The organism is Nocardia crassostreae (assembly GCF_001613405.1).
GTDB classification, from domain to species: Bacteria; Actinomycetota; Actinomycetes; order Mycobacteriales; family Mycobacteriaceae; genus Nocardia; species Nocardia crassostreae.
The window spans coordinates 171,747-229,417 of record NZ_BDCH01000017.1 but is presented as its reverse complement, the minus strand read 5'-3'; the positions used below and the strand labels follow the sequence as shown (position 1 = coordinate 229,417).

Here is a 57,671-nt window from a genome sequence, read left to right as displayed (position 1 = left end):
TGAACATGCGCACCGCCAGGACGGTGCTCGCCACCAGGGACGCGCCGATATGCGCCAGCAGCACCTGAGGCCCGTGGAAGACGGTCACGTACGCGCCCATGGCGACCATCAGCACCAGCCCCAGCACGCCGATGACCGCATCGTGCACCACAATGCTGTTGACGATGGCGTCGAGATCGAACAGGGCGATCCAGATCAGCGATTCGAACCGTCGCGGCCAGGGCAGGAACCACCACCGGCAGGTCCAGACGCCCGCTACGGCCGCCTCCAGAAACCCTTGCGCGATGCCGCCCGGGCCGGTCAGCTCGTGCTGGCTGATCATGGCCAGCAATGCGATCACGAGCATGACGATGCCGCCAGCGCCGAGCATGAACTTGAATCTGCTCAGCGCCGCATGGGATTCGAAGGTCTTGACCAAGCCGCGGTAGTCGACGGGTTCTCGCCACCAGGCCCGGAACATGGATCGACCGTGTGTCATCGAGCGCCCCATGTCGGTTGGCGTTATTACTTGACGGTAGGACGCTGGCTACATTAAAGCTACTGTGATCCGGGCGACAGGGCGGGTCAGCTCTCCCGGGGGTAGACCTTCACGATGGTGCCGTCCAGGTCGGCGGCCAGATAGGCGGCCCCGCTGTAGGCGTCGATCCGGTAGACCATGATGGTCGGCTTGTCGTCGTTGAACGTCCACGCCGGGTCCACGATCACATAACGCATGGTCGCGTCCGGCACATTGAGCTGTTCGTCCGCGGCGCGCAGCAGGGCCGGAAGCACGCTCCAGGCGATCGAGCCCAGCCGCACCGTGGTCTCGTCTCCGGTCAGGGTGCCGCCCGGACCCTGTTTGCTCACGGTCCCGTCGCGGTAGGTGTAGCTGTCGTAGCGCTTGGATCCCGCCGAGATCGGCATACCGGCATTGGCGTAGGAGGGATAGAACGTCACCTCGCTGAATTCCTGTACCCCGGAGGCATTTTCGAAAGCCGCGATCACCTGTCGAATGCCATCGGGGGTGAGCAGGTCCACCGAATCGGCCGGTGCGCCAGCGGTGGTGGGGATCGACCCGGCCGGTTGCCCGACATCCGGCAGCCCACTGGTGCCGGGCGGCTGGCCCGGATTCGCCTGGGAGCCGGACCGATCCGGCCAGAACACAATCGCCGCCACCAGAGCCGCGACGAGCACCGCTGCCGCAGCCCCGATCGGCAGCCACCGTCTGCCCGCGCCCGGATGCGCAGTCTGGCCGGGATACGCGGTCTGGCCGGGATACGCGGTCTGGCCGGGATATGGGGACTGGCCGGGGTGCTGGGTCTGGCTGGGATGCGGGGCCTGGTTCGCCGGTGCAGCGGTCGATATCGGGGTCGATGCGGCTGCTGCCGGGGGCCAGGGCGCGGATACGGCTGGGGGTGGCGGGGCGAAGGGTGAGGAGGCACTCTCGTCGGCTGCGCGCGCGAGCATGAGGTCCACGTGCTCGAGCGGGGGCCGTCGATCCGGCTCGGTGATCAGGAGTGCGGCCAGGACGGGGGCCAGTGCTCCGGCCTGCCGCGGCGGCGGCACATCGCCGCGCACCACGGCCGCGAGGGTGGCGGCCGTCGTCTCGCGCCGCAGAGGGTGGTAGCCCTCCACCGCTACGTAGAGCAGCAGCCCGAGCGACCACAGATCGGAGGCGGGATGCCCCTCTCGCCCGTCGAGTCGTTCCGGCGCAACGTAATCCAGGGATCCCATGACATTGCCGGTCGAGGTGAGCCCGTGCAATCCTTCGACGGCGGCAATGCCGAAGTCGGTCAGCACCGGCGAACCGTCCTCGCGCTGCAGCACATTGGCGGGCTTGATATCCCGGTGCAGCACCCCGACGGCATGCGCCGCCCGCAGCGCGGACAGAATTCCGCGCCCGAGCCGCGCCGCCCGCGCCGGTGTCATCGGTCCGCGCGCGAGATGATCGTCGAGCCCGCGCCCGGCCACCAGCTCCATCACGATCCACGGATGCGCCGGTGCAGGGGAGTCCACGATGTGGTGAATGGCCACCACATTCGGATGCCGGATGCGCGCCAGCGCCCGCGCCTCGCGCAGCACGCGCTCCCGTTGCGCCACACTGTCTCCGCGGGTGCCGTCGGCCTCCGCCGCGAGCACTTCCTTCAGTGCGACCTCCCGGTGCAGGGCGAGATCGTATGCCCGCCACACCGTCCCCATACCGCCACTGCCGAGCGGCTCGAGCAACTCGAATCGCCCGTCGACCACTGTCCGCCCGGAACTCACCGCGACAGCCTATGGCCAACCCCACCGCCGCGCGAGACGGTCCCGCCGACCGCGCCCTTCGCTCACCAGGCCGCCGGTCGCACCCGCCCCGGCGTGACCACGCGCGCCAGCGAATTGCGCAGTGCCACCATCTGGTCGGGCCCGAGGACGCTTGCCCACCGGTCGGCGAATCGTGCGGCCGCCGCATCCGCCGCGCGCGTGCACGCCCACCCTCGCTCGGTGAGTGTGATCAAACGGGCCCGCGCATCGGTCGGATGTGGATTCCGTTGTGCGTAGCCCTTTTTCACGAGCTCGTCGACCAATTGGCTGGCCGCCTGTTTGGTCACCCCCAGGTGCTCGGCGATCTCGCCCACCGTCGCCCCGGCGGGCGCCATGCGCACGAAGGCGAACCCGTGCGTCGGCCGCACATCGGTGAAACCGGCCGCCGTCACTCCCTCGTGGATGCTGTCGGTGACCTCCGCGGCGGCCGCGAGCAGTAGCAGTGGCAGATCCCCAGCGAACGCGGTCATGTCCCAGATTTTGGCACTTGACAAGAAAGACAACAAGCTTGACTATATAGACAATCTACTTGACCAAAGGATCAGAACATGCCAGTGACCTACTCCGCCGACGCCCAAGTCTTCGATATGCACAATGCCCGCTTCACCTCCTTGATCCGCCCGTCCGTGGGCAGCAAGGAACTCAATGTCTGGACGGTCGAGGTGCAGCCCGGCTCCACCGGCGTCCCGCACCGCATTCACCGCGAGGAGGCCTTCGTGGTCCTCGAGGGTTCGGTCGTCATCACCATCGACGGCGAATCGGCCACCCTCGTCCCCGGCGACGCCGCCGTCGCCAATGCCGACTCCCGCATCGGCCTCGACAATCCCGGCGATCAGCCCGCCAAGGTTCTGGTCACCACCTCGGTCGGGTTCACCGGCGAACTCGCCGACGGCACCATCGTGAACCCGCCCTGGGTGAACTGAGAGCGGCGGTTACTTGCTGCCGGGCGTGTACGGAATGCCGTCGGCCGCCGGGGCCACGGCCCTGCCGATGAATCCGGCGACCACGACGAGGGTGACCGCGTAGGGGAGCATGCCCAGGAATTCGGTCGGGATCGGATTGCCGGGCATTGTGTTGAGAAACCGTTGCAGCGCACTGGAGAAACCGAAGAGCAGGGCCGCGGTGAGGACGCCGAAGGGGTGCCAGCGGCCGACGATCATGACCGCCAGGGCGACGAAGCCCAGGCCCGCGGTCATGTTCTTGCTGAAGGACACATTGTTGGCAATGGTGAAGAACGCGCCGCCGAAACCGGAGAGGGCCCCGGCGGCGGTGACATTCCAGAAGCGCAGCCGGTTGACATTGATACCCGCGGCGTCGGCGGCCGCCGGATGTTCGCCGACGGCGCGGGTGTGCAGCCCCCACCGGGTGCGGAACAACAGGTAGGAAACCACGAATACGCAGGCCAGGGCCACGTAGACGAAGATGTTCTGGTCGAACAGGACCGGCCCCAGAATCGGGATGCGCGCCAGGAAGCCCAGTGAATCGCCGACCTTCTGCACGGTGGCGGGCTGATTGAGCGACCCGTCGGCGCGCATGAGCCGCTCGTAGAGGAAGCCGGTCAGACCGAGCGCGAGCAGATTCAGGATGATGCCGGTGACGACCTGGTTGACCTCGAACCGGGTCGCCAGCCAGGCCAGCAGCAGTGTCGAGCAGACACCGCTGAGGGTCGCGGCCAGCATTCCGACATAGGCGTTGCCGGAAATGGACGCCAGCAGCGCCGCGGTGAACGCGCCGGTGAGGAATTGGCCCTCGATACCGAGGTTGATGACGCCGGAGCGTTCCGCGACGACACCGGAGAGCGCGCCGAAGATGAAGGGCAGCGCCAGGAAAAGCGTTGTCGCCAAGACGAATTCGACCGGGAACCCGACGTCTGGGGTGACCGTCCAGGACAGTGCGGCGAGCACCAGCGCGGCCACCCCGCCGCCGATCAGATAGCCGTCGAACCGCCGCAGGACGTGTTTCGGCAGCGCCAGGAGGGCGGCCCCGGCGAGGGCCGCGAGGACGCTCAGCACCGCGACGACCACGAGCGTATTGACCGTCCAGCTCGCATCGACGGTCTGGTCCAGCCGATAGGTGGTGGTCCGCCCGCCGTCGATGAGCAACAGACCCAGACCTCCCAGCACGATGCCGATGCCGATCAGGCCGTAGGCCGCCACGGTGTGCCGTCGCAGGACCTCGTCGGGCGCCACGACCTGATCTTCGGCGCCGGTCGATGCGTTCACCAGCCCCTCGCTTCCAGAGTGTTGAGCCCGCCGCGCGGTGTCCGCAGCCGCAGCAGGGTTTTGACCAGCTCGGGCGCCGCGATGAACAGCACGATGACGGCCTGCAACAGGGTGGACATCTCCACCGGGATGGCCGGTTGCATATGCAGCGTGCCGGATTTGAGCGCGCCGAAAACCAGTGCGGCGGCGACGATCCCGCCCGGATGCGCGCGCCCCAGCAGCGCCACGGTAATGCCGTCGAAGCCGTACTCCACGGCGGTGGTGGGATTGATCGTGTACGGGTTCAGGCCGAGCACCAGCGCCGCGCCGCCGAGCCCCGCGAGCGCACCGGCCACGCCCATGGTGGTCGTGAAGGTGCGCCCGTTATCCATGCCCGCGGTCTCGGAGGCGTGCGCGTTCGCGCCGACCGCGCGAATGCGGAATCCGAAGGTGGACTTGCTCAGCAGCCACCAGGTCGCGGCCGCCAGGGCGAGCCCGAGCAGCAGTCCGACGCTGACCCGCAGACCCGACCCGGCCCAGCCGAGCAGCTGCGGCAGCCGCGCCGATTCGGCCACCGGTTTGGAGACCAGCTCCTGGGAGGTGACCGAATGGATGAAGGTGGTGCCCAGCGCCCAGATCAGGAAGTAGGCGGCGATATTGTTCAGCATGATCGACGAGATGACCTCGTGCGCACCGGTTCTCGCCTTGAGATAGCCCGGTATCGCGCCGAGCAGCCCGCCCGCCAGTCCGCCCGCCAGCAGCGCCAGCGGAAGATGCAGCAGCAGTGGGAGTTTCATCCAGAAGCCGATGATCAGCGCGCCGAGCATGCCGAAGACGAGCTGCCCCTGCGCGCCGATATTGAACAGCCCCGCCCGGAATGCGAGCCCGACCGCCAGACCGGTGAACATGAGCGGGGTGGCATAGGTCAGGGTCTCCGAGAGCGGCCGCAGCACCTGGGCCAGGGTGGCATCGCCCGCGAAGAACTGTTGCAGGCGGCCGATATCGAGGATGGAGCCCTCGAACAGATCCTGGTAGGCCGTGGTGACGGCCCACCAGGACGAACTGATGGCATCGGAGGGGCGCGCGAACAGATAGCTCCAGGTCTCGCGCACATTCGGATCGGAGACGATGATGAGGATCGCGCCGATGGCGAAGGCCAGCAGCAGCGAGTAGATCGTCACCATGACGTTGTTCGCTTCGGTCAGATAGCGAACGAAGGTGGGGCCGAAGCCTTTTCGGCTCGGCTCGGTCTCGGGTTCGGTGGTTGTCGTATTCACGCGTCGCCTGGGGAGGTGTCGGGCCGGTGACCGGCCATGAGCTGGCCGATGACCGATCTCGGGCTGTCGGGCGCCACTTCGCCGACGATTCGGCCGTTGTAGATGACGGCCACCCGATCGGCCAGGGCGAGAATCTCGTCCAGCTCCGCGGAGATGAGCAATACGGCGGTGCCGGTGTCGCGTTCGGCCACCAGCCGGGCGTGGATGAACTCGATGGCGCCGATATCCACGCCGCGGGTGGGCTGTGCGGCCACGAGAACCCTACGCGGGCAGGAGAATTCGCGCGCGATGATCACCTTCTGCTGATTGCCTCCGGACAGCGCGGACACCCGTTCCTCGGGGCCCTGGGTGCGCACGTCGAACTCCGCGATGGACTTCGAGGCGACGGCCCGCACCGCCTTCTCGTCGACCACGCCGTGCCGGGACAGCGGCGCCTCCCGGTACTGATTGAGCACGATGTTCTCGGCCACGGTGAAATCGCCGACCAGGCCGTCGCGGGCGCGATCCTCGGGGATGTATCCCAGCCCGGCCGCAATGCGCCGATAGGGGTGCCAGCGGGTGACCTCGGACCCGGTCATCTCGATGGAGCCGCCGACCGGTGCGACGGTGCCGAGAATGGCGCGCGCCAATTCGGTCTGGCCATTGCCCTCCACACCGGCCAGGCCCACGATCTCACCCGCGCGCACGGTCAGGTTCAGGCCGTTCAGCACCGGGATGCCGCGATCGTCGAGCACCGTGAGATCCGTGATCTCCAACGCTTTTTCGCCCGGCTGGGCAGGGGGCTTGGCGACGGTGAGGGACACCTCGCGGCCCACCATGGCGGCCGCCAATGCCGCCTCGCCGTCCTCGGGTGAGGCTTCGGCGACCACCTTGCCGCGCCGGATGACGGTGATCGTGTCGGCCACCGCCTTCACCTCCTTCAACTTGTGGCTGATGAAGATGATCGACATGCCCGACTCGGCCAGGTTGCGCATGATGGCCAGCAGTTCGGCGACCTCCGAGGGCGTGAGCACCGCCGTGGGCTCGTCGAGAATCAGCAATTCGGTATGTCCCGACAGGGCTTTGACGATCTCCACCCGCTGCTGCACGCCGACCGGCAGGTTCTCGCAGATGGAATCCGGATCCAGCGCCAGCCCGTAGCGCTCGGACACCTCCCGCACCGCGCGGCGGGCCGCCGCGCGGTCGAGAATCCCGGCCTTGGCGTGCTCACGCCCGAGCTGGACATTGTCGGCGACGCTGAACGGGCCGACCAGCTTGAAATGCTGATGCACCATGCCGATTCCGGCCGCGATGGCATCGCCGGGCGATCGGAACCGCACCGGCGCGCCATCGATGAGGATCCGGCCGTCGGTGGGCTCCAGAATCCCGTACAGCATATTCATGAGCGTGGATTTGCCCGCGCCGTTCTCGCCGAGGATGGCGTGGATCTGTCCCGGTTCCACCACCAGGTCGATCGCGTCGTCCGCGACGAAATCGCCGAACTTCTTCGTGAGACCGCGTAGTTCGAGGCGCATACGCTACGGCTTCGGCGCGGCCGGTGAGGAGACCGTCACCGTGCCCGCGACGATATCGGCCTGCAGTTGCTTGATCTCCTGCTTCAACGCGTCGGGAACCTTGCTGTCGAAGTCGTAGAACGGGGCCAGCGCGACGCCGCTGTTGCTCAGCGTGCCCACGTACCGGCCGTCCTTGGCGCCCTCCTTGAAGGCATTGTCGATCGAGACCCGGATGGCCGAGGAGATGTCCTTCATGGAAGAGGACAGCATGATCTGCTTGTATTCCGGAACCGCCTGGTAGCCATCGGAATCCACCCAGATCATGCTGGCGTTCCCGGCATCCTTGATGGCCGAGGCGCCGCCCAGGCCGACCGGACCGGCGACGGGATGGATCACGTCGGCGCCCTGGGCGAGGAAGTTCTCGGTGAGCGAGCGCCCGGCGCTGGTGTCGTCGAAATTGCCGGTGAACGACCCCTTCTGGGCCGCGGTGTCCCAGCCGAGGACGGCGGTATTCGTATTGTGCGCCTGGTTGTACTTGGCGACACCGGCGGCGAACCCGTCCATGAAGATGGTGACGGCCGGAATCTGCATACCGCCCCAGATGGCGACCTTGCCGGTCTTGGTGGTGCCCGCCGCCAGGTAGCCCGCGAGGTAGGAGGACTGCGCGGCATTGAACTCCATGGAGTACACATTCGGCAGGTCGACATGGGAGTCGACGATGGCGAACCGCTTGTCCGGGTTCTCCTTGGCCACCGTCTCGACGGCATCGGCCATGAGCCCGCCGACCCCGATCACGAGACCGCACGCGGCATCGTCGGCCGAGGCCCGCAGGTTGGGCTCGTAGTCGGCGGTGCTGTTGGACTGCCGGTAACTGCCGGAGATGTCCTTGTTGGCGTCCACCGCGGCCTTCACGCCGTTCCACCCGGACTCGTTGAACGACTTGTCGTCCACACCGCCCGCATCGGTGACCATGCAGGCCCGGAACTTCGCATCCGCGGACCCGTAGGTGTTACCCGACCCCTTGGCGTCCTTGTCGGCCGGCGGGGATCCGCAGGCAGACACCAGCGCGAGCGCGACGGCGGCACCGCCGGCGACTACGGTCTTCAGGGCAGTGGCAAATTTCATCTGCTCACATTTACCCGATCTCCGGTTTGTTCGATTGAAATTGAAACATTGCTTTACATGGCGTCGGATTCCGCGCCGCCGCCCGCGGGCCGCCGGATCGGCCCGAGAGTAGCCGATGTCCTGGGGTTTATCGCAGCGCGGCGCGCGGTCGGCGACCAGGACAGGTGGGAGGCGGCCATATCGGCCGCGCCGTGGCCCGCGTCGGCGGCCCGCCGGAAGCGGTCCAGTCCGGCGGCGGTGACATCGACGGCGATCCCGGCGCGATCCGCCGCGGCGACGATGAGGCGGGCGTCCTTGACCGCATTGGTGATCGAGAAGGCCGGGGTGAGGTCGCCGGACAGGGTGGCGCCCGCTTTCGCCTGGAAGAAGCCGCTGTCCAGCGGACCGCCCGAGACCGCTTCGACGACCAGTCGCGGGTCGACGCCCAAAGCCTCTACCAGGGACAGGCTTTCGGCAATCCCGTGAGTGAGTGCGAAGACCAGGCTGTTCAGGGCGAGCTTGAGCCGGGTTGCGGCGCCGGGCTTCTCGTCGATCCACAGGGTGCGGCTGCCGATCGCGTCGAAGACCGCTGTGGCCGTGGCGCGTTCGCTCTCCGGCCCGGCCGCGAGCACGACCAGGCGGCCCAGTTCGGCGGGCTGCTTGGTGCCCTGAACGGGCGCGTCGTAGAACACCAGGCCGAGTTCGGCGGCCAGGTCGGCCAGCTCGGCGGTATCGGTGTCACCGACCGTGCTCAGCTGAATCCACACCGTGCCCGGTGCGGGTGCGGCGGCTTCCAGCACCTGACGTACCGCCGCCGCATCGGTGAGCACGGTGATCATGACCTCCGCGCCCGACACCGCCTCGGCGGCGGTCTCCGCGACGTGAATTCCCTCGGCGGCCAACGGTTCCACCGCGGACCGACTGCGATTCCAAGCGCGGACGGCGAAGGCCTTCCGCAGATTCCGGGCGACCGGCGCTCCGATGATTCCGGTGCCGAGCACGGCGGCGGTCCGGTGGTGTGCGGTCATGAGGACTCCTCACTGATTTTTACTGATCGTTACAATATGTGGCCACGACTCGGCCACTCAAGATGAAAGTTCGTTTCCCGAAAGGTGATTCGCCGCGTTTACAGCGATCGCAGATTGGCCTCGACAATATCGATCATGAGGTCGCGGCTCGCCGTCTTGCCGAGCACGCGCAACCCGTACATGGCGTTGAGCAGATAGGCGGCCAATGCGCGCGGGTCGCGATCCGCCGCGATCTCCCCCTCGCGGCGCGCCCGCCCGAGCGGCTCCTCGAAGGCGTCCTGCATCTGCTCGAAAATGCGCCGCACCCGCGTCGTCACCTCGGCGTCGCTACCACCGAGCTCGATGACCGCATTCACCGCCAAGCACCCGCGATTGGCCGATATCGCCCCGGATTCCTCGTCGACCACGGTCATCAGCACCGCTCGCACCCGGTCACGCACGGGCTCGGAACCCCTGAGCACCTCGATCTGCCGCGTCATCCACTCGGATTCGTAGCGCCGCAACGACTCCAGGAACAGCTGATGCTTCCCGCTGAACGCGTGGTACAGACTGCCCCGCCCCAGCCCGGTGGTGTCCACCAGATCCTGCGCGGACGTCGCCGCATAACCCTTGTTCCAGAAGGCCGTCATGGCGGCGTCGACCACGAGGTCCGGATCGAATCCCTTGGGGCGAGGCATGTCGGCACCCTAACACGTACTTGAACGACTGTTACAAAACGGCTGATGGCACATGATGATCAGATGGGGAAGCTGCTGGTTCTGATCAATGGTTTGCCAGGGTCGGGAAAAACAACCTTGGCCCGGTCGCTCGCGCCGGTCCTCGGCGCCAGCCTCCTGTCGAAGGACGACGTGAAACAGGCCCTGGCAGCATCCATCGACGAGCCCATTCGCGCGCGAGCACTCGGTGGCCTGGCCATGGACACCATCTGGGCAATGGCACGAGAGATCCCCGAGCCGGTCGTCATCGACTCCTGGTGGTTCAAACCCCGCGACCTGGAATTCGCCAGGACCGGCATCGCGAAAACCGAAGCCGACACCGTACTCGAGGTGTGGTGCGATCTCCCCGCGGAAATCGCCCGAACCCGGTACGCCAGGCGCCGCCGAGCACCTTGGTACCAGGATGACCGGCACCTGGCCGAAGACTGGGACCGATGGACCACCTGGGCCGCCCCACTGGCCCTGGGTACCGTCCTGGTCGTCGATACCGGCTGCCCGGTAGTGGTCATGGAACTGGCAAACCGAATCAACCACGCCGCCCAACCGAACCCGCAGAATTCCCCCCGCTGATCGAGAGTTTCGGTCAATTAGTCTGTGGTGCACAGATATTGGTGCTGGGTGAGAGGGGTTGGCGCATGTTGAACCACTACCGGATCGGTTCCGGGGAGCCACTGGTCCTGGTGCATGGCGTCGGGAGTCGGTGGCAGGTGTGGGAACCGATCATCGACATGCTCGCGGAGCGGTTCGAGGTGTTCGCCGTCGACCTGCCGGGCTTTGGCGAGTCGGAATCGGTGCCGTGCAACACCGTTGACACTCTCACCGATGCCTTGGCGGCTTTCATCGCGGAGCAGGGGCTCGAAAGACCGCATCTGGCAGGCAATTCCATGGTCGGGTTGATAGCGCTGACGCTCGGTGCTCGCGGTTCGGCTCGGTCGGTGACCGCGTTCTCCCCGATCGGTTTCTGGTCTACGCCCGGTCGGGTGTGGTGTCGGCTGGCATTGGGCGGGTCCGCGCGGATGGGGCGGTGGATTCGGCCGGTGTTGCCCGCCGTTCTCGGCACCGCGGTCGGTCGGACCGTTTTTCTGAGCTTCTTCTTCGGGAAGGCGTGGGCGGTCGGTCCGCAGGTCGCGCTCGATTCGGCGCACGGCGGGATGGACTCTCCGGGCTTCGCGGCCGCCCTGGCCTCCTTCGAGACCGCACGCCCGCCCAGCGGCGGGGAGCTCGATCGTATTCCGGTCACGATCGCCTGGGGCAGCCGCGACATACTGCTCACCTACGCCACCCAGAGCCGCCGCGCCCGGAGGCAGCTGCCCGATGCCCAGCACGTCACGCTGACGGGCAGCGGCCACACCCCCTTCTACGATGACCCCTCGGGGTGCGCACGGCTCCTGCTGAGCCGGGCGATGTGAGATGACCACCGCTGTCGCTCACCGATAGCCGCGTGAAGTCGCCGGAATGGCCCGTACCGTCACGCTTTTCTCGTGGCGCTCCGGGCTCCTGAACTGCGCAGTGGTCCGAAAGGAGTACTCGATATCCCGTACGGATCATTTAGCTCGGCAAATCGCACCGATAGGCTGGACGAGTGGCAGTCGGGGCGATAGGGAGCGGTGAGCCCGGGCCAGATTTCCCTTGTGCGACAACGAATTCGAGAGAACAGAAGGAGTAATGACGTGAAGGCCATCCTCGTGTGCAAGTCGGTGTCCCATGGCAATACCAGAAAAGTCGCCGACGTGATCGCCAGCGCGCTGGACGCGCGTGTCGTCGATCCTGCGGACATCACCGCCGCCGACCTGTCCTCCTACGATCTGGTGGGGTTCGGTTCGGGCATTTTCCTGAGCAAGTTCCATGCGGAGCTGAAAGATTTCGTCCAGTACTTGCCGGAGGGGCAGCGCGGTAAGGCGTTCGTGTTCGCCTCCCGTGGTTTCAAGGACTCCGGTCCCACCGCCTTCTCCGGCCCGCTGGTGGAATTGCTGCAGGAGAAGGGTTTCGAGGTGGTCGGCAACTTCTCGAGCAGGGCGCTCGACACCTTTTGGCCGTTCAAGATTGTCGGTGGCATCAAGAAGGGTCACCCCGACGCCGCCGACCTGGCGTCCGCGCACGAGTTCGCCATCGAACTGCGGGCCCGCATCGGCGCCGCTTCCTGACCATCCGGTGAGTCCGCTGAAACCCGCCGGGATTCCTGCCCGGCAGGTTTTGCGGACGGCCCGAATAGGAGTGATCGATGGACAGGCGTGGGACCGCGATCGTCACAGGCGCGTCGCGCGGAATCGGCAGGGCCATCGCGGTGCGATTGGCCGCCGATGGCTACGATATCGCTTTCTGTTATCGCAGCAATGTCGATGAGGCGATGCAGACCGAAGGTGAAATCCGTGAACACGGCGTTCGAGCCTTCCATACACAATGTGATGTCGCCGATTTGGCGGCAGTGCAGACATTCGTCGAGAAGGCCGAGGCGGAACTCGGCGAAACCGCGGTCCTGGTGAACTGCGCCGGTATCGTGAAAGACAGCCCGCTGGTCATCATGGCGCCGCAGGACTGGTCATCCGTAATCGATACCAATCTGACCGGCACCTTCAATTTCTGCCGCACCGCCGTCTTCGGATTCATGAAGCGAAAGTCGGTCGTCATCGTCAACATATCGTCGGTCTCCGGCGTGTACGGAAATCCGACCCAGGCGAACTACTCGGCCTCGAAGTCCGGCATCCACGGTATGAGCAAGGCGATCGCCAAAGAGGTCGCCGGATACGGTGTCCGGGTCAACGTCGTAGCGCCCGGTTTCATCGAAACCGATATGACTGCGGATATCTCGGAGAAACAGATGAAGGCTCTGATGCAGCGAATTCCGATGAAGACCGTCGGTAAACCCGAAGATGTTTCTGAACTCGTTTCCTTCCTGGTATCCGACAAATCCGCTTATATCACAGGACAGGTGATCCAGGTCGACGGCGGCATTTCGTTCTGACGACGGCCGCAATAATGGTGGTGTACAACATGCCGACAACGATGGGCGCCCGCAGCGCACCGCTGCGGGCAGTGGACAGGGTGATCGAGCACGGCGACACGGAAATCACCGGGTCGAAGACCGTGCGGCACAGCGATCCGTACATGAACGGGCATTACCCGGACTTCACGCTGTATCCGGCGATCTTCCTGCTGGAGGGGATCACGCAACTGCTGGACGAGGGCCTGGCCGCACGATCCCAGGACCACAGGATGGTGCAGCTCGCGCATGTGCACTCCGCGCGCTTCCTGGCGCCGATGCTGCCCGGCGACACGATCACGATGCGCTGCCGGACGGATATGTCCGGTGACTCGATCGAGGTCCGGGCCGAGTGCGTGAATGCCGCCGAGGTGAAGGTGGCCAAGGTCAGGACCGTCTATACGATCGGCGACCGGGACCCGAAATGCTGAACCACAGTGCGATTCGCGATATCCTGCCGCACGGCCATCCGATCGCCTTGGTCGACGCCGTGGACGAGTTGATTCCGTACGAGCGCGTGGTCGCACGAAAAGCGATATCGGGTTGCGAACCGTGTTATGCGGAATTGTCCGCCGGACTGTCACAGACCGAGCTCGCCTACCCGCGCTCATTGCTCCTGGAATCCTTCGGACAATCCGGCGCGGTACTCTGGCTCGAAAGTTTGCGGCGTGATAATATCGATTTCGGGGGTCAGCTCATATTCGCCGCGCTTCGGAATACGAGCTTTCATCGCCTCGTCCATCCGAGTGATACCGTCCGGCATATCGTGCGAGTCGATCATATTATTGGCGACAACGTCTTCGTCTCCGGCGAGACCATGATCGGCGCTGAACCGGTCATGACCGTCGGTGAGGCGATCGTATCGATTCGACCGACGGTCGAATTGGCCGGAATTCGCTGAGTCTGCTCCGAATCGGAGCCACTCGTAATTCGGCATTTCAATTACCGCCGCCGAATGCGGCAATACCCACAAGGGGAGACCCATGTCTGTACAGACCGACACCGAAACGATGGAATACCTGCGCGATATGATTTCCGAAGTGCTGGAAATCGAGCCCGAAGAGCTCACCGATACCAGCCACTTCGTCGAGGACCACGAGGCGGACTCGCTGCGCGCGATCGAAATCCTCGCCCGCATCGAGAAGAAGTACAAGATCACCATCCCGCAGGACCGCCTGCCGGAGATGTTCAACCTGCGGGCCGTGTACGACACCATGGTCGAATTCGGCGTGACAGCCTGACATGCGAAGCCGGGTAGTTATCACGGGCATCGGTCCCGTGGCGCCGATCGGTGTGGGAGTCGACTCGTTCGCCACCGCACTGCGAACCGGCGCGAGCAGTCTGGGGAGGGTCCGTCGAGTCGACGGTTCGCGTATGCCGCACAACACGGTATCCGAGTTCGGCGATGTCGACCCGGCCGACCATGTCACCGTCATCGATCCCGACGAGTGGGGACCGGCCAGCGTGGCCGCCGCCGCGGCGGCCCGCCTGGCGGTGGACGACGCCGGACTGGATCGCGCCGCACTGCGGCGCGGTCGGGCCGGTTCGGCGATCGGCACCACCTGCGGCGAGTCCGGCCTGATCGAGATCGCCTGTCAACAGGAGGTCGACGCGGGCCGCGACGCGGTCGGCGCCGATCTGGTGCGCAAAGTGCCCACCTATCGGCTCGGCGTAGCGGTGAACCGCGAACTCGGGCTCAACGGCGAGACCATGACGCTCGCCAGCGCCTGCGCGGCAAGCAATTTCGCCTTGGGCTACGCCTACGATGCGGTGTCCTGCGGCGACGCCACCTTCATGATCGCCGGTGGCGTCGACCTCGTGACGCTGTACACGATGGCGGGCTTCTACCGGCTCGGCACGCTCGCCAAGGACGCGTGTTCGCCCTTCGACGTGAACCGCCAGGGCATCATCCTCGGTGAGGGCGCCTGCGCGGTGGTGGTGGAGTCCTTGGACTCGGCACTGGCACGTGGCGCCGACATTTATGCCGAAGTGCTCGGCTACGGCGTCAACTGCGATGCGGGCAGCCCGATCGCACCCGATCCGTCGGGGATCGCCGAATGCATCCGCCGCGCCCACCACCATGCCGGGGTGAAACCCGGCGACGTGGACTACGTCTGCGCGCACGGCACCGGGACACCGGCCAACGATGTCGCCGAAACGACCGCGCTGCGGGCGGTATTCGGCGAGACCGTGCCGCCGGTCAGCTCCATCAAGTCGATGCTCGGCCACACCCTCGGCGCGGCAAGCGGTTTCGGTGTGATCGCCGCCTGCCTCGCGGTCCGGGACGGGTTCATCCTGCCCACGATCAACCTGGACTCCGTGGATCCGGAGTTCGCCGATCTCGACCTGGTGGCGAACTCCGCCCGCGACGCCGATGTGCGCATCGTCCAGAACAACGGGTTCGCCTTCGGGGGCAACAACGCCATCACGATCATCGGGAGATACGAATGAGTGCGATCGCCATCACGGGATGGGGGGTGGTGTCCTCGATCGGCATCGGCGCCGAGAACTTCACCACCGCATGGTGTTCGCGGACCAGCGGCGTCCGGGACGTGTCGGGGATGTATCCCGATCAGGAGCTGCCGGTGGACCGCGCCGCCGCGATCGTCGACTTCCAGGACCGAGACCATCTGGGCCGCAAGGGAACCAGCTTCTATGACCGGTCCACCGCCATGACGGTGGTGGCGGTGAAGCTGGCGCTCGAGGACGCCGGACGGTACCGGCCCGGCGAACGCGACGACGATATCGGCGTGGTGCTCGGCACCACCACCGGTGCGCTGGAGGCGAGTTGGGAGCTGATCCGCGACTCGATCGTCAGCGAGAAGCCCTACCTGGTCAACCCGGTGAAATTCCCGTACGTCGTCATGAACGGCCCCGCCAGTGCGGCCGCCATCCGGTACCTGCTCGGCGGTGCGAACGTCACCGTCTCCGGTGGGCAAGCAGCTTTGTCGGCGGCCATGGCCTACGGCCGACGGCATGTGCTGGGCGGACACGGCAAGGCTGCGCTGGTCGGAGTGGTCGACGAATTCGCGCCGACCCGTGCCTGGGCCGCGGCGAAGGTTCGCGCCGGGACGACCGCGGGGCGCGCACCGCTCGGTGAGGGCGCCGCCATATTCCTCGTGGAGGACGCCGACACCGTCCGGGCGCAGGGCCGCACCCCGGACGCGGAGATTCCGGCGGTGGTCACCGGACTCTTCGACGGCGCCGCCGGTTCCCCGGATGATCCGGTGACCGGGTTCGCCGGATGCATCGAACGGGCCCTGGAGATCGCCGAGGTTCGCGTGGACGAGGTGTCCGCCATCGCGCCGTCGCTGGGCGGATCGCCGCGTCGCGACGCGATCGAAAGTGCGGCACTGGCAAAGGTTTTCGGGGACACCCTGCCGACGCTGCTGCCGGTGAAGGAGCTGCTGGGTGAGACCTACAGCGCCTCCGGCGGCCTACAGCTGGCGGCGGTGCTGGCCGAACATCGCAACGATCGCGACCGTGACGGCGCCGTATCGCTGGTGACCTCGATAACCACCGAGGGACTCGTCGGCGTCGCCGTGGTGAGGGGGTTCAGCCGTGCGACTGGCGATTAGCGGATACGCGTCCCGAACCTGCCTGGGGGACGCCGAACAGACCTTCGCCGCGATGACGCGCGGTGTCCTCGGCGTCGCGCCGCTGTGGCCGGACCGCGGCGACGCCGCGAACCTCGGTGTCGAGTACGCCCATCAGATCCCGGACAGCCCGAAAACGCGACGGGCCAGTGCCTGGCTGGCGGAAGTGGTGGCCGCGGCCGCCGCCGACGCCGGTCTGGACACGGTCGCCCGCCGGGTGATCGTGGTGGTCGGCACCGGGCTGCGTGAACTGGCGTCGGTGGAGCGGTGGCGGCGCGACGGGGATCCGATGCAGGTTCACGAGCTGCATTTCGGCGCCGCCGTGCGCCGGGCGCTGCCGGGCGTCACGGAAGTGCTGACCATCTGCAACGCCTGCTCGGCGGGCAATCACGTGCTCGCGGTGGCGGCGGATCTGCTGACCGCCGGTGCGGCGGACGCGGCGGTGGTCGCCGGTTGCGATGGGATGACGGAGAGCATGCTCGCCTCCATCGGCCGGACCGCGCCCGAACGCACCCACCTGGTGCGGCCGTTCGATGCGCACCGGACCGGGCCCCTGCTCGGTGAGGGCGCCGCCGCGGTGGTGCTCGAACCGGGCGATGTGGTGACCGATCCGAAGGGCTGGCTGCGATCGGTCGGACTGTCCTGCGACGCCCACCATCCCACCGCACCCGACGTGCACGGAATGGCGCGCAGCATGTCGGATGCGCACACCCGTGCCGGAATCGTCCCCGCCGACCTGGATCTGGTGGTCATGCACGGCACCGCGACCGTGCTCAACGATGTGACCGAATCGACCGCGCACCGTGAGGTTTTCGGCGACGACGCCGACCATCCGCTGGTCGCCGGAGTGAAGGGATATCTGGGACACACCTCCGGCGCGGCGTCGATGATGAGCCTGGTGGTCGCCCTGCAGGCCATTCGGTACGGCCGGGTTCCGGCCATTGCCGGTCTGCGCGAGCCGATTCCGGAGGCGGCGGACCTGTCACTGGTGACCGGTGCGGCACAGGCGGCCGATATATCCCTTGCCCAGATCAACGGATTCGAATTCGGCGGGGTCAATGCGGTGGCCGTGATCGGGCGCGGCCCGGACACCGGTGCCGGGTCGGCCGTCGCGTCGCGGCCGGTGGCTGTCAGCGGATACAGCGTGCACGTGCCCGGGGCGAGCACCGAGGACGTGTGCGGCGCGGCCGAGGCCGCCGCAATGGTGGCGGCGGCCGAGGCGAAAACCGTGCTGGGCCGCAAGGGCCTGCTGTATCTCGAACCGGCGACCCTGCTCGCGCTGTGCGCGGTCCAGCGGGCGCTCGGCCTGCCGGATGGGCGACGCCCCGAGCTGCCCTTACCGTGCGCCGACCGGACCGCGGTGGTGGTGAGTTCGAATCTCGGCAATGTCGACACCGTGACCGGCATCGTGCAGCGGGTAGCCGAGGAGTCCTACCGGGCGGTGAGTCCACTGGAACTGCCGAACGCCTCCAGCAATGTGATCGCCGAGGCCATCGCACTGCGCTACGGGTTCACCGGGCCGAATCTGATGATCTGCAACGGAGCCACCTCCGGTGTGGACGCGATGCGGATCGGGGCATCGCTGATCGCGGCCGACCGGGCGGATCGGGTGGTCGTCGTCGGCGTCGAACCCGCCGACGAGACCGCCGCGGCGCTGCTGAGCACCCGCCCGGGCGGCGCCGACTCGGCTCGGCTGCGGGCCGCCGCGGCCTGCGTCGTACTCGGACCAGGTGGGGGCACCGGAATCGAGGTCGGCGCGAACGGATTCGCCGACGCTGTCGACGCCATTCCCGCTGGCGACGACGAATTGCGCATGGTCCCGGCAGGTCTGGGCCTCGGGGCGAAGCGGCGCATCGATCTCACCGAGCGGCTCGGCGATGCCTACGGTGCGCTCGGTGTGCTGCAAACCGCGATCGCGGCGCATCTACTCGCCACCGAAGGCATTGTGGGAGCCGTGATTACGGATGGAGACCCGCAGGACGGCTACGGCTGGCTGCGGCTGGAGAATCGGCGGGTCCGGACATGACCACGCTGGAATCGCGACCGGTCTGTGGGCCGGTGGCCCGCTCCGAGATCGGATCCGGCGGCTTGCAGCTGTTCGGTCCGGCCGAGAAGCCCGCGATGCTGCTGCTGCACGGTATCGAGGACAGCTGGCGCACCTGGCAGCCGTTCGCGGACCGGATGGCGGACCGGTTCCGCTGTTACGCACCGGAATTGCCGTGGCACGCCGGTAGCGACTACCGCTGGGGCGATCGGACCACCGCCGCCGGGCTGATCGACACCGCGATCGGCCTCGTTCCCGGCCGGGTGTCGGTGCTGGTCGCGCACTCGCTCGGGGCGGTCGCGGTGCTGCGCTGGCTGGCAGCGAGCGCCCACAGCGGGGTGGACGCGGTGGTCCTGCTGTCACCCTTCTATCGCGCCGCACCACTCACAGATCCGCTGCGCACCTTCGAGCACGCCATCGACGAAATCAACTACGCCGCAAGAAGTTCCATGCGCAGCCTGCTCGGCGCCCGGCTGGATTCGGTGGAGCCCGACGTGCTGGACCTGATGGTGCGGAAGTTCCTCGACCGAATGGGCCCGCCGGGATTGTTCGGGCTGGCCGACATCTTCCTGTCCACCGCTGGAAATGACCTGCGGAACAACACGATTCCCATCTTCGTGCTGTCCGTCGCCGAGGACGAAGGGCTCGACGGCGGGCGCGCCGAGCAGCTCGTCGCCGACATCGGGAATGTCCACCTCGTGCGGCGTGCCGGTCTGAGCCACTTCAGCCACGTCGAGCACACCGACCAAGTCCACGAGCAGGTGTCGGAGTTCCTGTCCGCCCACCTGCCCGAGATCCGCTCCTAGGAGAATTCATGACCGGACTGATCGGCACCACCACCAGCTACGTCGGTGGTCCCCGTTTCAACGGCGCCAATATCGGCAAATACATCGGCTTCAAGAATTTCATGTTCCTCGTCGAGGATGCGCTGCTACATCACCTCCGCGACAAGGGATTCGGCCCGGAACACCTGTATGCCAACCATGGGGTCGGGCTCGAACTGGTCGAGATCTCGACCAGGCTGACGAACACCATGACCCTGGACGACCGGATCGAGGCCGTCGTCGAGGCCGTCGAGCCCCGGCGCGGACCCGGGATCACCGCGAAGATCCGATTGGACGCGATCAGGCCGACCGGGCGGGTGCAGGTGGCGGGCAGCAAGGTGCGCGCCGTACTGGTCACCGAACCGGACGGGACCGCAATCGAACCGGTGCCGGAGGACCTCGCGCGGATCGTCGTTCCCGAGGTGGCGTCGATCAACGACGACGCTCCCGAGACCATCCCCATGCCCGCGGACCCGGTGGCGACCCTGGCCCCGGAGAACGGTTTCCTGTGGGAGCTGAAGATCCCCTACTACTTCTGCCACTGGTACACCCGCATGCAGAGCAACGCCTACGTGCGGATCCTTGAGGAGGGCACCGACCGTTTCCTCGCCCACGTCGGCCTGGGCATCACCGACCTGCTGGCCGAACGGGATTGGATCCCGGTGGTGTCCCGGGCGCGGGTGCGGATGCACGCCGACGCGTTCATGGGGGAGACCCTCTACATCTCCTATGTCGTGCACGACATCGTGCGGGACATCGCCTACGACTCCACCCTGTCCTGCTGGGTCCGGCGCGGCGACCAACTGGTCAAGGTCGCGACCCTCGACATCCTGCACGGCTGGGCGCTCGCCCGCGGCCCGGAGAGGTTCCAGCAGATGGTTCCCCTCGACGACGAGGTGCAGCGGGCCCTGCTGAACGGCACGATCGGAGCACTCGCATGAGCCGCCGCCGCAATCCGAAGTTCTACTTCTCGTTCCAGAGTCCGTACAGCTGGATGGCCACCGAGGTGCTGCGCCGTCGTCGCCCCGAGGTCTTCGACATCGTGGACATGATTCCGGTGTTCCGGGTGGACGAGCCCGCCAAGGCGGCGCTCGACGACCGCGGGGTCGAGCCGCTCTATGTCGAGATGAGCAAGGCCAAGCACCTGTACATCGTGCAGGACACCAAACGCCTTGCGGCGCAGCTGGATCTGACCATGCGCTGGCCGATCGACCGCGATCCCTGGTGGGTGCTGCCGCATCACGCCTGGCTGGCCGCCCGCCGGACCGGCGATCAGCACCGCCTGTACTGGGCGCTGATCGAGGCGCGCTGGGGTCAGGGGGCCGATATCTGCGATCCGGACACGCTGCGCCGGATCGCCACCGACGCGGGCCTGGACGGTGCGGCGCTCGTGGCCGCGCCGGAGGATCCGCAGTTGCGCGCCGAGGGGATCGATGCCATGGAGGCCGCCTATTTCGACGATGTGTTCGGGATGCCGTACTTCAAGATCGGGCCGCATCGGTTCTGGGGCCTGGACCGAGTGCCGGACTTCCTGGAGGCCCTGGACGCCTGGCAGGAAAAGGAGCGCGACCGGACCGACCCGCTGGCCGGGGTGCCGGACGGGGGGCGCGCCGCCGTCGGCGGCTACGACACCGACAGCGCCGGTGGCTGTGGCTGAGCGAGGAATCATGACCGAAACAGCGAACGCCATCACCTTCGTCGAAACCGGGACCGAGGACCTGACCGTTTCCCAGCGTGAGATCGCCTGGTGGTCCCGGGTCGCCGAAACCTCCGATCTCGAACTGGCGGTGGTCTTCACCAATCGAGCCCTGACCCAGCTCTCCGCGCCCGAGGTGCGGCAGCGCTACCACGACATCCTGGACAAGCACCCGGGCGCGTTCCGGGTGGTGGTGCGCAGCGAAGCCGACACGGTGGAGGCGGCGAACTGGATCGGCGAGGACGGTATCGCCACCATGAGCGTCGACGACCTGGCCGCCGAGCTGCTCGACGGGGGGTCCCGGAGTGTCTGGCACTGACCTCCAGGAGCGGACCTCGGTGCTCATCGTCTCCGAATACCCTCCGTACCAGACGAATTTGTTCTCCCTGGTGGTGGAGACCGTCTCCGCCATGCTGTGCCGGGGTGCCTCGGTGACGCTGTGGATGTGTGGTTTGGCCACCGTCACCTGCAATGAGGGCGCGGGCACCGAGACCTCGGCGCTGCTGTGCCTGGACAAGAGCCGCCCCCCGACGATGAAGGGCATCCTCGCGGCGATGCGCGCGGAATTCGGCGCCGAGCTCACCATTGTCGGCTGCGCCGAATGCAGTGGGGAATGCGGATATTCGGTGGATCGGGAGCTCTTCCGCACCGGCTACCTGTCGCACTACGCCCGCTATCTCGACGCCGCGGACAAGGTCTATTTCGTGGGGCGGGTATGAAGAAACGTCAACTCGTCATCGTGACCCGCATGGACCGGGGGCTGCTCGACCACGCAGGTAAGGGTCTGTTCGACGCGCTGGTGATGCACCAGCGCATGGGGCCGGTCACCGTGCTGTTCCGGCGACTCGCACTCCAGCAGATCGTATTGGACCAGGGCGGATACCAGGCGGCCGATTCGGTGCTGCCGCGGTACACGAACCCGGCGACCGTCCTCGCGGACAGCCATCGGCTGGGCGTCGGCTACGTCACCGACTGTTCGCTGGCCGAACTGATCGACGCGCTGCCCGACGACGACCGCCGAAGCGGCCGCGCCGATTTCCTGCGCGGCTGCGTCGACGAGCTCGACGACGCGTCGGCGGCGGAACTGGTCCGCACGACCGATCTCGTCTACTACCAGTAGGAAAGAAGGGTGGCGTGACCGATTACGACGCCATTGTCATCGGCGCCGGAAACGCGGGGCTGACCGCCGCGGCGACCTTGCAGCGCAATGGATTACGAACGCTGCTGCTCGAACGGCACAATGTGCCAGGCGCCGCCGGAACCTCCTTCCGGCGCGGTCGATTCGAGTTCGAGGTGGCGCTGCACCAGCTGTCCGGAGTCGCGGCCGAGGGGCAGCACCGGTCGGTGGCGCTGCACCAGCTGTCCGGAGTCGCGGCCGAGGGGCAGCACCGGTCGGTGGCGCTGCGCGAGCTGTTCCGCCGGGTCGGGGCTCTCGATCGGCTGGAACTGGTGCAACAGTCCGACCTGTGCCGCGTCGTGGTGCCCGGCGTGTACGACGTGCGGCTGCCCCCGGACTGGCAGGGCGCCACGGAGGCCCTCGAGGCGGCGTTCCCTGGGAACCGCGAACGGATCGAGCGCTTCTTCGCCCTGGTCAAGGGGGTGGCCATGTGGAACATGGTCGCCAGCCGCGGTCTGCTGGCGCTGGACAAGCTCGGCCCCACCCTGTTCGAGAACGCGCTGCGCCCGCTCCGGGACGTGCTGGACGACCATTTCCAGGACGAGGGCATCAAATCGGTGCTCGGCTCCTACTGGGTGTACCTCGGGATGCCGCCGTCGCGGCTGCCGTTCCAGGAGATGGCGATGATGCTGTACGGCTACCTGGAGCTCAAGCCGTGGCATGTGCGCGGCGGTTCGCAGGCCATGTCGTCGGCGGTGCTCGAGTCGTTCCGCGCCGCCGGAGGCGAGGTGCGGTTCAACACCCGAGTGGATCGGATACGCACCGAACGCGGTGTCGTGCGCGGCGTCGTGCTGGCGGACGGCACCGAAGTGACCGCACCGAAGTGACCGCACCGAAGTGACCGCACCGCAGGTGGTTTCGAACGCCTCGGCTCCCATCACCTACCGCATGCTCGCCCCCGGAGACGTTCCCGTGTCGGTGCGCGCCGACCTCGGCCTGCGCCGCGTGGGCGTGTCGGCGGTGGTGATTCATCTGGGTCTGGCCGCGACTCCGGCCGAACTCGGAATCACCAGCGGCACAACCCTGGTCAATGCCGGATCCGACGACGACTACCTCTTCGAGGGCACCCGGTCGCTGAGTCCAGCCCGCAGTGTGTGCGTGTCGTGCTTCGACGTCGATCCGATCGGATTCGCCCCGGCGGGGGCGAGCCATCTCGCCATCGTCACCCTGCAATACGGCGCCGCCTGGGAACGGCTCGCACCCCGCGACTACGCGGCGGCCAAGTACGCCTACGCCGACAGCATGCTGCGCCTGGCCGAACAGGCGACACCCGGAATCCGCGACGTCATCGAGGAAGCCGAGGTCGCCAGCCCGCTGACGGTCATGCGGTACCTGGGCACCCCGGGCGGCGCGATCTACGGCTACGAAAAGGACACCACCGACATCTGGCAGCTGCGCGGCCTGGACCGCGAGAGCCAGGTCCCCGGACTGCATCTCGCTGGCGCCTGGTCCGGCAACGGCGGATTCCAATACACCCTCGAAGCCGGTGAGCGGGTCGCTCTGAAGCTGCTCAGCGCACTGTAGGAGAAACGATGACAACAGGAACTTCGGAGACGACGGCGGATTCGGACATCATCACCTTGTTCGACGGCCACGCCGAGATCCGTGCCGACCTCGCCGACCGCGAGATCGACGACCGCGACTACGAGTCGGAGACCGCCGCCGCGATCCAGCGCCACAGCCCGACCTCGATCGATGTGGTCGTCGACCGCGTGGTCGAGGAGACCCCGCGATGCCGGACCCTGCGAGTGCGCCGCCGCGACGGCGGGGAGCTGCCCTACTTCATGGCCGGGCAGTACATCGGCGTGGATGTCGCCGGAACGACCCGGCCGTACGCCATCTCGTCCAGCCCGGTGGCTTTGGATGGTTACGACATCACGGTGGCGGCGGTGGCGGGCGGCCGGGTCAGCGGGCATCTGCTCGAAATCGCCGGTGCAGGTGACCAATTGGCCATCACCGGGCCGATGGGCAGCTTCTTCCACAACCCCCTGTTCCACGGTGAGGACGTCGTATTCCTGGCCGGTGGTTCCGGAGTGACCCCGGCGATGAGCATGATCCGTGAGATCGTCGATCGCGGCCTGGATCGCCGGTTCCATCTGATCTACGGAGCCCGGACGGCCGAGGACATCCTGTTCCGGGCGGAATTGGATGCGATCACCGCCGCGCACCCCGGCATCCGGGTCGACTACGTCCTCAGCGAACCGGACGCGGGCTGGTCCGGCCGCACCGGATTCCTCGACGGTGCGACCATCGAATCGGTAGTCGGGGCGCTGCGCGCACGGATGTGCTACGTCTGCGGGCCGACCGCGTTCCAGGACTTCGCCATCGGTCAGTTGCGGGCGCTCGGACAGCCTGCCCGCCGGATCCGGACGGAGGCCAATGGCGCGCCGCCGCATCCGGAACGGGACCCCAACTGGCCCGCCTACGCGGATCCCGACGCGCCGGTGCTGCTGACCGTCGCCGGTCGAACCTTCGAAACCCGGTGCGGGCGAGCGCTGTTGGACGCACTGGAGGACGAAGGGATTCGAACCCCGACCGGCTGCCGCTCGGGCGAATGCGGACTGTGCCGGGTCCGGGTCGTCGACGGCGACGTGATCGGAGCCGCCCAGACGAAACTGCGCATGTCGGATCGAGCCACGAACCACGTGCACGCATGCGTGTCATATCCGTTGTCCGACACCGAGATCGAGGCGTGGTCCGGTGTCCGCTGACCGACGAGCGGAAGGATCCGCGATGAATTCCACACTGTGCTTGATGTTTCCGGGGCAGGGCGCCTACACCGAGGAGGTGTTCACCGAGCTCGCGACGCTGCGGCCGGAAGTGGCGGCGGTGTTCCACGAGATCGACCGGGCGCTGATCGAAATCGGTTCCGCACCGGTCTCATCCACCTTTCTGTCCGGCCGTCCCCCGAGCCTCGCGCACCTCGTCCGGGAGGACGCCGACACCTTGCAGGTGGCGCTGTACGGGATCTCGGTCGCCGTGCACCGCATCCTCTGGAACGAGGGCCTGCGCCCCAAGTTGCTGATCGGGCACAGCATGGGCGAGATCGCGGCCCTGGTGGCGGCCGGGGCCTTCGATGTCGCCCAGGGCGCTCAGGTGGTCGCCGCCCGCTCCGAAGCGCTCAAACCCGATCTCGGGGTGGGCGGAATGCTGGCCCTGCGGGCCGACGTCCCTCGAATCGAATCGCTCGCCGAATCGGTGCCCGGCACGGAATGGGCGGTCGCGGTGGAGAACGGTCCCGACCAGACCATTGTGTCCGGGACCGAACAGGCCCTGGCCGCCCTCGCGAAAATCGCCGCGGCCGAGGAGATCCTGTGCACCAGGCTGCAATCGCCGTACCCGTTTCACAGCCCCGTGCTGCGCGATGCGGCAGACCGATTCCGGGACCGGCTGGCCGATATTCCGAGCCTGGCGCAGCAGCCGATGCGCAGCACTGTCTACTCGCCGATCCTCGAACGCGAATACACCGACGCCGACGATCTGCTGGACATCCTGCCCACCCATTTCACGCGGCGGGTGCGGTTCCACAGCGCGCTACTGCGGGCAGAGGCCGATGGCGTCCGCGACTTTGTCGAGTCGGGCGCGAAGAACGCCTTGTGCGCGCTGGTCCGCAAACACCTCGACGGCGTCACCGCACTGCCGGTCGTGGTCAAGGGCAAGCCGGTGCGCGGCACGCTGGCCGCCGTGACCGAATTGGTGGCGGCGCTACCGGGCGCCGCCTGACTATCGACGAGGAGAATGTCGTGCGAATTGTATTGGCGGGAGCCGGAATCGCCGGTTTGAGCAGTGCTTTGCTGCTGGCGCGCTCAGGATTCCAGGTCGATCTGATAGAGCGGGACGACGGGCCTCCGGAGACGTTCGAGGGAGTGGATTCCTGGGCGCGGCCGGGTGCGCCGCAGAACCGGCATCCGCATGTCTTTTTCGGGCTGTTCCGCAGTCTGCTGCAGAAGTGGCTTCCCGATGTCTACGAGGAACTGCTCGAGATCGGTGCCGGGGATATCAATGTGGAGCGTCCGGAGATACATCGCGGCGCGGCGGGTGATTCGGATCTGTGCATGATCGCGGCCCGTCGGATCGCGGTCGAATGGGTCCTGCATCGTGCCATCGGCAAAGAACCGAATATCTCGCTGCGCTCGGGGGCGACAGTCCGGGAGGTGATTGTCGAGGATCGCGCCGTCGTCGGCGTCGTCGTCGACGGCGAGTTACTGCCGACGTCGATCCTCGTCGATGCCTGCGGTCGCGGCTCCCGGCTGGCCAGGACATTCACCGAGGTGCGTGACGAAACATCATGCGATGTCATCTATCACAGTCGTTTCTATCGACTCGCGCCCGGTGTAGAGCAGCCGACACTGCACGAAGGTTCGGTATCGAAGGTCGGCGGTCACGGATTCGGTGGCTCGCTCTTCTGCCATGAGAACGGATTCTTCAGCATCACGCTCGGCAGGCTGCCCGAGGACGAAGCCTTGAAGCCGCTGCGGGAGAACGACGGATTCGAGAAGGCCATCGCGATCATTCCGCGGCTCGAGGAGTGGCTTCGCAACCGTCTGCCCGAGCCGCATTCACGCGTCACTCCGATCGCGGGTCTGCGAAACACGATTCGTGATCTCGGGCCGGATGCTCCCTCCGGATATTTCCCCATCGGTGACGCGCTGTGCACGACCGATCCCAGCTTCGGCCGTGGCAGCCCGATAGCCCTGGCACAGGCCGTGGAGTTGGCGGTGGAATTGTCCGGGGCCATGGTGAGCCTGCGCGAGCAGTCGATCCGGGCCACCGGTGGGGCCCTCGATATCGTTCGGCCCTGGTTCGACGACGCGGTTCGGATGGATGCCCGGCGCACGGCGTATTGGCGGGCGATCAGGACGAATTCGGTCACGAGCCCACCCGCCCTCGACGTCAACTCCATCAGTGCGCTGGCCTTGCTCGAGGCCGGGAAAGCCGATCCCGAACTGTGGCGTATCGCGCAACGCAGCCTCAATATGTTCGACGGGCCGACCGCGGTCAATACCGCGGAAGTCGCGGTGCGGCTGAGAGATCTGGCGGGCAGCGGTTGGCGTCCGACCGGCCAGGGGCCGAGTTATCAGGAGATGGTCGCCGCATTGAGCGCGTGATCGTATCCGGGTATCCCCGATATGAAAAAGCCAGTGCAGTAAATCAATTGGCGGTGCGGTCGAATCGCGCCGCCGACTTATAGAAGGTCCCATGTGGCCGAGGAAGGTCGGGGATGGAGCCCGAGGCGGAAGTACTGGCGACATTGCGGCGCCGAGTGGGAGAACTGGTCGAGCGTGACGCGCAGGTGCGTCCCGCGCTACCGGATCCGGTGATCACTGCGGAACTGTGGCGCGCGGAAGGGCCGTTGGCGCCGACGGTGGCGCGGGTGATGGAAGGCTATGCGGATCGACCGGCGTTGGGGGAGCGCGCGGTCGAGTTCGTCCCGGACGAGAACGGGCGTCGGCGAGCGCGATTGCTACCGCGGTTCGACACCATCACCTATGGGGAGCTCTGGCAGCGGGCCGGTGCGGTGGCGGCCGCGTGGCACGGCGCCGCCGAACGCGGTGCGCGCGCCGGGGATTTCGTCGCCGTCTTGGGTTTCACGGGCATCGACTACACGGTCGTGGATCTGGCATGCATGCGCGTGGGCTCGGTGCCGGTGCCGTTGCAGGCCGGGGCGTCGACGGCGCAGCTGGCGCCCATCGTCGGGGAGACCGAACCGACGGTGCTCGCCACCGACCTCGAACAGCTCGGGGTGGCCGTCGAGCTGGCGTCGGCGAGCGATTCGGTGCGTTCGCTGCTGATCTTCGATCTGTACGCCGAGGACGATGAGCATTGCGCCGCAGTGGAATCGGCCCGCCGACGGCTCGCAGGCACCCCGATCGTGGTCGAGACCTTGGTAGAGCTGCTCGCGCGTGGGCGAGATCTGCCGGGCGCGCCGCTGCACGCCGCCACGGACCCGGACGAGCTGGCGTTGCTGATCTACACCTCCGGCAGCACCGGAACGCCCAACGGCGCCATATACCCGCAGCGGCTGCTCACGCACGCGTGGCGCGCCAGTGCCGAGGCCCCATTGCCGAGCATCGCACTCGGTTATCTGCCCATGAGCCACACCATGGGCCGCCAATCGTTGCTGATGTGCCTGGCTCGGGGCGGCACCGTGTACTTCACGGCCCGCAGTGACATGTCGACCCTGCTCGATGACTTCGCGCTGGTTCGCCCGACGCTGCTGGGGTTCGTGCCGCGCGTGTGCGACATGGTCTTTCAGGTTTTCCAGAGCGAGATGGTCCGGCGCGTCGGGATGGGCGAGGATCCTGCCATCGTCGAGCGGGAGGTGAAAACGGAACTGCGCGAGCAGCTCCTGGGGGGCCGCTTCCTGATCGCCGTGATCAGCAGTGCGCTGTTGTCGGCCGAGATGCGCGAGTTCATGGCGTCGGTGCTCGATATCGCGTTGATCGATGCGTTCGGCGCCACCGAAACCGGTGGCGTGCTGAGGAACAACAAGGTGGAGCGGTCGGTGATCCTCGACTACAAACTGGTCGACGTCCCCGAGCTGGGCTACTTCTCCACCGATCGGCCCTATCCCCGCGGTGAGTTGCTGATCAAGTCGCGCACTGTGATTCCGGGCTATTACAAGCGACCCGAGCTGAGCTCGGAGATCTTCGATGCCGAGGGCTTCTACCGCACCGGTGACGTCATGGCCCGGACCGGGCCCGACGAGTTGGTGTACGTGGATCGCCGCAACAATGTGCTCAAGCTGTCGCAGGGCGAGTTCGTGGCGGTGTCGAAGCTGGAGGCCGTCTACACCGGCAGCCCGCTGGTGCGGCAGATCTACGTGTACGGCTCCAGTGAGCGCGCCTACCTGCTGGCGGTCATCGTGCCGACCGCCGAAGCTCTCGCCGCACACGCCGATGCGACGCGACTGAAGGCCGCGATCGGCGAGTCGCTGCGACGGGTCGCCAAGGACGCCGAGCTGAACTCCTACGAGATTCCGCGCGACTTCGTGCTGGAGACCCGGCCGTTCACAGTCGACGACGGATTGCTGTCCGGCTTGTCGAAGCTGTTGCGCCCCAAGCTGAAAGAGCGGTACGGCGAGCGTTTGGAGGCGCTGTACCGGGAGCGGGAGAGCGCGCGGTCCCGGGAGCTGGAGACGCTGCGTCGGCAGGCCGGGACGCTGCCGGTGCTGGAGACGGTGAGCCGGGCGGCGCGGGCGCTGCTGGGGTTTTCCGAATCCGAGCTGCGGCCCGATGCCCATTTCACCGATCTGGGTGGAGATTCGCTGTCGGCCCTGTCGTTTTCGACACTGCTGCACGCGCTGTTGGGTGTGGAAGTGCCGGTCGGAGTCATTGTCAGCCCGGCCAATGATCTGCGGCGTCTGGCGAATTACATAGCGGCGGAACGCAGTGCGGGCGGGACTCGGCCCACCGTCGCCGCGGTGCACGGCACGGGCGCGCAGATCCGGGCCGCGGATCTCGCGCTGGGCACGTTCATCGATGCGCCGACGCTGGCGGCCGCGCCCACGCTGCCGAGGACCGGCGCGCCGCGCACGGTGCTGTTGACCGGCGCCAACGGTTATCTGGGCCGGTTCCTGTGCCTGGAATGGCTGGAGCGACTGCATGATTCGGGCGGCACCCTGGTCTGTGTCGTCCGCGGCGCCGACGCGGCCGCGGCCCACCGGCGCCTGGACGAGGTGTTCGACAGCGGCGATCCCGAACTGCCGGACCGCTACCGCGCACTCGCCGAGGGCACCCTGGAGGTGCTGGCGGGCGATATCGGTGAGCCGAATCTTGGCCTGAGCGAGCAGGATTGGGTGCGGATGGCCGACAGCGTCGACCTGATCGTGCATGCCGCGGCGCTGGTCAATCACGTGCTGCCCTACGGACAGCTGTTCGGGCCCAATGTGGTCGGTACCGCCGAGATCATCCGGCTGGCGCTGACGACGCGCGTCAAGACGATCACTTATCTGTCGACGGTGGCGGTGGCCGCGCAGGCGGCGCCGGAACAGTTCGGCGAGGATGGCGATATTCGCGAGATCAGCGCGGTCCGATCGCTGGACGGCGGGTATGCCGACGGGTACGGCAACAGCAAATGGGCCGGTGAGGTACTGCTGCGCGAAGCCCACGATCTGTGCGGGCTGCCGGTGGCGGTGTTCCGCTCGGATATGATCCTGGCGCACAGCCGTTTCGCCGGTCAGCTGAACGTTCCGGACATGTTCACCCGCCTGCTGCTGAGTGTGCTGGCCACGGGTCTGGCGCCGAACTCCTTCTACGAGACCGATGGCGCGGGCAATCGGCAGCGCGCGCATTACGACGGCCTGCCAGCGGACTTCACCGCGCAGGCGATCACGGTGCTCGGTAGCCAGGTCACCGAAGGCTTCGAAACCTTCAATGTGCTCAATCCCCACGACGACGGTCGCTCGCTGGACGAGTTCGTGGATTGGCTGATCGCGGCCGGGCACGCGATCGAGCGGATCGACGACTACGCCGAATGGCTGTCCCGGTTCGAGACCGCGCTGCGCGGCCTGCCGGAGCGGCAGCAGCGGCATTCGGTGCTGCCGCTGCTGCATGCCTACCGGCGACCGGCCGCACCGATCCCCGGTACGCCCCTGCCCGCCAAGAAGTTCCAATCGGCCGTGCAGGTCGCGCAGTTGGGCCCGGGTCACGATATCCCGCACCTGACACCGGAATTGATCGAGAAGTACGCCAGCGACCTGACATCGCGAGCCCTCCTGTAGCTCACGGATATCCGACCTGAAACGAATGTGATGTTCAACGTGGAAACGAAATCTCTGACACACCAGCCCTCCATCGTCATCATCGGAGCCGGGTTCGGCGGGCTCGGCATGGCGCTGGAGCTACAGCGCGCCGGGATCGACAACTTCACCATTCTCGAGAAGGCGAGTGATCTCGGCGGCGTCTGGCGCGAGAACACCTACCCCGGCGCCGGGTGCGATGTGCCTTCGCTGCTGTACTCGTGGTCGTCCGATCCGAAATCCGATTGGCCGCGGCGGTATTCGCATCAGCGCGACATTCACGAATACATGCGCACCGTCGCCGAGCGGCACGGCCTCCCGGCGAAGATCCGCTTCGGCTCCGAAGTAACCGACGCGGAATTCGATGAGCGGCAGGGTACTTGGCAGATCCGCACGGCCGACGGCAGCACCGTCACCGCCGACGTCCTCATCCCAGCGGTGGGCCAGCTGTCCCGCCCCGCAATGCCGGACATCGCGGGCCTGGACACCTTCGCCGGACCGTCCTTCCATTCGGCGCGCTGGGATCACAGCGTCGACCTGCGCGGCAAACGAGTGGCCTGCATCGGCACGGGAGCCAGTGCGGTCCAATATATTCCAGCGATCCAGCCGCAGGTCGAGCACCTGACCCTGTTCCAGCGTTCGGCCGGTTGGGTGCTCCCGAAATTCGACGCCCGCTACACCATCGCGCATCACACCCTGTTCAAGTACGTGCCGCCCATCCGCTGGGCCGAGCGTTTCGCCTTCTGGGCCTTCTTCGAGGTACTGGCCTTGGGAATGAACGATGTTCCGGCGCTCATGCGTCCGGTGGTGGCCCTGGCGAACTTCCATCGTGCCAAGCAGGTGCCGGACGCCGAACTGCGTGCCAAGCTGACCCCCGACTACGCCCCCGGCGGCAAACGCGCCCTCTTCTCCAACGACTACTTCCCCGCCCTAGCCCAGCCGAACGCAACCGTGGAAACCACCCCCATCGACGCCGTCACACCAACCGGCATCCGCACCGCCGACGGCGTCCACCACGACGTAGACGTCATCATCTACGGCACGGGCTTCAAGGCCGCCGAGTTCCTGGCCCCCATGAACATCTACGGCCTGCGCGGCCGCAAACTCGCCGACGAATGGTCCCCCCAGGGCGCCCGCGCCCACCTGGGCATCTCGATCCCCGCCTTCCCAAACCTGTTCCTCATGTACGGCCCGAACACCAACGTCGCCCCCGGTTCGGTCCTCTACATGCTGGAATCCCAAGCCCGCTACATCCGCCAGGCCATCCAGTACCTGACCACCCGCCCCGGCCATTTCCTATCCCCCCGCCCCACCACCGAGCAGTCCTGGGACGACTGGCTGCAAAACCGCCTGAAGGACACCCCCTGGAACCTCTGCTCCAGCTGGTACCGCCACACCTCCGGCCGCATCACCAACAACTGGCCCGCCCCCACAGCCCTGTTCCGTTGGAAGACCAGGCGTTTCGAACCCTCCGACTACGACGAGGATGTGCGGAAGGTCACCGGTCGTGATCGGCTCGGATAGCGTGGTCGACGACCCGCAACGAATGAAGCCCCCGACCGGAATACTTGGTCGAGGGCTTCATTGTGGTGCGCCATCAGGGACTCGAACCCCGAACCCGCTGATTAAGAGTCAGCTGCTCTGCCAATTGAGCTAATGGCGCGTGCGACCTGCGGATTGGCCTTGGCCCGGGGGCTTGGCCGCTCTGCGGTGCGGAAAGAACATTAACAGGCTGGGGTGGGGAATGTGAAATCGCCAGGTTGGAGGGGGTTTTTGAGTGGTGGGGGGAAGTTGGTGATGGGTGTTAACGGAGTGGGGGGCGGAACGGATGTAGGGGGCGAGCCCTGTGGGGGCGAGCGCAATGTCGTTGGTCGGGGCTGGGTTGCCTGGCAGAATGGCACGGGCGTGGTCTCGACCGATCCCCGCGGGCGTGGTGGGTCGAGCAGGCGTGGTCGGGGTCGAAGTCCCGGGGCCGACTGCGCACCGAGAGACGTGAAGTGGGGTTGCTATGAGCGCTGGTCAGGGCCGCGACCGTTCGAGGCGACGGCATACTAATCGGGGACCTTCCAGGAAGTGGCTGGTCGTTACGGCTGTGGCGTCGGTTTTGGCGTTGGCATTGGTGGGGTGTTCCTCGGGTTCGGGGGATTCCTCCACGGTCGCAATCGATTCCAATCCGATCAGCGAGCTCATGAAGCCGAAGCTGGTCTCGCCGGTCAAGGATGGCGAGAAGGGCGTATCGCCCGGTGATCCGCTGGAGTTGAAGGTCGAGGACGGCAAGATCACCAATGTGGCGCTCACCAATCCGGAGGGCCGGGCGGTGGCGGGTGAGCTCGCCGCGGACGGCCGATCCTGGAAGTTGGCCGAGGCGTTGGGTTTCGGGCGCACCTACAAGCTGGCGGTGGAGGCCATCGGGCTCGGCGGCGCGACCAGCACCAGCATGAGCTTCACCACAATCTCGCCGAACAATCAGACCCACCCGTACCTGCTCCCGGGTGAGAACGAGGTCGTCGGCATCGGCCAGCCCATCGCCATCCAGTTCGACGAGAACATCCCGGACCGCAAGGCCACCCAGGATGCGATCAAGGTCACCACCACACCGGCCGTGACCGGCGCCTTCTACTGGGTGAACAATCGCGAACTGCGTTGGCGGCCGGAGCATTTCTGGGCCCCGGGCACCAAGGTCGATGTGGCCGTGAACGTTTACGGCAAGGACCTGGGCAACGGCCTGGTGGGTGACAGCAATATCACATCCACCTTCACCGTCGGCGACGCCGTGGTCTTCACCGCCGACGACAACACCCACATGGTGACGGTGGAGAAGAACGGCCAGGTGATCAAGGCCATGCCGACCTCGATGGGCAAGTCCAGCACCCCCACCGACAATGGCATCTACATCGTGGCCGACCGGCACGAGAAGATCATCATGGACTCCTCCACCTACGGTGTGGCGGTGAACTCACCGGACGGCTACAAGACCCCGGTTGACTATGCGACGCGAATCTCGTACTCCGGCATCTTCTTCCACTCCGCACCGTGGTCGCTGGGCGCGCAGGGTTCGTACAACACCAGCCACGGCTGCCTGAACCTGAGCCCGTCGGACGCGCGCTGGGTGTTCGAGAACGCCAAGCGCGGCGACATCACCATCATCAAGAACACGGTCGGCGGCACGCTGTCCGGCGTGGACGGTCTGGGCGACTGGAACATCCCCGGGGGGGGGGGGGGGGGAGTGGAAGGCCGGGAACGCGGACGACAACCGATAGGACCAGCCGAACCTGAATCGGGGCGCCAGCAGTGCTGGCGCCCCGATCTGTTGCTCGAGCTGTCCGACTACTTCGTCCCGACGCCCATCGGCCCGCAGCCCATGCTCGAATCGCCCAGGATGGCGATGGCGCTGCCGAAGACCGCGCACAGCGGCCCGTCGCCGAAGAGGATCTTGTCCAGGTTGGGCAGCCCGAACGATCCGGTCCCGGTGGATCCGGTGGTCATGAGCCCGCCCTTGGACCCGGTCTGCGCCGACTCGGAGGCCGATCCGGTGACCGAGGACTCCAGCGGATCGTCGGACACCGTGGTGGCGGGCTCGGTCAGCACGATATCGGCGGAGGCGGCGGGGGCCGCGCCGAGAATGGCGGCCGTCGCTAGGAATGTGGTTACGGCACAACGGTTCACGTGAGGTCTCTCTGGTCGAGCTCTGTCTTGGGGGCCCCGACTCCCCCCGGTGTCGTCCTGAGTCTACGAAGATCGGGTGCGCTGCGGCGCAAAATCCGAAACGATGATGATCCAGTCCCGCCCCGGCGCGGCAATCCGCACGTCAGGCGTGGATTCGCGCAATGGCGCGCACCGGCGCCCCATCCGCCCCGGCGAGCCGGATGGGCAGCAGCGACACCTCGATCCGATGCCCGAGCTTCTGCGCCGCCAGCACCTGATCCAGATTGGTGAGATTCTCCGCGATCACCGCATGCGCCCCGCACAGAATCCGATGCACCGGAATATCCAGCGCCGGTGTCGGATCCACGCTCAGGGCGTCGATCCCGACCGTCCGCACCCCCGCGTCCACCAGATAGGCGGCCGCCTCCGGGGTCGGCGCGGGATGCCCCTGATAGTCGTAGCGCCCCCAATACGCCGACCAGCCGGTGGCAATGAGCACCACCTGCCCGGCCGCGACCCGCCCCTCGAAGAACTCGACTCCGATCGCGCTGCGCGGTGCCAACCCCCGCGCATCCACCACCACCGCGGGTCCGAGGAACCGATCCAGCGGCAGCTCGTCCAGCGTCGGCAGCGAGTCGTCGATATGCACGGGCGCGTCCACATGCGTTCCCGTCTGCGATCCCATGCTCAGATGCAGCACATTGACCCCGTCCGCGGTGACCGTCAGCGCCGGGGCGATGGTCACCTCCGGATCGCCCGGATACACGGGCATGCCCGTTACCAAGGGAACCGACAGGTCGATGATGCGCACGATGTCAGCCTCGCGAACCCGGGCACCCGCCGCAAGTGGTGCGCGATCGGGTTTCGGTTACGGCTGCTTGGTGGTGAAGGCCGCCACCACCGCCCCCACGGCCGCACCCGCCAGCGCCCCCGCCACGGCGGTGGTCGCGCCGATGATCGCGCCCGCCAGCACGCATCCGGAAATCGTTCCGCTCAGCGCCCCGCTCTCGACGCCCATGGTCTCCACAGTCGTTGTCAGCACCGGATCTATCGCCGGAACATCGTGCAGCAGCACGGGGGAGAGCAGCGCCGCCGTGATACCCCCGGCAATGAATCCGAGCACCCCGCCCGCGATCGCACCCGGCCCGGCGGCCAGGAAACATCCGGTTGCGGCGCCGGGAATTCCGCCCGCGATCGCCCCGATGGCCCCGCCGTCGGCGACCGTCTTGGCCACCCGGGCGCGCTCGGCCTGCTCGGTCCCCGGCTGGGTGGCCGAGGGCGCCTCGAACGCCGCCTGGGTGGCATCCGCATTGGGCGTCAGCACCACCGTATTGCCCTGCACATCGGCCTCGATGGAAAATCGCAGGTCGTCGATTTTGTAGAACCCCGCCAGAATTCGCACGATCTTGCCCGCCGCATCCCGGACGACCACATTGCCGTCCTGTAGCTCCACGTTGCCGTGTGCGATGACCACCTTGCCGGTGCGCCCGGCCAGGCTGGCGGTGACGGTGACCTCCTCGGGTTCCGCGATGGCGGGAACGGCGACGACACCGAGGGCGGAACACACGACAGCTGCGAGCAGAGCGGCCTTCCCGAACTTCATCATGGAATTCCCCTTCGGCCGAAGCTAGCGACGGGATTCACGTTCAGGAGCTATCTGCTGACGTTAGCTCGCACGTCGCTGCCCGAACGGCCCGGTATCCGAACCGTGCCTGATCCGTGTTGGATTTGTGGGGGACACCCCCACACCCCCACAGGGGCTAGCCCCCGCACCCCCACAAGGGGCTCCGCCCCTTGACCCCGATCGGGTGGGTGGGCCGGTGAGTGGCTACTTGGCGGCGAACGGTGCGTTGATTATGGCGGAGGCCCTCGGTGAACTAGCGTCGTCCTGGTGAGTACCGCACGAATCGTGATCGTGGGTGGCGGTTTCGCCGGAGTGGAGTGCGCCCGATATCTGGAGCGCCGGTTGCGGCCGGGCGAGGCGGAGGTGCGCCTGGTCGGGGCGTACGGGGCCGCTCAGCTGTACCTGCCCCTGCTGCCGCAGGTTGCGGGCGGGGTGCTGCCCTCCCAATCGGTGGTGGTGTCGCTGCGGCGGGTGCTGAAGCGCACCGAATTGATTCCCGGCATGGTGGTGGGGGCGGACGCGGCGCGGCGGCAGTGCGTGGTGCGGCGGCCCTCGGGTAGCGAATACGCGCTGGACTACGACCATCTCGTGCTGGCGTCCGGCAGTGTCACCCGCATCCTCGATATTCCGGGCCTGCCCGAACACGGTTTCGGGATGAAGACGCTGGCCGAGGCCGCTTATCTGCGCGATCACGTGCTGCGGCAGCTGGATATGGCCGCCGTCACCGATGATCCGGACGAGCAGCGCGAGCGCCTTAGCTTCGTGACCGTCGGCGCGGGATACGCGGGCACCGAGACCATGGCCGTGCTCGCGCGGCTCACCCAGGCCGCCGCCCGCGAGTACTTTCCGCGCCTGAATCCGGACCTGGTGCGCTGCTGTCTGGTCAACCACAGCGGGCGCGTCATGCCGGAACTGGGCGAGCGCTTGGGGGAGAGCGCGAAAAAGCTGATGGCCAAACGCGGTATCGAGTTCATTGCCGGTGCGTCGGCCACCGAGGTCGGCGAGCGCACGCTGACATTGACCACGGGACAGGTCATTCCGACGCGCACCGTGGTGTGGACAGCGGGCGTGACGCCCAGCCCGCTCGCCGATCATCTCGGCGCGGAGACGGTGCGCGGCCGCATTGTCGCCGATACGAACCTGTGCGTGCCCAGTCTGGCGAATGTCTGGGCCTGCGGTGATGTCGCCGCCGTCCCGGATGTGACCGCGCCGGGCGCGTTCTGCGCGCCGACCGCGCAGCACGCCATGCGCCAGGGCCGCCGCATGGGTGCGAATCTGGTTGCGACACTGCGCGGTAAGCCCCGCGCCGAGTATCGCCACAAGGATCTGGGCATGGTTGTGGACCTGGGCGGCTGGGATGCCCTGGCCCTCCCGCTCGGCATCGGGTTATGTGGCGCCCCGGCGCAATTCGTGACCCGCGGCTATCACCTGATGGCCACCCGCACCTTCGCCGCCCGTGCCCGTATCGGTTTCAACTGGGCCTTGCACGCCCTCACCGGCGACGACTTCATTCGCCTCGGCTTCGGTGACGACGCCCCGCACACCATCGGCGATTTCGAACGCTCCGCCGCCTATCTGAGCCCCGATCAGGTTGCCGCCGTACTGAATTCCCGAATATGACGAAGCCCCGGTCCGGGTGGAGGACCGGGGCTCGCCGGGCGGCCGGTGTCCCGGCAGACACTCGGCCGCCGGGATCCCGCTAGCGCACCGAGGGGGGTGTGCGATCGTCGGGCTGTGGTTGTCGCTGCTTGCCCAGCAGCGAATGCTTACGGCCGTAGGCGAAGTAGAGCACCGTGCCCAGCGCCATCCAGATGACGAAGCGCAGCCAGGTCTCGATGGACAGGTTGAGCATGAGCCACAGGCAGGCCAGCGCCGCCAGGATCGGGACCAGCGGGACCAGCGGAACACGGAAGCCGCGCTTCAGATCCGGGCGGGTGCGGCGCAGGATCGGCACGCCGATGGCCACCAGCACGAAGGCCGCGAGGGTGCCGATGTTCACCATCTCTTCGAGAGTGCCGAAGTCGACGAACCCGGCCAGCAGCGCGCAGATGACGCCCACCAGGACGGTCAATCGCACCGGCGTGCCCTTGGATTCGGTGTGGGCGAGTCCGCGGGGCAGCAGCCCGTCGCGCGCCATGGCGAACAGCACGCGCGTCTGACCCATGTACATCACCATGACGACCGTCGACAGGCCCGCGATGGCGCCGATGGAGATGATGGACTTCACCCAGGTCGCGCCGTGCAGTGCGAAAGCGGTTGCCAGGGTGGCATTTCCATTGGCCAGCTCGGTGTAGGGCACCATGCCGGTGAGCACGATGGACACGCCCACGTAGAGCACGGTCACAATGGCCAGCGCGCCGAAGATGCCGCGCGGCACATCGCGCTGCGGGTTGCGGGTCTCCTCGGCGGCGGTGGCGACCACGTCGAAGCCGACGAAGGCGAAGAACACCAGGGAGGCGGCCGCGAGCAGGCCGTACCAGCCGTAGCTGGTGCCGCCGGAGCCGGTCAGGAAGGAGAACAGCGACTGCCGCAGACCGTCGGCGTGCTCGGTCGGCTGCGCCGGGGGAATGTAGGGCGTCAGGTTGGACGGCTTGAAGTAGGTGGCGCCGACGACCAGCACCAGGGCGATCACCCCCAGTTTGATGGCGACCGCGACGGCCGACACCCGCGAGGACAGCTTGGTGCCGGTGGCCAGCAGCACGCCGACGACGGCGATGATGAGCACCGCGCCCCAGTCGAAGGTGATCGACCCCAGTTGCAGCACCGGCGGCTGCGAGCCGAGCACTTCGCCGAGGTATTGCGACCAGCCCTTGGCCACCACGGAAACCGCGAGGGCGAACTCGAGGATCAGGTCCCAGCCGATGATCCACGCGATGATCTCGCCGAAGGTGGCGTACGCGAAGGTGTACGCGCTGCCAGCCACCGGCACGGTCGAGGCGAATTCGGCGTAGCACAGCGCGGTCAACCCGCACGCGATCGCCGCAAAGACGAAGGCGAGCGAGACCGACGGTCCGGCCACCGTGCCCGCGGTCCGTGCGGTGAGGGTGAAGATGCCCGCGCCGATGACCACCGCGACGCCGAAGATCGTCAGATCCCGTGCGGTTAGATCCTTGCGTAGCTTGGAATCCGGTTCATCGGTATCCCGGATCGACTGTTCGACTGATTTGGTGCGGAACAATCCGCTCGTGATCGCCACTCTTGGTTTCCTCCTTGAAACTCCGGTGCTGCGGTCAGATCGACCGCGGGATGGCGTCGAGACGCCGCTCGGCGAACCGGTTCGCCGCCTCGCCCGTTCCGATTCCTTCGTGCTGCGCGGCCGCGATGATGTCGCGGACGCGATCGAAGATGCTGGTGACATCGGCTTCCACGGCGGCCGGTTCGGCCTGCCGCAGTTCACCCGCCACCTGAATGAGGCCGCCCGCATTGGCGACGAAGTCCGGCACCCAGGTGATGCCCCGGCCGCGCAGCGCCTGCTCGACCTCCGGATGCGCGAGCTGGTTGTTGGCCGCGCCGCAGACCAGCTTGGCCGCGATGGCGTCGGCGCTGGACATGGTGAGCGTGGCGCCCAGCGCGCACGGCGCGTACACGTCGACCGGTGCGGTGGCGACGTGGCTGAGCAGCCGCACCGACGGGTGCTCCTGCGAGACCCGCTGCATGGCAGCCTCGTTCACATCGGTGATGCACACCTCCGCGCCGTCGGCGAGCAGCATGGCGGTGAGTTCGCGGCCCACCTTGCCGACGCCCTCGACGCCGACCGTCCGACCCGCCAGCGACGGTGTGCCCCAGACGGATTCGGCGCCCGCGCGCATGGAGTGGAAGACGCCGAGCGCGGTCAGCCGGGCGCTGTCGCCGGAGCCGCCCGCGGCCTTGCTGCGGCCGGTCACGTACCCGGTGTGCTGTCCGATGAGGTCGAGATCGTCGGTATTGGTGCCCACGTCACCGGCGGTGATGTAGCGCCCGCCGAGGGTTTCCACGAAGCGCGCGTAGGACGCCAGCAGCGCCTCGGTCTTGGCCACGGCCGGATCGCCGATGATGACGGCCTTGCCGCCGCCCAGGTCCACGCCGGAGGCGGCGGCCTTGTAGGTCATGCCCCAGGACAGGCGCAGCACGTCCTCGAGGGCCGCGCCCTCGGTGGCGTAGGGGTAGAAGCGGGTGCCGCCGAGCGCGGGGCCCAGCGTGGTCGAATGGATCGCGATAATGGCCTTGAGGCCGGTCTTGTCGTCTTCGCAGAACACGACCTGTTCGTGGCTGCGGCGGCTCAGCTCGTGCGAGCGGCCGAAAACCCCTGTCTCGGTGTGCATTGCGGTCACGATCGATTCCTCTCTTGATACCGCCGGGTGTGGCGGTGTTTCGGTTACCGCCGGGGTGTGGCGGTGCTGGTCGCCGCTGTCGGCGGCCGCCCCTCGTCGTTCCGGCGTGGATGTGGCCGGAACGACGAGGGTGTTGGGGGCTGGGTCAGTGCTCGATGCCGAGCGCGCGCAGACCGGCCCAGTACTGCTCGACATTGCCGAGCTTGACGTCCTCGTAGCCGCGCACCACATCGGGCAGTCCGGCCGCCTGGACGGCGGTGTCGTAGTTGCCGGTGCTCAGCGCGACCGCCAAGTGCCGGACCATCTCGGTGTAGTGGGACAGCAACTCCCGCTCCACCTTTCGCACCTGCGCGTAGCCGAACGGGTCCAGGGGGGTGCCGCGCAGTTTCTTGCCCTTGGCGAGCAGCTTCAGCGCCACATGCGATTTCGGCCCGAGACCGATCTTCTTCTTGCGGCCCATGGCGCGCAGGATCGGCGGATGCAGCTTGTAGGTGAGGTTCTCGCCGCCGGGCACCTGCTCGCGCACCTGGTCGAGGAAGGCCGGATCCACCAGCAGGCGGGCGACCTCGTACTCGTCCTTGTAGGCGGTGAACTTGTGCAGTCCGCGCGCCACGGCCGCGCTGAAATCGGTGCGCTCGGTAACAGTCCTCTCGGCGGACCAGACGAGCTGCACCGTATCGATGTAGCGCCGGGCGACCTTCGCGCTCTGGAAGTCGATCAGTTCGGCGGCGCGCAGCTCCACCAGTCGCCGGACCTCACCGTCGAAGGTGGTCCCGGCCAGCAGTTCGGCGGGCACCTCGGCCCGAACCCACTGCGCCCGAACGGATCCGACGGCCGCGGCGAAGGCGGCGGGATCGGCGATGGCGACCCGGCCCCAGCGGAAGGCCGCGATATTGGCGGCCACGGCGACACCGTTGATGCTCACGGCCTCCTCGATGGCCGCCGCGGGCAGGCGCAGGCCGCCGGACTGGAAGGCCGCGCCGACCATCAGGAAGTTGGCGGCCGCGGTATTGCCGAACAGCTTCTCGGCCGCCGCGAGCGCATCGAAGTGATGCAGCGAATTCGACGCCGTGCCAAGACGATCCAGCAGCGTCTGCGTCGGCGGGTAGGCGACGTTCTTGTCGTAGACCATATCGCCGGTCGGCGTCTGGCTGGTCGAGGCGATGGCGATGGTGCTCGCGGCATTGCCGTACTGCAGGTTCTTGGGATCGGTGGCGGTGAGCAGATCGATGGCCACCACGCAGTCGGCATTGCCCGGCGTGAGCCGGTTGGACGGCTCCAGTTCGGTCGCCGAGAACCGCAGGTGGGATACGACCGGACCGGCCTTCTGGCTCAGGCCGATCTGATCGAGGCTCTCCACCTCGTATCCGGCCCGCAGCGCGGCGGTGGCCAGCACCTGGTTGACGGTGACGATGCCGGTGCCGCCGATTCCGGCGATGAGCACGTTCTGCGTGCCCTGCGGTGCGCCCAGCCCCGGATCGGACACCGTGGGCGGCTCCGCGGTCTTGCGCTTGGATCCCTTGCGGCCCTTCTTGTCCGGCGTCAGCTCGACCGTCACGAAGGACGGGCAGTCGCCGTCGAGGCAGCTGTAATCGGTATTGCAGGAGGTCTGATCGATGCGGGTCTTGCGCCCGAATTCGGTCTCGACCGGTTGCACCGACAGACAGTTCGACTTCACGCCGCAGTCGCCGCAGCCCTCGCACACGGCCTCGTTGATGATCACCTGGGTATTGCGGGTGGGCAGGGTGCCCCGCTTGCGCTGGCGGCGCGCGTCGGCCGCGCAGTGCTGGTCGTAGATGAGCACGGTCGTGCCCGGAATCTCGCGCAGCAGCCGCTGCGCCTCGTCGAGCCGGTCGCGATGCCACAGCAGCGTGCCCTTGGCCAGGGCTTTCTTATTGTGCCACTGGGGTTCGTCGGCGCAGACGATGATCTGCTTCACGCCCTCGATGGCGAGCTTCCGGGTGATCTGCTCGACCGACAGGATGCCCACGGCGTCCTGTGCGCCGGTCATGGCGACGACCTCGTTGTAGAGCAGTTTGAAGGTGATGTTCACCCCGGCGGCCACGCAGGCCTGCACGGCCAGCTGTCCGGAGTGGAAGAAGGTGCCGTCGCCGATGTTCTGGAACAGGTGCGGCACATCGGTGAACGGGGCTTGGCCGATCCACTGGCTGCCCTCGCCGCCCATCTGGGTCAGCCCGGTGACCGCGCTGTCGGCGCGCCCGGACATGGTGACCAGGGTGTGGCAGCCGATGCCGCCGCCGCCGATGGAACCCTCGGGCAGCGCGGTGGAGCGGTTGTGCGGGCAGCCGCTACAGAAGTACGCGGTGCGCTTGGTGGACAGCACCTCCAGCGAAAGCGGCGGCGGCGCGGCCTTTTTCAGCTCGACGCGGTCGCGCAGCACGCGGCGCAGCGGGCCGAGCAGGCGGCCGGGGGTGAGTTCGCCGTCGAAGGGCATGAGCAGTGCGCCGCGCTCGTCGTGCTTGCCGAGGATGCGCGGGGTGTGCTCGGTGCCGTAGAGGATCTCGCGGATCTGGGTCTCGATGAAGGCGGTCTTGTCCTCCACCACGACGATCTGCTCCAGGCCCCGGGCGAACTCGGTGACCTTTTGCGCCCCAACGGGATACGGCATGCCGATGCGCAGCAGCCGGATGCTCGCGCGGTGCAGGGCCGCATCGTCGACACCGAGATCGAGCAGCGCCTGGCGGACGGAATCGAAGGTGGTGCCGGTGGCCGCGATGCCGATCGTGGCATCGGCGGGATTCACCTCGATCACATCGAGATCGTTCGCCGCGCCGAAGGACCGGACCATCTCCCAGCGTGGGCCGTACAGATCCGCCTCGGCCAGCACGCTGTCGGTCGGCGCGGCCATGGGCCGCTGCCGGTAGGCGAAAGGCTTGCCCTCCCACTGCACTTCGGGCACAGTGAGCGGCAGGTCTGCGACCGCGGCGTCCACCGTCCAGGCGCCGTCGGCGACATCGGCGACGATCTTCATGGCCACCACGCAGCCCGAGGCCCGCGACAGCGCCACCCCGGCCATGCCCATGGTGATGATCTCTTCGGCATTGCGCGGGAACAGCACCGGAATGCCCATGGCCGCCAGGGACCGCTCGCTCACCGCGGGCACGGTCGAGGATTTGGAGGCCGGATCGTCGCCGACCAGCAGCAGGACGCCGCCGCGCGGATTGACGCCGTACATATTGGCGTGCCGCAGCGCATCGGTGGCGCGGTCCACGCCGGGGCCCTTGCCATACCACACGCCCACCACGCCGTCGTGGGTCGCGCGCCCGGCCGGAAGGTCGGCCTGGCTGCCCCATACCGAGGTGGCGGCGAGTTCCTCATTGAGTCCGGGTACGAAGGTGATGTCGTGCTCGGACAGCACATTCGGCATGCCGAGCAGCATCTTGTCGACGCCGCCGAGGGGGCTGCCCTGATAACCGGAGACGAAGGTCGCCACCCGGCGACCGGCGCGAATATCTCTGACGTGCTGTTCGACCAGCAATCGGGCAATGGCCTGTACGCCCGTGAGCAGAACCGGACCCGCGCCGGAGCGATAGCGGTCGGCGAGGTCGTACGGTGCGGTTGTCTCGGCCTGCGGGCGGGATGACGGGCAGGCAACGCTGGTCATGGACAGTCACCACACTTTCCACAGCCCAGATCGTGAGCTGCAAACGAAGGGACTTGCAATCGGTGCAGCGAAATCTGCCGGGATGTGTGTTTTGTGTCAATAGCCGCCCGGAAAGTTGATCAGACTGCTCAAAAGTGATCTGGAGCACTACCGCTAATGAGTCAATCTGCTCGGTGGTGGGTGTCCCCGGTCACATCAGGCGGAATCCGGATTGTTCGTCAGATGTTCGACCAACGGCAGTGAGCGGTATTCGATGGGCGTCGCCAGGGCCAGCATGGTCTCGGTGTGCCGCACTCCCGGGATTGCGTGCACTCGCTGAATGATGCCGAGCAGATCCTGCTGTGTCTGTGCCCCGATGCGCACCAGCAGATCCGATCGGCCCGTGGTCGCGTGCACCTCGAGTATATGGGGGAACGCCCGCAGGGCGTCGACAATGTCGTCGATCTTGTTCTGATCCAGTTCCACGCCGAGGAACGCGTGCACCGCGAATCCGATGGCCTGTAGATCGATCGTCGGCGGATAGCCCCGCACCACCCTCGCCGACTCCAGCCGCTTCATGCGCGCCTGCACCGTGTTCCGGGCGATACCCAAGCGCGCCGCCAACTCCAGGATCGGCGTGCGCGGATCGGCCGCCAGTTCCTTCAGCAGCGCGGCATCCAGGTTGTCGATCTTGATGGCCACACCGCATTTTCGCATGACACTCTGAAGAGGCCACCGCATATCGCAGGTCCGGGCGCGTGCTCAGGCGACGCGCTGGGCGCGGTCGATCCCATTGACGAGGACCGACAAGAGGACGGCGGCGAGAAACAGCAGCCCACAGGAGACCCAGAACGCCGGGGCGCTGCCGATCGAGAACCCGACCCAGAAGGCGATCCAGCCGCCGATCCAGGTGACCCACCAGGCTCCGGCCAGCGCGGTCGCAACACCCGAACCACCCGGCCGGGTCAGCTGATGGATGGCGACGACCGGGAGGAACAGATTGGCGAGGGGGACGATCCAGCCCGCCACCACCCAGGAGCGGCCGAGGCGCGGCCCGCCCGGGCTCAGGGTCTCGGCATTGCGGTTCGCGCGCAACTGCCAGCAGATGAGGGTCACGGCCGCGATCGGTACGGTGATCAGCAGCGCCGCGAAACCGAGCATGGTGGGTATGGCCCAATCGCTCAGGGCCGCATCGTATTCGGCCGAGTCCTCGGACAGACTGTCGAGGTAGTCGTACTTCGACATCGCGGAGGCGATCACCACCGGACCCAGCAGCACCGGAAACAGCAGGAACGAGGCCGCCGGGCCGAGGTAGCGGCCCACGGCAACGGGTTCCCGATGCACGACGCCGCCGAATTGCCCCGGCGCTCCCGGATAGGGTTGCGGAGCGGGGATATCCGGGACCTCTCGCCCGCGCTGCCACTCGGTGACGCGGGACAGCACCGTCCGTACGGCGAACGCCGAAACGGCGGCGGCGATCACCGCCCCCGCGAAGAGCGCCACCGATATCGCGGCGCGCCCGGAATCATCGGACCACCCGTAGCGAACGGAAATGCTCGTCAGCAATCCGATGAACCACAGGAGCAGGCCCACGAACCAGCTCGCCCACCACAGCACCACGATCGGCGTGGTGGAATTCGCGGGCAGCCGCACCGAGTTCGGCGCCGTACGGGGATCGCTGGCCCGTTGCACATCATCGAGAACAATGGGTGGAACGAACCAGTTCGCAATCGGGAGAAAGCCCGCGAACACCCAGCCTCTGGACATGCGATGCGGTGTCGCGCAGAGCAATTCGGCATTGGACCGGGCCCGGTACAACCAGATCACGAAGAGAATGCCGAAGATCGCCTGCAGGCCCAGCGTCACCGGCGTGGCCCAGTTCATCCATTGTTCGGAAGCGTCGAGGGACGCCAGATACTCGTCGACGTCGATCGTCCCGGCTTCGAAGTCGCTGAGCAGCAGCCAGAATTGCACGAAGATGCCCACCTGAACGACGAGCGCGCCCACGACCGCGGCCGCGGCCACGGTCAGGGCGAACGTCAGGCCGCTCAGTGACCGCAGGACGGTCGTCGGCGGTGTGCGCACGGCGTAGGCATCGGATCCGTAATAGGCGGCCATCGGCCATCACCCCCAGCGACTTTCAAGCTTCTCGCCAGGCAGGCTATCGGGTGTCCCGCCGGTGGAAAATCTGTTTCGCTCTCACGCGAAACAACCCCGCGTGCCTTTTTGATTCCACGACTATCCGCCGGTGATTCACCGGGTTCGGCGCAGTAGAATTCGTTGATGACCGCCGCCGCCGATTCGGCTCTGGCAATGCGTGAGCGGATCCTGGGTGTCGCCTACGAGCTGTATACCCGCCATGGCGTGCGCGCCGTCGACGTGGCCGAGATCGCCGATCGGGCTGGTACCGCGGAAGCCGTGCTGCGTCAGCATTTCGCGACGGTCGACGACCTGGTCCTGGCGGTGCTCGAGCGCCGGGAACGGTTGTGGACCTTCGGGTTGATCGAAGAGCAGTCACGGTGCCGCGGCGAGACTCCCGAGGACCAGTTGCTGGCGATGTTCGATGTCTTCGAGGAGTGGTTCGCGGCCGACGATTTCGACGCGTGCACCTTCATCAACGTGCTGCTGGAAATGGGCGCGGACCACCCGCTGGGCCGGGCTGGAATCGATTACCTGCAACACATTCGGGATATCGTGCGCACCCGCGCCGAACGCGCCGGGCTCACCGACGTCGACAACTTCTCCCGTTCCTGGCACATCCTCATGAAGGGCTCGATCATTGCCGCCGCCGAAGGCGACCTGCTGGCCGCCCGCCGCGCACAGCGCATGGCGCGGCTACTGATCGAAGTGCACCGCCCCCGCGCCGAATCTCCGCAATCCGCAGGCTAATTCGACCCGCCGCACAATGGACGCGAGCCGAGATCCCTTGCACCGTAACGTATCCGACGTCTATTCGGTCGGCCGCTCACCGAGTGACCGCTCCAACCGTTCGGCGTACCGGACGAGCAGGTCGGCCGGATCGGCGGGCGGGGTCCGAGGGCGCCAGATGGCCCGGAACTTACAGATCCGGTTCGGCGATCAGGCCGCTGAGAATGTGACACGCGCGCGACGGTGCGTGCGTCTCGTTTGTCCGATCCAGTCGTAGGGTCGAGGCCGCTGATAGCGAACGGTCTCATGCTGCGGAGGTCGGTGAATGCGGGTCTGCGTGAGTGGTCGTCGGATGGTCTGCGGCTGTTGTCTTGCCTTGTTTGCGAGCAGTACCGGGGTCGGTGCGGCGCAACCCGCATCGGATACCGAGGAGGTGATACCGCGGGTGCTGGCCGCTGCCGTGACCCGTGACCTCGGGATCGGGGGGTCTCAATATTTGAAGCGGGCCGAGGAGGGGCAGCGGCTGGCGGCGTTTCGGGATCGGGCGCGCAAGTCATACGACCGTGAGTTCGCGGGTGTGTGGATGGACGGGGATCGCGCCATCGTGGCGCTTGCGGATGGGCCGAGTCGGGACATTGTCGAGGGGGAGGCCGAGAAGGCTGGGTTCGTCGTCGAGCGGGTGGCGCACAGTGAGGCGGAATTGTGGCAGCGTCGCGATGCGCTGTGGGGGTGGATTGCGGCGCAGCCTGCCGATCTCGCGGGGGCAATGCTCGGGGACGGTATCGATGTCGCGCGCAATACCGTTGTCCTGCACGCCACCAGGGATCCGGCGCTGCCGCGGGAGCTGGGGGATGTCGCGGTGGTCACCGTGCCGGAGGAGCCGAAAGGTGAACCGGATCCGGAATCACCCGATGTGCGACCACTGGTCATTGCAGAGGCTGGCGCCGACTACATCGGCGGTCGCGCCTACGCCGTCGTCAGGAAGGGCGGAACCGGCCGCTGCTCACTGGGTTTCAATGCCACCGATGGGGACGGGAAGGCGGTTTTCATTACCGCCGCGCATTGTGATCCCAACCAGGACGGTCAATCCGGCGGCGGGTCTGCCGAACCGGCGAAGGTGTACGACTACAGCACGGGCAAGCGGGGTGTTGAAGTCGGATCCTTCACGGTCTCGAAGTACGGTCCACGGGACTATGCGGTTGTGCGGGTCCTGGACGCGCAGGCCTCGCGTTTCCGGAACAACCTGGTAGGCGCCGAGACGCTGCCGCTGCCCGGTCCGCCGCCGCCCAACCCGCCCGCGCCATCGCCGAGCGGATCCCAGGGCAGTGCGTCCGCGCCACCGGCGGGCAGCAGTGGTCCGGCGCAGGGCACGGTGGTGGAGCCGGGTGCGGCTCTCGCTGTCGGCGAACCCGATCCGATTCGCATCGATGGCACCGCGTCGCCGGTGGTCGGCGCACCGGCGTGCAAGTCCGGTGCGATGACCGGTCTCACCTGCGGAACCGTCACCGCGATCGGTCGGACCTACGACCAGTCCGACGGCGGTACCCAGAGGACCCGTATGGAAGGTCACTTCCAGATCGATACCTGTGCCGTGCGCGGGGACAGCGGCGGGTCGGTCATCACCGGAACCAAGGCCTTGGGCGTCTCGGCTTCGGCCTGGCCCGCCTACCACTGTGACAAGGGCAACTATCTCAACGCGCAGCCGATCGACATCATGCTGACCGAAGTGCCCGGACTGAAGATCCGCACCGGTTGAGGCGAAAACGGTGAAGGCCCCGGTCCGACAGGACCGGGGCCTTCACTTCGGGTGGCTGACGGGACTCGAACCCGCGACAGCCAGGATCACAACCTGGTGCTCTACCAACTGAACTACAGCCACCATTGCCGGGCGTTTCCGGCGCGGTAGATCGTATCGCGATCCGGCTCTCAGATCCTAATCGGCTGGTTGGGCCGTATTTCCGGCCTGTTTGGCGCTGCTGCCGAGTTCGGCTGCGACGGCCGCGATCTCTGCGGTGGACGGGCCGGGCGCGGGGACAAAGGCGGTGCGGCGGTAGTACTGGAGTTCGCGGATCGATTCCTGGATATCGGCCAGGGCGCGGTGGGCGAGGCCCTTCTCCGGCTGGCCGAAGTAGATGCGCGGATACCAGCGGCGGGCCAACTCCTTGATGGAGCTGACATCGATCATGCGGTAGTGCAGGTGCGCGTCCAGGGTGGGCATATCGCGGGCGATGAAGCCGCGATCGGTGGCAATGGAGTTACCGGCCAGCGGCACCGTGCGCGGGGTGGGCACGTACTCCTTGATGTACTCCAGGATCTGCCGCTCGGCCTCGTCGAGCGGCACGGTGGAGCGGCGGACCTCCTCGGTCAGCCCCGACCGGGCATGCATCTCCGTCACCACCGGCGGCATGGCCGCGAGCGCGGCGTCATCGGCATGGATCACGATGTCCACGCCCTCACCGAGGATATTGAGATCACTGTCGGTCACGAGCGCGGCCACCTCGATCAGCTTGTCGCTGTCCAGCCGTAGGCCGGTCATCTCGCAATCCATCCACACCACGAATTTGTCGGACACTCGGAAAAGGGTAGTCGTTTCGCTCCCATCGTCCGGGTCGCCCGGCCGCGTCGGGGCTGGGTTGGGGCCTGACCGGGGATTATGGTTGCTGCATCCGGCATCGATAGCGGTCGGTTCGTTGGCAGGGCAATTCTCTCGAGCAGTGCAGTTGGCAGAGCAGACGGAGGAAGCGCGATGACCACCCCGCAGGAGAAGGCAGCGGCGGCCCGCAAGGCCGCGGAGGAGGCCGCGCGCATCGCGGCGGAGGCAGCGGCGGCGGCCGAGGCCGCGGAACAGGAGGCGGCGGCGCAGGACGCGGCGGACAAGGCCACAGCCGCGGCCGCGGAGAAACCGAAGGGCGAGGCCGATCCCGGCGGCGGCGATGAGGCCGCGGCGCAGATCGCGGCCGGGTACGCCTTCGAAGGGCTGGCGCTCGAGCTGGGCACCGTCCTGGTGGACGGCAAGGTGCATCCCGATGCGCGGGTGCGGATTCCGATGAAGACCATGAACCGGCACGGGCTGGTCGCGGGCGCGACCGGTACCGGTAAGACGAAGACGGTGCAGGGGATCGCCGAGCAGCTCTCGGAGGCCGGGGTGCCGGTGGTGCTGGCCGATATCAAGGGTGACCTGTCCGGCCTGTCCATGCCCGGGCAGTCCAATGACAAGATCCTCACGCGCGCACGGGAAACCGGAGACGCGGACTGGGCGCCGAGCGGTTTCCCGTGCGAGTTCGTCTCACTGGGCACCGAGGGCATCGGCGTGCCGATCCGGGCCACGATCACCGCATTCGGCCCGATCCTGCTGTCGAAAGTCCTGGGCCTCAACGAAACTCAGGAATCCACGCTCGGCCTGATCTTCCACTGGTCGGATCAGAACGGCTTCCCGCTGCTCGACCTCAAAGACCTGCGGGCCGTTATCCAGTTCCTCACCAGCCCCGAGGGCAAGGAGGACCTGAAGGGCATCGGCGGCGTCTCGGCCACCACGGCGGGCGTCATCCTGCGCGCCCTGGTCAATCTGGAAGCCGACGGCGGCGACACCTTCTTCGGCGAACCGGAACTCGACCCCGCCGATCTCATCCGCACAGCGGGCGGCCAGGGCGTCATCACCCTCTTCGAACTGGGCGCGCAGGCGGCCCGCCCGCAAATGTTCTCGACCTTCCTCATGTGGGTACTGGCCGACCTCTTCCAGACCCTGCCCGAGATCGGCGATATGGATAAACCCAAGCTGGTCTTCATCTTCGACGAGGCGCACCTCCTGTTCAATGGCGCCTCCAAGGCGTTCCTGGACCAGGTCGAGCAGACGGTGAAGCTCATCCGCTCCAAGGGCGTCGGCGTATTCTTCTGCACCCAGCTCCCCACGGATATCCCCAATTCCGTTCTCTCCCAGCTCGGTGCGCGCATCCAGCACGCCCTGCGCGCCTTCACCCCCGAAGACCAGAAGGCCCTGTCGAAAACGGTCCACACCTATCCGAAGACCGCCACCTACGATCTCGAAAAGGCGCTCACCTCACTGGGTATCGGTGAAGCCGTCGTCACGGTGCTCTCCGAAAAGGGTGCGCCCACGCCGGTCGCCTGGGCGCGCATGCAGCCACCGCGTTCCCTCATGGACACCATCGGCGACGACGGAATCCGTTCCCGCGCACAATAGTCCACCCTCTACGCCAAATACGGCCAAACCATAGACGCCGACTCGGCCTATGAAATCCTCGCCGAGAAAATGGCCGCCGCCGCCAAACAGGCCGAAGCCGAAGCGGAAGAAGCGCCCCCGGCCCGTTCCTCCCGCTCCAAGCAGCCCCCGCCGGACGAGTCCATGGCCGAAAAGATCGTCAACAACCCGGCGTTCAAGAACCTGCTCCGTTCCGCCGCCACCGTCGCGGGCCGCGAAATCAGTCGCAGCATCTTCGGCACCCGCAAACGCTGACCTGCCGAGGCGGTGTGGGGGATGTCCCCCCCACACCGCCGCTGTCAGCGTCCGATATCGCGAGCAAGCAGGTCGTCGATGGTCTCGCGCCGAATGAGCTCCCGGCAGTCGCCATCCCGAACCGCGACAATGGGCGGCCGTCCGACGCCGTTGTACGACGACGCCAAGCTGTGGTGGTACGCGCCGGTGCACGGCATGGCCAGCACTTCCCCCGGCCGCAGGTCGACCGGCAGCCGGACATCGGTGGCGAGAATATCCCCGGCCTCGCAATACCGGCCCGCAATGGTCGCCGTCATCATCGGCCCGGTCGGATGCCGGTTGGCCACGACGGCGTCGTACCGCACGCCGTAGAGCGCGACGCGGGAGTTGTCCCCCATCCCGCCGTCCACGGTGACATAGGTGTGCCCGCCCTCGACCTGCTTGATGGACAGCACCCGATACAGGGTGATCCCCGCCCGCGCCACGATGGCCCGTCCGGGTTCGAGCGAAATATGCGGCCGCGGGAATCCGTGCCGCTGGCAGGCGGCATCCAGCGAGTCCTCGATGATGTCCGCGAGTTCGGGCAGATTCATCTCCGCATCGCCGCTCCGATAGGCGACCGCATGCCCGCCGCCGAGGTCGAGCTCTGTCAGGGTGAGATCGTGTTCATCGCGGATGCGCGCCATTTCCCCCACCATGCGCCGCACCGCCTCGCCATAGGGAAAGGTATCGTAGATCTGCGACCCGATATGGCAGTGCAATCCCACGAGCTCCAGATTCGATTGCCGTACAATGCGATCCACGGCTTCGGCCAGCGCGTGGCTGCCGATCGGAAATCCGAACTTCTGATCGGTGACTCCGGTGCGCACCGCCGGATGGCCGTGCACGTCGATATCCGGCGTCACCCGCAACATCACCTGCTGGGGCCGCGTGGCCAGCGCGGCGAGCAGCGTGATCTCGGTCATGGAGTCCACCACGATGCGCCCGACGCCGCAATTGATGGCCGTCTTCAGCTCGGCGAAGGGTTTCCCATTGCCGTGCAACACGATTCGCTGCGGATCTACCCAGGAGGAGAGTGCCACGGCCAGCTCACCGGCCGAGCACACGTCCAGCGAGAGCCCCTCGTCGGTGATCCATTCGGCGACCGCCCGGGTCAGCAGCGCCTTGCCCGCGTAGATGACCTCGGCATCGGGGAACCGCTTGCGGTACGCCCGGCAGCGGGCCCGCACTTCGCTTTCATCGAGCACATAGGTGGGCGTGCCGTACTGATCGGCGATATCGGCCAGCGCCACGCCGCCGACGGTAATGCGCCCGTCGGCGTCGTAGTGCGTCTCGCGCGGCCAGACCGCCGGATCCAGCCGCGGCAGCATGCCCCCGGACCGCAGCGACGGGAATATGTCGAGCAGCGTCACGATGTCTCCTGAGTCGCCCCCGCCGTTCGGTATGCGGGGCCACTGTCAGGAGTACGCCTGTTCCGGGAGTCCGGAAACACCTGGCTACACGCCCTTGACGAGCGAGTATCCGATCTTGACGGAATGTTGACCGCGCAGGCGGTCAGCCGCCCAGCTTCTTGTACGCGGCACCGGCCACCACCGAGGTGATCGAGCGCGGGCCGAACTGCCCGGCCAGGCTCATACCCTTGCTGATCAGGCCGGGAACGACGCGCATCTTGTTCCGGGCGAGCGCGTCGATGGTGATCTTGGCGGTGTGTGCGGCGGTGACCCAGATGAACTCGGGGATCTTGTTCCCGACCTCTTCCTGGTCCGGATTGTCGGTGCGCACCGGACCGGGAGCCAGCAGCGTGACGTGCACGCTGTGCTCCTTCATCTCCCCGCGCAGGGATTCGGCGAAGGTATTGGTGAACGCCTTGGAGGCCGCATAGGTCGTATTGTTCGGAATCGGCATATTGCCCGCGGCCGAGCCGGTAATGAGGATGCCGCCGCTGCGCCGTTCGATCATGCTCGGCAGGACGGCGAGGGTGAGGTCGTGCACCGCCACCGCATTGAGTTCCATGATGTCGCGCTCGTAGCCGAGATCCAGTTTCGCGAGCGAGCCGAAGGTGGCCACACCGGCGTTATTGCACAGAATCGCGATATCGCGCTTGGCCAGCTCCTCCGCCAGCGGGGCGCGCTGGTCGCGGTTCGACAGATCGACCGCGCGGACCTCGGCGGTGATGCCGTACTTCTTCGTCAGCTTCTCCGCGAGCTGATTCATGAGGTCCTCGCGGCGGGCGACGAGGATCAGCGAGTAGCCGCGCGAGGCGAGCTCTTCGGCGAGGGCGGTGCCGATGCCGGAGGAGGCTCCGGTGACTACGGCGCGGTTCTCAGCGGTGGGTGCAGGCAAGCTCACGGGTAGGGAGTCTATCTCAGGGTGAGGTGGTGGGGAGGTGGCGGTCAGGCGCGGGGTTCGGGTTCCATGAAGGCGATGCCCCAGTTGGCGTGGCCGCGCCAGACGCTCGCGATACGGCCGCCTTGGACTGCTGGTTTGGGGTCGCCGACGGGTCCGCCCGCCGCGCGGATCGCCTCGACCGCGGCGTCCAGGTCGGAGGTCATGAAGGCCACGCCCACCAGGGCGGGAGGCAGGCCCGAGGTGACCGCTTCGATGAACGGCTCGCCGACGCGGTAGAAGGCCATCTCCGGGCCTTCGGGGCCGCGGGGGAAGAAGCGGCGGCGCGGTGGGATGCCAAGGACCGCAGTCAGGTTGGTGACGGCGTCGTCCAGGTCGGGAGCCCAGTAGACGATGTGGTCGACATGGGTGACGCCGTTCGGGTGCGCCGCGGGCGGGGCGTCCTCGGTGTCGCCCGGTAGGGCGGGCACGCCGAGGGTGGCCGGATCGGCGTGAACTTCGTCGAAACCCCAAGCGGGGGTACCGAGGGTGCAGGTCACTTGGCCGATCCGGATCGTGGCGTCGGTGACGGTGAAACCCAGGGCCGCCCAGGCCTGCTCGGTTCCGGGCAGGCCCAGGCGGGTGAGGTTGGGCATCAGATGGCTGCTGCCAGACGGGTGCCCTGGTTTATGGCGCGTTTGGCGTCCAGTTCGGCGGCCAGGTCGGCGCCGCCGATGAGGTGGATCTTGACGCCCGCGGCCTTCAGGGGCTCCTCCAGATCGCGGACGGATTCCTGTCCGGCACAGAGGATGACGTTGTCGCATTCGATGACGGTGGGGCGCTGGCGCTTCTCGCCGAAGCTGATGTGCAGGCCCCGATCGTCGATGCGTTCGTAGTTCACGCCGCCGATCTGCTCGACGCCCTTGGCCTTGACGGCGGCGCGGTGGACCCAGCCGCTGGTCTTGCCCAGATCCTTGCCGAACGAGGAGCTCTTGCGTTGCAGGAGAACGACTTCGCGGGCGGCGGGGGAGGGTTTGGGTGCGGTGAGGAAGCCGCGGGCGTTCGGGTCGTCGGAGACGCCCCACTCTTCCTTCCACTCGTCGAGCTTGAGGCTGGGATGGCCTTCGACGGTGAGGAATTCGCTGACGTCGAAACCGATGCCGCCCGCGCCGATGACGGCGACCTTCCTACCCACGGGCCTGCCCTCGCGGACCAACTCGGCGTAGGTGAGGACCTTGGGATGGTCGATGCCGGGGATATTGGGGATGCGGGGTTTCACGCCGGTGGCGAGGATGACCTCGTCGTAGTTGCCGTCGATCAGTTGCTGTGCGGTGGCGCGGGTGCCGAGATGTAGTCGGACGCCGGTGATTTCGATCTGGCGCGTGTAATAGCGGACGGTTTCGCTGAACTCTTCCTTGCCGGGGATGCGGCGGGCGATATCGAACTGGCCGCCGATCTTGTCATCGGATTCGAAGAGGTCGACCACGTGGCCGCGCTGAGCCAGGCTGACCGCGGCGGACAGACCGGCGGGGCCCGCGCCCACGACGGCGACCTTCTTGGTGCGGCGGGTGGGCAGCAACTGGAGTTCGGTTTCGTGACCCGCGCGCGGATTCAGCAGGCAGGACACGGTTTTCATCTGGAAGGCGTGATCCAGGCAGGCCTGGTTGCAGGCGATGCAGGTATTGATCTCGTCATTGCGGGCCTCCTGCGCCTTGCGGACCCATTCCGGATCGGCGAGCAGCGGGCGGGCCAGGGAGATGAGGTCGGAGTCGCCGCGGGTGAGGATCTCCTCGGCGGTCTCGGGCATATTGATGCGGTTGGAGGCGCACACCGGAATGCTCACCACGTCTTTGACCTTCGCGGTCCACTTCACGAACGCGGCACGCGGAACCGAGGTCACGATGGTGGGGACGCGGGCCTCGTGCCAGCCGATATCGGTATTGATGATGGTGGCCCCGGCAGCCTCCACATCCTTTGCCACATCGACGATTTCGTCCCAGGTCTGCCCGTCTTCCACGAAGTCGGCCATGGATAGTCGGAACACGATGATGAAGTCGGGGCCCACCGCCTTGCGGACGCGGCGGACGATCTCACCGGCGATGCGGCGGCGGTTCTCGGAGTTGCCGCCCCACTTGTCCTTGCGCTTGTTGGTGCGCGGCGCGAGGAACTGGTTGATGAAATAGCCTTCACCACCCATGATCTCGACGCCGTCGTAGCCCGCGAACTTGGCCAGGTAGGCGCAGCGGGCGTAATCGTCGATGGTCTCCTCGACGCCCTTGGAGGACAGTGCGCGGGGCTTGAGCGGGTTGATGGGCGCCTTGATGGCGGAGGCCGAAACACTGCCGGGCATATAGGAATAGCGGCCCGCGTGCAGAATCTGCAGGGCGATCTTGCCGCCCTCCGCGTGCACCGCCTTGGTGATGGCGCGGTGGCGGTAGGCCTCGGTCTTATTGGTGAGCTTGGCGCCGAAGGGCATGAGCCAGCCGGTGCGGTTGGGGGCGTAGCCGCCGGTGATGATCAGGCCCACACCGCCTTTGGCGCGCTCGGCGAAGTAGGCGGCGAGGCGATTGGTGTGCCAGGCCCGATCCTCGAGGCCGGTGTGCATGGAACCCATGACCACGCGATTGCGCAGCGTGGTGAATCCCAGGTCCAGGGGTTCGAAGAGATGGGGGTACGCGCTCATCGCTGAGTGCCTTTCGGGTCGGACGCGGGGGACTGGGCTGTGTCCCGCTGCAGGGCGTCTAGTACTTCGTCACACCAGTCGACAATCCCCTCCTCCACGCGGATACCGCCGCGTAGCACGAGGTACTGGTGCAGCTTCCGGCCGGAGAGCTGATCCGGGGCCGGATAGTCCTTCTTCTCGAATGTGCGATACAGGTCGAGGCGGTGCGCGTGCTGATCGCGATGCCGCTTCACCTCCGCGCACAGGGCGGGCATATCGCCGAGCGAGGCGGCGCGCAGTTTCACGCCGAGTTCATTGCGCATGGGCGCGATATCGATGGGTTCGGCGATCCAGCGGGTGAGTTCGTCCCGCCCGGCCTCGCTGACGGAGTAGACCTTCTTATCGGGGCGGCCCGCCTGCGCCACGGCCTCGGCCGTCACCCAGCCCTGCTCCTCCATGCGCTTGAGCACGCGATAGATCTGCTGGTGGGTGGCGTTCCAGAAGAAGCCGATGGACTTATCGAACCGGCGCGCCAGGTCGTACCCGGAACTGGCGCGTTCGGTCAGCGATACCAGGAGCGCATGTTCGAGGGCCATGCCGCCAGGGTAACTGAGACTAGACGTACTATGCAACTTAGTGCATAGAGCGGGTCAGCGTGCCGCCCGCACCGCCAAAACGGCCGCGACCAGCGCAATCGCACCCGTCGCGAGGCCGGTGACGGCGAAGGCGTGTGACGCCGACAGGGTCGTGGTCCCCGCCAGGCTCAGGAACAGCGACCCGAAACTCGCGATCCCGACCACCACGCCCAGTTGGGTGCCGGTGACCAGGATCCCGCTGGCGTCGGCGGCGACGGCGACCGGGACCCGGCTGGTGGCCCGGGCGACGAGCGGACCGAATCCGAGGCCCAGGCCCGCACCCTGGACGGCGAATACCACCAGGGCCGATACGCCGGGCTCACTCCCGTCCCGCAGGAGCAGGCCCATGCTCGCCATGGAGAGGGCCGCGAGCGCCAATCCGGCGGGCA

The 57,671-nt window shown here is 67.0% G+C and carries 50 protein-coding genes, 2 tRNA genes and 2 pseudogenes (2 of these 54 cut by a window edge); 29 read left to right on the top strand and 25 right to left on the bottom strand.

The annotated features are described in order from the left end of the window. The 3 genes from NC4_RS43990 to NC4_RS17570 form a co-directional block, all read right to left on the bottom strand. Positions 1-478 carry the 5' portion of a diguanylate cyclase domain-containing protein gene (locus NC4_RS43990; RefSeq protein WP_281186304.1) on the bottom strand. The gene continues 338 nt to the left of window position 1, outside the view, so 478 of the gene's 816 nt are visible here — the first part of the coding sequence; it begins with the start codon at positions 476-478; its stop codon lies off the left edge, out of view. A gap of 86 nt (positions 479-564) precedes the next feature. After that, positions 565-2,244: a serine/threonine-protein kinase gene (locus tag NC4_RS17575; RefSeq protein ID WP_218021200.1), complete on the bottom strand. Its 1,680-nt coding sequence runs from the start codon at positions 2,242-2,244 to the stop codon at positions 565-567. A 62-nt stretch (positions 2,245-2,306) separates the two neighbouring features. Then, entirely contained in the window at positions 2,307-2,753 is a 447-nt protein-coding gene (locus NC4_RS17570) for a MarR family winged helix-turn-helix transcriptional regulator (RefSeq protein ID WP_067539305.1), read from the bottom strand. A gap of 78 nt (positions 2,754-2,831) precedes the next feature. Here NC4_RS17570 and NC4_RS17565 point away from each other — a divergent pair, with 78 nt between their 5' ends. Beyond that, positions 2,832-3,206 (top strand): cupin domain-containing protein, encoded by a 375-nt coding sequence (locus NC4_RS17565; protein ID WP_067539303.1) that lies wholly within the window; start codon positions 2,832-2,834, stop codon positions 3,204-3,206. Between the two features lie 9 nt (positions 3,207-3,215). Here the strand turns inward: NC4_RS17565 and NC4_RS17560 are convergent, their stop codons facing one another. The 6 genes from NC4_RS17560 to NC4_RS17535 all read right to left on the bottom strand — a co-directional run bounded on the left by NC4_RS17560 (position 3,216) and on the right by NC4_RS17535 (position 10,063). Then, the gene (locus tag NC4_RS17560; RefSeq protein ID WP_067539300.1) at positions 3,216-4,505 is read right to left on the bottom strand and encodes an ABC transporter permease; all 1,290 of its coding nucleotides are present in this window, start codon (positions 4,503-4,505) and stop codon (positions 3,216-3,218) included. After that, a complete protein-coding gene (locus tag NC4_RS17555) occupies positions 4,502-5,761 on the bottom strand; it encodes an ABC transporter permease (protein WP_067539297.1) in 1,260 nt (419 codons plus the stop codon). The genes NC4_RS17560 and NC4_RS17555 overlap by 4 nt, the downstream gene beginning before the upstream one ends. Further along, complete coding sequence (locus tag NC4_RS17550) at positions 5,758-7,275, bottom strand: ABC transporter ATP-binding protein (RefSeq protein ID WP_067539295.1); 1,518 nt, start codon at positions 7,273-7,275, stop codon at positions 5,758-5,760. The genes NC4_RS17555 and NC4_RS17550 overlap by 4 nt, the downstream gene beginning before the upstream one ends. Before the next feature lie 3 nt (positions 7,276-7,278). Beyond that, positions 7,279-8,379 (bottom strand): BMP family lipoprotein, encoded by a 1,101-nt coding sequence (locus NC4_RS17545; protein WP_067539290.1) that lies wholly within the window; start codon positions 8,377-8,379, stop codon positions 7,279-7,281. A gap of 53 nt (positions 8,380-8,432) precedes the next feature. Next, entirely contained in the window at positions 8,433-9,386 is a 954-nt protein-coding gene (locus NC4_RS17540) for an NAD(P)-dependent oxidoreductase (protein ID WP_067539287.1), read from the bottom strand. A 98-nt stretch (positions 9,387-9,484) separates the two neighbouring features. Further along, a complete protein-coding gene (locus NC4_RS17535; protein ID WP_067539284.1) occupies positions 9,485-10,063 on the bottom strand; it encodes a TetR/AcrR family transcriptional regulator in 579 nt (192 codons plus the stop codon). A gap of 63 nt (positions 10,064-10,126) precedes the next feature. On the opposite strand from NC4_RS17535, the gene NC4_RS17530 reads away from it, so the two are divergent. The 23 genes from NC4_RS17530 to NC4_RS17425 all read left to right on the top strand — a co-directional run bounded on the left by NC4_RS17530 (position 10,127) and on the right by NC4_RS17425 (position 32,683). Further along, on the top strand, positions 10,127-10,672 hold the full coding sequence (locus NC4_RS17530; RefSeq protein ID WP_067539881.1) for a P-loop nucleotide/nucleoside kinase family protein: 546 nt from the start codon (positions 10,127-10,129) through the stop codon (positions 10,670-10,672). Between the two features lie 65 nt (positions 10,673-10,737). Beyond that, positions 10,738-11,511: an alpha/beta fold hydrolase gene (locus tag NC4_RS17525; protein ID WP_067539281.1), complete on the top strand. Its 774-nt coding sequence runs from the start codon at positions 10,738-10,740 to the stop codon at positions 11,509-11,511. A 198-nt stretch (positions 11,512-11,709) separates the two neighbouring features. Continuing rightward, complete coding sequence (locus NC4_RS17520; protein ID WP_369690760.1) at positions 11,710-12,246, top strand: flavodoxin family protein; 537 nt, start codon at positions 11,710-11,712, stop codon at positions 12,244-12,246. Positions 12,247-12,323: 77 nt separating this feature from the next. Then, on the top strand, positions 12,324-13,064 hold the full coding sequence (fabG, locus tag NC4_RS17515; RefSeq protein WP_067539275.1) for a 3-oxoacyl-[acyl-carrier-protein] reductase: 741 nt from the start codon (positions 12,324-12,326) through the stop codon (positions 13,062-13,064). A gap of 14 nt (positions 13,065-13,078) precedes the next feature. Then, positions 13,079-13,513: an ApeI family dehydratase gene (locus tag NC4_RS17510; protein WP_067539272.1), complete on the top strand. Its 435-nt coding sequence runs from the start codon at positions 13,079-13,081 to the stop codon at positions 13,511-13,513. Positions 13,514-13,572: 59 nt separating this feature from the next. After that, the gene (locus NC4_RS17505) at positions 13,573-13,983 is read left to right on the top strand and encodes a beta-hydroxyacyl-ACP dehydratase (protein WP_157554832.1); all 411 of its coding nucleotides are present in this window, start codon (positions 13,573-13,575) and stop codon (positions 13,981-13,983) included. An 82-nt stretch (positions 13,984-14,065) separates the two neighbouring features. Then, positions 14,066-14,323 (top strand): acyl carrier protein, encoded by a 258-nt coding sequence (locus NC4_RS17500; RefSeq protein WP_067539266.1) that lies wholly within the window; start codon positions 14,066-14,068, stop codon positions 14,321-14,323. A gap of 1 nt (position 14,324) precedes the next feature. Then, a complete protein-coding gene (locus tag NC4_RS17495; RefSeq protein ID WP_067539263.1) occupies positions 14,325-15,533 on the top strand; it encodes a beta-ketoacyl-[acyl-carrier-protein] synthase family protein in 1,209 nt (402 codons plus the stop codon). Continuing rightward, positions 15,530-16,660 carry a beta-ketoacyl synthase N-terminal-like domain-containing protein gene (locus tag NC4_RS17490; protein ID WP_067539260.1) on the top strand — a complete coding sequence of 377 codons (1,131 nt, stop codon included), beginning with the start codon at positions 15,530-15,532 and terminating at the stop codon, positions 16,658-16,660. The genes NC4_RS17495 and NC4_RS17490 overlap by 4 nt, the downstream gene beginning before the upstream one ends. After that, entirely contained in the window at positions 16,644-18,704 is a 2,061-nt protein-coding gene (locus tag NC4_RS17485; protein WP_067539258.1) for a beta-ketoacyl synthase N-terminal-like domain-containing protein, read from the top strand. Before NC4_RS17490 ends, NC4_RS17485 begins: the two co-directional genes overlap by 17 nt. Beyond that, positions 18,701-19,528: an alpha/beta fold hydrolase gene (locus tag NC4_RS17480; protein WP_067539253.1), complete on the top strand. Its 828-nt coding sequence runs from the start codon at positions 18,701-18,703 to the stop codon at positions 19,526-19,528. The genes NC4_RS17485 and NC4_RS17480 overlap by 4 nt, the downstream gene beginning before the upstream one ends. 8 nt (positions 19,529-19,536) lie before the next feature. After that, positions 19,537-20,487: a thioesterase family protein gene (locus NC4_RS17475; protein WP_067539250.1), complete on the top strand. Its 951-nt coding sequence runs from the start codon at positions 19,537-19,539 to the stop codon at positions 20,485-20,487. Next, positions 20,484-21,203 (top strand): 2-hydroxychromene-2-carboxylate isomerase, encoded by a 720-nt coding sequence (locus NC4_RS17470; protein ID WP_067539247.1) that lies wholly within the window; start codon positions 20,484-20,486, stop codon positions 21,201-21,203. The genes NC4_RS17475 and NC4_RS17470 overlap by 4 nt, the downstream gene beginning before the upstream one ends. Before the next feature lie 10 nt (positions 21,204-21,213). Beyond that, a complete protein-coding gene (locus NC4_RS17465) occupies positions 21,214-21,561 on the top strand; it encodes a hypothetical protein (protein WP_067539244.1) in 348 nt (115 codons plus the stop codon). After that, positions 21,548-21,961 (top strand): hypothetical protein, encoded by a 414-nt coding sequence (locus NC4_RS17460; RefSeq protein ID WP_157554830.1) that lies wholly within the window; start codon positions 21,548-21,550, stop codon positions 21,959-21,961. Before NC4_RS17465 ends, NC4_RS17460 begins: the two co-directional genes overlap by 14 nt. Beyond that, positions 21,958-22,362, top strand: coding sequence for a hypothetical protein (locus NC4_RS17455; RefSeq protein WP_067539238.1), 405 nt, complete (start codon positions 21,958-21,960; stop codon positions 22,360-22,362). Before NC4_RS17460 ends, NC4_RS17455 begins: the two co-directional genes overlap by 4 nt. Positions 22,363-22,376: 14 nt before the next feature. After that, positions 22,377-23,246: a phytoene desaturase family protein gene (locus NC4_RS42760; RefSeq protein ID WP_245721746.1), complete on the top strand. Its 870-nt coding sequence runs from the start codon at positions 22,377-22,379 to the stop codon at positions 23,244-23,246. A gap of 10 nt (positions 23,247-23,256) precedes the next feature. Next, positions 23,257-23,943 (top strand): phytoene desaturase family protein, encoded by a 687-nt coding sequence (locus NC4_RS42755; RefSeq protein WP_245721745.1) that lies wholly within the window; start codon positions 23,257-23,259, stop codon positions 23,941-23,943. 8 nt (positions 23,944-23,951) lie between these two features. Then, positions 23,952-25,130, top strand: a complete 1,179-nt coding sequence (locus tag NC4_RS17445; RefSeq protein WP_067539235.1) for a 2Fe-2S iron-sulfur cluster-binding protein — start codon at positions 23,952-23,954, stop codon at positions 25,128-25,130. A gap of 22 nt (positions 25,131-25,152) precedes the next feature. After that, complete coding sequence (locus NC4_RS17440) at positions 25,153-26,142, top strand: ACP S-malonyltransferase (protein ID WP_067539232.1); 990 nt, start codon at positions 25,153-25,155, stop codon at positions 26,140-26,142. 20 nt (positions 26,143-26,162) lie between these two features. Continuing rightward, complete coding sequence (locus tag NC4_RS17435; RefSeq protein WP_067539229.1) at positions 26,163-27,527, top strand: FAD-dependent oxidoreductase; 1,365 nt, start codon at positions 26,163-26,165, stop codon at positions 27,525-27,527. A 113-nt stretch (positions 27,528-27,640) separates the two neighbouring features. Next, positions 27,641-31,141, top strand: a complete 3,501-nt coding sequence (car, locus tag NC4_RS17430) for a carboxylic acid reductase (RefSeq protein ID WP_067539226.1) — start codon at positions 27,641-27,643, stop codon at positions 31,139-31,141. A gap of 39 nt (positions 31,142-31,180) precedes the next feature. Next, positions 31,181-32,683, top strand: a complete 1,503-nt coding sequence (locus NC4_RS17425) for a flavin-containing monooxygenase (RefSeq protein WP_439957517.1) — start codon at positions 31,181-31,183, stop codon at positions 32,681-32,683. Positions 32,684-32,746: 63 nt separating this feature from the next. Here NC4_RS17425 and NC4_RS17420 read toward each other — a convergent pair. After that, positions 32,747-32,822: transfer RNA gene (locus tag NC4_RS17420), tRNA-Lys, on the bottom strand. A 345-nt stretch (positions 32,823-33,167) separates the two neighbouring features. Here NC4_RS17420 and NC4_RS17415 point away from each other — a divergent pair. Continuing rightward, positions 33,168-34,367 (top strand): annotated as a pseudogene (locus NC4_RS17415) (L,D-transpeptidase); the annotation flags it as partial. A gap of 600 nt (positions 34,368-34,967) precedes the next feature. Here the strand turns inward: NC4_RS17415 and NC4_RS17405 are convergent. Both NC4_RS17405 and NC4_RS17400 read right to left on the bottom strand, forming a co-directional pair. Next, positions 34,968-35,615, bottom strand: coding sequence for a cyclase family protein (locus NC4_RS17405; RefSeq protein ID WP_084529277.1), 648 nt, complete (start codon positions 35,613-35,615; stop codon positions 34,968-34,970). Between the two features lie 57 nt (positions 35,616-35,672). Then, positions 35,673-36,410, bottom strand: a complete 738-nt coding sequence (locus tag NC4_RS17400) for a DUF8020 domain-containing protein (protein WP_067539215.1) — start codon at positions 36,408-36,410, stop codon at positions 35,673-35,675. Between the two features lie 285 nt (positions 36,411-36,695). Between NC4_RS17400 and NC4_RS17395 the strand changes: the two genes are divergently transcribed. Continuing rightward, positions 36,696-38,048 carry an NAD(P)/FAD-dependent oxidoreductase gene (locus NC4_RS17395; protein ID WP_067539212.1) on the top strand — a complete coding sequence of 451 codons (1,353 nt, stop codon included), beginning with the start codon at positions 36,696-36,698 and terminating at the stop codon, positions 38,046-38,048. A gap of 79 nt (positions 38,049-38,127) precedes the next feature. Here the strand turns inward: NC4_RS17395 and NC4_RS17390 are convergent, their stop codons facing one another. The 5 genes from NC4_RS17390 to NC4_RS17370 form a co-directional block, all read right to left on the bottom strand. Further along, entirely contained in the window at positions 38,128-39,624 is a 1,497-nt protein-coding gene (locus NC4_RS17390; RefSeq protein ID WP_067539209.1) for an APC family permease, read from the bottom strand. A 34-nt stretch (positions 39,625-39,658) separates the two neighbouring features. Beyond that, on the bottom strand, positions 39,659-40,729 hold the full coding sequence (locus NC4_RS17385; protein ID WP_067539206.1) for a Glu/Leu/Phe/Val dehydrogenase dimerization domain-containing protein: 1,071 nt from the start codon (positions 40,727-40,729) through the stop codon (positions 39,659-39,661). A gap of 154 nt (positions 40,730-40,883) precedes the next feature. Beyond that, positions 40,884-44,363: an indolepyruvate ferredoxin oxidoreductase family protein gene (locus NC4_RS17380; RefSeq protein WP_067539204.1), complete on the bottom strand. Its 3,480-nt coding sequence runs from the start codon at positions 44,361-44,363 to the stop codon at positions 40,884-40,886. 195 nt (positions 44,364-44,558) lie between these two features. Then, the gene (locus tag NC4_RS17375; RefSeq protein ID WP_084529345.1) at positions 44,559-45,044 is read right to left on the bottom strand and encodes an Lrp/AsnC family transcriptional regulator; all 486 of its coding nucleotides are present in this window, start codon (positions 45,042-45,044) and stop codon (positions 44,559-44,561) included. Positions 45,045-45,104: 60 nt separating this feature from the next. After that, entirely contained in the window at positions 45,105-46,460 is a 1,356-nt protein-coding gene (locus NC4_RS17370; RefSeq protein ID WP_067539200.1) for a DUF4328 domain-containing protein, read from the bottom strand. Between the two features lie 165 nt (positions 46,461-46,625). On the opposite strand from NC4_RS17370, the gene NC4_RS17365 reads away from it, so the two are divergent. Continuing rightward, the gene (locus tag NC4_RS17365; RefSeq protein ID WP_067539198.1) at positions 46,626-47,231 is read left to right on the top strand and encodes a TetR/AcrR family transcriptional regulator; all 606 of its coding nucleotides are present in this window, start codon (positions 46,626-46,628) and stop codon (positions 47,229-47,231) included. Between the two features lie 475 nt (positions 47,232-47,706). After that, the gene (locus NC4_RS17360; RefSeq protein ID WP_157554824.1) at positions 47,707-48,966 is read left to right on the top strand and encodes a S1 family peptidase; all 1,260 of its coding nucleotides are present in this window, start codon (positions 47,707-47,709) and stop codon (positions 48,964-48,966) included. Between the two features lie 50 nt (positions 48,967-49,016). On the opposite strand, the gene NC4_RS17355 is transcribed toward NC4_RS17360, so the two are convergent. Together NC4_RS17355 and orn are read right to left on the bottom strand one after the other, a co-directional pair. Beyond that, positions 49,017-49,089 (bottom strand) — tRNA-His (locus NC4_RS17355). A gap of 54 nt (positions 49,090-49,143) precedes the next feature. Further along, on the bottom strand, positions 49,144-49,782 hold the full coding sequence (orn, locus tag NC4_RS17350) for an oligoribonuclease (RefSeq protein ID WP_067539192.1): 639 nt from the start codon (positions 49,780-49,782) through the stop codon (positions 49,144-49,146). A 174-nt stretch (positions 49,783-49,956) separates the two neighbouring features. Between orn and NC4_RS17345 the strand changes: the two are divergent. Next, positions 49,957-51,681: pseudogene (locus NC4_RS17345) on the top strand (helicase HerA-like domain-containing protein). 44 nt (positions 51,682-51,725) lie between these two features. Here NC4_RS17345 and lysA read toward each other — a convergent pair. The 6 genes from lysA to NC4_RS17315 all read right to left on the bottom strand — a co-directional run. Further along, positions 51,726-53,072: a diaminopimelate decarboxylase gene (lysA, locus tag NC4_RS17340; RefSeq protein WP_067539190.1), complete on the bottom strand. Its 1,347-nt coding sequence runs from the start codon at positions 53,070-53,072 to the stop codon at positions 51,726-51,728. Positions 53,073-53,214: 142 nt separating this feature from the next. Beyond that, positions 53,215-54,009: a mycolate reductase gene (gene cmrA / locus NC4_RS17335; protein ID WP_067539187.1), complete on the bottom strand. Its 795-nt coding sequence runs from the start codon at positions 54,007-54,009 to the stop codon at positions 53,215-53,217. A gap of 44 nt (positions 54,010-54,053) precedes the next feature. Continuing rightward, on the bottom strand, positions 54,054-54,641 hold the full coding sequence (locus tag NC4_RS17330; RefSeq protein WP_067539184.1) for a VOC family protein: 588 nt from the start codon (positions 54,639-54,641) through the stop codon (positions 54,054-54,056). Next, positions 54,641-56,668, bottom strand: a complete 2,028-nt coding sequence (locus NC4_RS17325; RefSeq protein ID WP_067539181.1) for an NADPH-dependent 2,4-dienoyl-CoA reductase — start codon at positions 56,666-56,668, stop codon at positions 54,641-54,643. Before NC4_RS17325 ends, NC4_RS17330 begins: the two co-directional genes overlap by 1 nt. After that, positions 56,665-57,243, bottom strand: a complete 579-nt coding sequence (locus tag NC4_RS17320) for a PadR family transcriptional regulator (RefSeq protein WP_067539178.1) — start codon at positions 57,241-57,243, stop codon at positions 56,665-56,667. Before NC4_RS17320 ends, NC4_RS17325 begins: the two co-directional genes overlap by 4 nt. Positions 57,244-57,297: 54 nt before the next feature. Beyond that, positions 57,298-57,671 carry the final stretch of an MFS transporter gene (locus NC4_RS17315; RefSeq protein WP_245721744.1) on the bottom strand. It continues 772 nt past the right edge of the window, so the window shows 374 of its 1,146 coding nt (coding positions 773-1,146); the start codon falls outside the window, past its right edge; its stop codon occupies positions 57,298-57,300.

Excerpts from the sequence above, each read along its gene's own strand:
- NC4_RS17535 (WP_067539284.1), bottom strand. The coding sequence starts at position 10,063 with ATGCCTCGCCCCAAGGGATTCGATCCGGACCTCGTGGTCGACGCCGCC.
- NC4_RS17330 (WP_067539184.1), bottom strand. The coding sequence starts at position 54,641 with ATGCCCAACCTCACCCGCCTGGGCCTGCCCGGAACCGAGCAGGCCTGG.
- NC4_RS17445 (WP_067539235.1), top strand. The coding sequence starts at position 23,952 with ATGACAACAGGAACTTCGGAGACGACGGCGGATTCGGACATCATCACC.
- NC4_RS17495 (WP_067539263.1), top strand. The coding sequence starts at position 14,325 with ATGCGAAGCCGGGTAGTTATCACGGGCATCGGTCCCGTGGCGCCGATC.
- NC4_RS17440 (WP_067539232.1), top strand. The coding sequence starts at position 25,153 with ATGAATTCCACACTGTGCTTGATGTTTCCGGGGCAGGGCGCCTACACC.
- NC4_RS17540 (WP_067539287.1), bottom strand. The coding sequence starts at position 9,386 with ATGACCGCACACCACCGGACCGCCGCCGTGCTCGGCACCGGAATCATC.
- NC4_RS17470 (WP_067539247.1), top strand. The coding sequence starts at position 20,484 with ATGAGCCGCCGCCGCAATCCGAAGTTCTACTTCTCGTTCCAGAGTCCG.
- NC4_RS17500 (WP_067539266.1), top strand. The coding sequence starts at position 14,066 with ATGTCTGTACAGACCGACACCGAAACGATGGAATACCTGCGCGATATG.
- car (WP_067539226.1), top strand. The coding sequence starts at position 27,641 with ATGGAGCCCGAGGCGGAAGTACTGGCGACATTGCGGCGCCGAGTGGGA.
- NC4_RS17550 (WP_067539295.1), bottom strand. The coding sequence starts at position 7,275 with ATGCGCCTCGAACTACGCGGTCTCACGAAGAAGTTCGGCGATTTCGTC.
- NC4_RS17455 (WP_067539238.1), top strand. The coding sequence starts at position 21,958 with ATGAAGAAACGTCAACTCGTCATCGTGACCCGCATGGACCGGGGGCTG.
- NC4_RS17320 (WP_067539178.1), bottom strand. The coding sequence starts at position 57,243 with ATGGCCCTCGAACATGCGCTCCTGGTATCGCTGACCGAACGCGCCAGT.
- NC4_RS17490 (WP_067539260.1), top strand. The coding sequence starts at position 15,530 with ATGAGTGCGATCGCCATCACGGGATGGGGGGTGGTGTCCTCGATCGGC.
- fabG (WP_067539275.1), top strand. The coding sequence starts at position 12,324 with ATGGACAGGCGTGGGACCGCGATCGTCACAGGCGCGTCGCGCGGAATC.
- NC4_RS17525 (WP_067539281.1), top strand. The coding sequence starts at position 10,738 with ATGTTGAACCACTACCGGATCGGTTCCGGGGAGCCACTGGTCCTGGTG.
- NC4_RS17400 (WP_067539215.1), bottom strand. The coding sequence starts at position 36,410 with ATGATGAAGTTCGGGAAGGCCGCTCTGCTCGCAGCTGTCGTGTGTTCC.
- NC4_RS17380 (WP_067539204.1), bottom strand. The coding sequence starts at position 44,363 with ATGACCAGCGTTGCCTGCCCGTCATCCCGCCCGCAGGCCGAGACAACC.
- NC4_RS17480 (WP_067539253.1), top strand. The coding sequence starts at position 18,701 with ATGACCACGCTGGAATCGCGACCGGTCTGTGGGCCGGTGGCCCGCTCC.
- NC4_RS17545 (WP_067539290.1), bottom strand. The coding sequence starts at position 8,379 with ATGAAATTTGCCACTGCCCTGAAGACCGTAGTCGCCGGCGGTGCCGCC.
- NC4_RS17570 (WP_067539305.1), bottom strand. The coding sequence starts at position 2,753 with ATGACCGCGTTCGCTGGGGATCTGCCACTGCTACTGCTCGCGGCCGCC.
- NC4_RS17385 (WP_067539206.1), bottom strand. The coding sequence starts at position 40,729 with ATGCACACCGAGACAGGGGTTTTCGGCCGCTCGCACGAGCTGAGCCGC.
- NC4_RS17565 (WP_067539303.1), top strand. The coding sequence starts at position 2,832 with ATGCCAGTGACCTACTCCGCCGACGCCCAAGTCTTCGATATGCACAAT.
- NC4_RS17510 (WP_067539272.1), top strand. The coding sequence starts at position 13,079 with ATGGTGGTGTACAACATGCCGACAACGATGGGCGCCCGCAGCGCACCG.
- NC4_RS17370 (WP_067539200.1), bottom strand. The coding sequence starts at position 46,460 with ATGGCCGCCTATTACGGATCCGATGCCTACGCCGTGCGCACACCGCCG.
- NC4_RS17325 (WP_067539181.1), bottom strand. The coding sequence starts at position 56,668 with ATGAGCGCGTACCCCCATCTCTTCGAACCCCTGGACCTGGGATTCACC.
- NC4_RS17465 (WP_067539244.1), top strand. The coding sequence starts at position 21,214 with ATGACCGAAACAGCGAACGCCATCACCTTCGTCGAAACCGGGACCGAG.
- NC4_RS17365 (WP_067539198.1), top strand. The coding sequence starts at position 46,626 with ATGACCGCCGCCGCCGATTCGGCTCTGGCAATGCGTGAGCGGATCCTG.
- NC4_RS17475 (WP_067539250.1), top strand. The coding sequence starts at position 19,537 with ATGACCGGACTGATCGGCACCACCACCAGCTACGTCGGTGGTCCCCGT.
- NC4_RS17530 (WP_067539881.1), top strand. The coding sequence starts at position 10,127 with ATGGGGAAGCTGCTGGTTCTGATCAATGGTTTGCCAGGGTCGGGAAAA.